Origin of the sequence: Paraburkholderia sp. SECH4, assembly GCF_030511745.1 — a bacterium.
GTDB classification, from domain to species: domain Bacteria; phylum Pseudomonadota; class Gammaproteobacteria; order Burkholderiales; family Burkholderiaceae; genus Paraburkholderia; species Paraburkholderia madseniana.
This window is the reverse complement of record NZ_JALOCP010000013.1, coordinates 115,344-172,473: the sequence shown is the minus strand read 5'-3', so window position 1 is coordinate 172,473 and position 57,130 is coordinate 115,344. Positions and strand designations below refer to the sequence as shown.

Genomic DNA, 57,130 nt, shown 5'->3' with positions numbered 1-57,130 from the left:
CCTTCTTCCAGATATAGGCAAAGCCCAACAGGAATTCGAGCAGGAAAATCATCATCGCCATGAAGCCAGGCCAGCCGATGTCGCGCAGGGCTACACCCCACGGGAACAGGAACGCGGTTTCAAGGTCGAAAATGATGAAGAGAATGGCGACGAGGTAGTAGCGCACATCGAACTTCATGCGCGCATCTTCGAATGCTTCGAAGCCGCACTCGTATGGTGCGTTTTTCTCGGTATCGGGCTTGTTGGGACCGAGGATCTTGCCAATGCTGACCAGTGCTACGCCTAAACCGGTGCCCACAATGAGGAACAACAAGACGGGGAAATAGGCTGCGAGGTTCAAGACTATCCTCTATCGGTTGGTTCTGAATGCCGCCAAGAGCATAGCACTCCTGACGCGAAATCACTTCGGCAACGCACATGCCGCAAGCCCAACGCAAGCCGCGCGTCAGAAGTGAAAATGCCAGCCGAAGCGAAGCAAGCGGCTGGCATTTAGATAACATTTGGTGCCGACGGCGAGACTCGAACTCGCACAGCTTTCGCCACTACCCCCTCAAGATAGCGTGTCTACCAATTTCACCACGTCGGCACTAACTGCAATCCGGGAAAACAACTTATAAAACCCGCGAATCGCTTCAAGACTTAGATTGTAACTGGTCTAAACAGTTTGTTCAACGCACAAAAGCACTTTGAACGAAAAATTTATTTCGGCACATCCGTGGCCGGGACGGACGCGGCCGACGCCGGCAATACTGCCGAGCCGCCAGCCGGCGCGGCTGCAGCGGAAGCCGCGACCGGTGCGGTCACAGCCGCGCCCAGCAAGCCTGCGGACGGTTTCGCACGATACGCGCCGAGGTACGTAAGCGTCAATGTCGTGACAAAAAACACGGCTGCGAGGACGGCCGTGGTACGCGACAAAAAGTTTGCCGAACCGGTCGCGCCGAACAGGCTGCCCGATGCGCCGCTACCAAAAGCAGCGCCCATATCGGCGCCTTTGCCGTGTTGCAGCAAGACAAGGCCAATGACCCCGAGTGCCGACAACAGCTGAACGACGATAATCAATGTTTTCAAATACAGCATCACACTCACCTGAGTCTTTATTTAACCGCACCACACAAAGTGTGCCGCGCGGGATTGGGTCATCCTCGCCAAGGCGCCCTGCTTAACCGGCGACGCTCGTCGCCGCCGCCGCTTTGCAGATCGCCAGGAAATCCTGGTCTTTCAACGACGCACCGCCGATCAGGCCACCGTCGATATCCGGCTCGCGGAACAATTCTTCCGCGTTCTCCGGCTTCACACTGCCGCCGTACAACACCGGCACATCCGCCACCGCCGCGCCCTTTGCCGCCAGACGCGAACGCAGGAAAGCATGCACTGCCTGCGCCTGATCCGACGTAGCGCTCTTGCCGGTGCCGATCGCCCAGACCGGCTCGTACGCGACGACGATGCGTGCCGCATCCTCCACCGACAGCTTCGCCAGCACTTCGTCCAGTTGCGCGCCGACCACCTGCTCCGTGGAACCAGCCTCACGCTCTTCAAGCGTTTCGCCGACACACACGATCGGGGTCAAACCCGCTTCCAGTGCACGCTGCGTCTTCACCGCAACCAACTCTGCGCTTTCGCGATGGTAAGCACGGCGCTCCGAGTGCCCGACGATCGCAAGCGTGGCGCCGAAATCCACCGCCATCTGCGCCGCCACTTCGCCGGTATAGGCGCCATGCGTGAACGCGGAGACGTCCTGCACGCCCCACTCGACCTTGCTGCCTTCCAGCAACGATTGAGTCTGCGCGAGATAAGGGCACGGCACACAGACACCGACGCGCACATCAGCCGGCAATTCTCCCGCGCCTTGCGCCACGGCCTGTAACAGCGTTGCGTTCTCGGCGAGGCGCCCGTGCATCTTCCAGTTACCGACTACCAGCTTGGCTCGTTGTTTCGACATCGTCTCGTCGTCTCGTGTATTGGCGGCGGACTCGGTTTGCGCTTACAGCCCGCCTTTCGGATTCATGCGGCGTGCGCAAAACGCGCAATTTTACTGCGTGGGGTGGATCGGGTCAAACCGGCCGTGTCAAGCGTCCTGACCCCAAGTCAGCACGATCTTGCCGACGTGCGTGCTGCTTTCCATCAGCGCGTGCGCTTCGGCGGCTTGCGCCGCCGGAAACACACGGTGCACCACCGGCTTGATGCGACCATCTTCGAGGTGCGGCCACACGCGCTCTTTCAACTGCGCGGCGATCTTCGCCTTGAACTCGATTGGCCGCGGGCGCAACGTCGAACCCGTCACCGTCAGACGGCGGCGCAGCACTTCGTTCAGATTCAGCTCGGCCTTCGCGCCGCCCAGCAAGGCGATCAGCACGATGCGGCCGCCGTCGGCCAGCGCGGTGAGCTCGCGCGGCACATAACTGCCCGCCACCATGTCGAGGACGACGTCGACACCACGATCGTTCGTCAGCGACTTGATGACTTCAACGAAATCCTCAGTCTTGTAGTTGATCGCCCGTTCGGCGCCGAGCGCTTCGCAGGCGCGGCACTTTTCGTCCGACCCGGCCGTGGCGAACACGCGAAAACCCAGCGCATGCGCAATCTGGATCGCCGTCACGCCAATGCCGCTCGAGCCGCCCTGCACCAGCAGCGTCTCGTTCGGCGCGCCCTCGCCTTTGCCGAGCTGCGCACGATCGAACACATTGCTCCACACCGTGAAGAACGTTTCCGGCAGCGAAGCCGCCTCGACATCCGACAAGCCAGCGGGCACCGGCAAGCACTGCAACAGCGGTGCGGTCGCATATTCCGCATAGCCACCGCCCGCAAGCAATGCGCACACGCGATCGCCGATTTTCAGACCGAACGGATTATTCTTTTCGTCGATGGTGCCGCCGACGATCTCACCCGCCACTTCCAGCCCCGGCAGGTCCGACGCACCCGGCGGCGGCGCATAGCCACCCTTGCGCTGGAACACGTCCGGACGGTTGATGCCTGATGCCGCCACCTTGATCAGCACCTCGCCCGCTTTCGGCTGCGGCGTGGGCCGCTCCGCCAGCTTGAGGACTTCCGGCGCGCCAAATTCGGTGATTTCGATCGCTTTCATCTGCGTCAACTCCAAGATTGGATTGCGTTGCCTACTGACACGAACTGGCGAAAATCGCCTGAACCGCGACGAAGCGCTTCATGCAAACAGAGTACCCGCTTATGTCGGTTTGCACCTGCCGGCATCTGCGTGTGCCTGCTTGAGCCTGCCTGTGCCTGCTTGCAACGCAATCCACCCTGCACCCTTCATGAAAAACGGCCGGCGCGCATTCGCGCTGCCGGCCGTCGCCCTGCTACCGCATTACTGCGGCGTCGGTTCGCCTTGCGGCGCGCCGTTTGCGGCGTCGTTCAGCAACGCCTTGGCCGACAAACGCACGCGGCCCTTTTCGTCCGTCTGGATGACCTTGACCTTCACTTGCTGGCCATCCTTCAGGTAGTCGTTGATGTCCTTGATACGCTCGTTGGCGATTTCGGAGATGTGCAGCAGACCGTCCTTGCCCGGCAGGATGTTCACGATCGCGCCGAAGTCCAACAGCTTGAGCACAGTGCCTTCGTAGACCTGACCCACTTCGACTTCCAGCGTGATGTTCTCGATACGCTTCTTCGCCTCGGCCATCCCTTCGCTGCTGGTGCTGGCGATGGTGACGACGCCGTCGTCCGAAATATCGATCGTCGTGCCGGTTTCTTCGGTCAGCGCGCGGATCACCGAACCACCCTTGCCGATCACGTCGCGGATCTTTTCCGGATTGATCTTGATGGTGATCATGCGCGGTGCGTAGTCCGACAGCACCGTGTTCGCGCCCGACACAGCCGAAGTCATCTTGCCGAGGATGTGCATACGGCCTTCCTTCGCTTGCGCGAGGGCGACCTGCATGATCTCCTTGGTGATGCCCTGGATCTTGATGTCCATCTGCAGTGCTGTCACACCTTGCTCGGTACCTGCCACCTTGAAGTCCATGTCGCCGAGGTGATCTTCGTCGCCGAGGATGTCGGTCAGCACGGCAAACTTGTTGCCTTCCAGGATCAGGCCCATCGCGATGCCGGCGACGTGCGCCTTCATCGGCACGCCGGCGTCCATCAGTGCGAGGCAGCCGCCGCACACCGAAGCCATCGACGACGAACCGTTCGATTCGGTGATTTCCGACACGACGCGAATCGAGTAGCCGAATTCGTCGGCGCTCGGCAAGCACGCAGCCAGCGCGCGCTTGGCCAGACGGCCGTGACCGATTTCACGGCGCTTCGGCGAACCGACGCGACCCGTTTCGCCGGTCGCGAACGGAGGCATGTTGTAGTGGAGCATGAAGCGTTCGCGGTACTCGCCTTCGAGCGCGTCGATGTTCTGCTCGTCGCCCTTGGTGCCCAGCGTTGCGACCACCATGGCCTGCGTTTCGCCACGCGTGAACAAGGCTGAGCCGTGCGTACGCGGCAGCACGCCGGTGCGGATTTCGATCGGGCGCACAGTGCGCGTGTCGCGGCCGTCGATACGCGGCTCGCCGTTCAGGATCTGCGTACGGACGATCTTCGCTTCGATGTCGAACAGCACGTTGCCGACGCTAGCCTTGTCTGCTGCAACCGTGCCGGCTGCCGCTGCTTCTTCTTCCAGCTTGGCCGACGTCGCTGCGTAGACTTCCTTCAGCTTGGTCGAACGGGCTTGCTTGTCGCGGATCTGATAAGCGGCGAGCAGATCGGCTTGCGCCAGTTCCGACACGCGTGCGATCAGCGGCTCATTCTTGGCAGCCGGCTTCCAATCCCATTCCGGCTTGCCACCTTCGCGAACCAGCTCGTGGATCACGTCGATCGCGACCTGCATTTGTTCGTGGCCGAACACCACTGCGCCGAGCATCACTTCTTCGGTCAGTTGTTGTGCTTCCGATTCCACCATCAGCACCGCGCGTTCCGTACCGGCGACGATCAGGTCGAGTGCCGATTCCTTCATCTGCGGACGCGTCGGGTTCAACACGTATTCGTTGTTGATGTAGGCCACGCGTGCTGCGCCGACCGGGCCGTTGAACGGCAGACCGGAAATGGCGAGCGCCGCCGACGCGCCGATCAGCGCGGGGATGTCAGCGGGGATTTCGGGGTTCAGCGACAGGACGTGGATCACGACCTGGACTTCGTTGTAGAAGCCTTCCGGGAACAGCGGACGCAGCGGACGGTCGATCAGGCGCGAGATCAGCGTTTCGCCTTCCGACGGGCGGCCTTCACGGCGGAAGAAACCGCCGGGGATCTTGCCTGCGGCGTAGGTCTTTTCGAGGTAATCGACGGTCAGCGGGAAGAAGTCCTGGCCCGGCTTGGCGGTCTTGGCGCCGACCACAGTAGCCAGCACAACGGTGTCTTCGACGTCGACGATCACCGCACCGCTCGCCTGACGAGCGATTTCGCCCGTTTCGAGGCGAACCTTATGTTGGCCCCACTGAAATTCTTTGACGATCTTATTGAACATAGTCATTGCTTTTCCTCTTCGTTATGCCGCGCGGACCAGAAGCGGCGCGGCAACGCCAGGACCGGCGCCACAGGGGAAGAGTAGTGTTATGCCATTCCAGAGAACCACGCCCTACGCTATGTACGTGCGCGAACCGCTGGAATGACACAAAGCTCTGCCCTGAAGCCCGGCCGCATTTCTGCTTTTTTGCTGCTTTTTTACTGCCGTTTTCCTGCTAGCCGCCGCATGAATCGTCACGCCACCGCGACCGGCAGGCAGTGCGCATCACATGAAGCGCACCGTGCAAAAACAAAATGCCTGTATCAGTGGAACTGACACAGGCATCTTGCTGAACGACTGGCCGATTACTTACGCAGACCCAGCTTCTCGATCAGTGCGCGGTAACGATCCGCGTCCTTACCCTTCAGGTAGTCGAGCAGCTTACGACGGCGGCTCACCATGCGCAGCAGACCGCGGCGGCTGTGGTGATCCTTCGTGTGTGCCTTGAAGTGAACGGTCAGTTCGTTGATGCGGGTCGTGAGCAGCGCGACCTGAACTTCGGGGGAGCCGGTGTCGTTAGCTGCGCGTGCGAATTGCGCAACGACTTCGGACTTCTTGCTTGTTTCAACTGCGGACATGTCGATTTCCTTGAGAACTAGACAGGCGGTCACGGAAGAAAGGCCGTGCCGTGGTTACCCGTGTACGCATACTTTTAGCCATGCCTCACAACGGGACGCGTATTGTAGCACAGCCCAATCCGGCCGCGAACCCTGCTGTGTCGGGCGAGATCGTGGCCGGTCCGGGTTTGCTCAGGGGCCGTTCTACGGCCGTTTCATCCTGCACACGGTCGGCGGCACCGTGCGCTCGGGCGGCAAAGCCAGCACCGTGCGGAAACCATAGCCTGAACCTTCGTTGTCGAACTTGACGCCCGGCGTGCCGGCCTTGTCCATTTCCATCACATAAAGGGGCTGGATCAACTGATGGTCGTCGGCGCGCATCCACGATGCGTGGAAGCCGTTGTCGGACTTGATGCCCTCCAACGCCCGGGCGACGGCCGTCGGGTCGGCACTGCCGGCGCGGTTCATCGCCACGGCGAGGGTTTCGACCATCAGCGGCATGCGCAGCACCGGGTAGTCATCCTGGGCAGCCGGGAAACGGGCGCGAAACGCCGCGTACCACGCGTCGGAGGCCGCGCCGCCGGCGTTCGGGTGCCAGTCGGCCACCGCGATCACGTGTTTGACGCCGGCGTCGCCCAACGCGGCAGGCGCCCCGAGGCTGTTGCCGTAGAAGGTGTAAAACCGGGTGTCCAGGCCCTGCTCCCGCGCCGCCTTGACCAGAAGCGTCAAGTCGTTGCCCCAGTTGCCGGTGATCACCGCGTCCGCGCCGCTCGCGCGGATCTTCGCGATGTAAGGCGCGAAGTCCTTCACGCGGCCGATCGGATGAAATTCGTCGCCGACAACCGCAATATCCGGGCGCTTTGCCGCCAACGTCGAACGCGCGAGGCTGCTTACGTCGTGGCCAAAGCTGTAGTCCTGGTTCAGCAGATAGACCTTCTTCACCGCTTTGTCGCGCTGGATCACATCAGCCAGCGCGTCCATGCGCATGCCCGCGTGCGCATCGAAGCGGAAGTGCCAGAAACTGCAACTGGCGTTGGTCAGGGCGGGATCGTCGGCGGAATAATTGAGGAACAGTTCGCGGTTGCCCGGCTCGCGGCTGTTCTGTTTGTCGATCGCGCCGATCAGCGCCGCCGCGACTGCCGAGCTGTTGCCCTGCATGATGTAGCCGATGTGACGGTCGGCGGCCGCGCGCAGTTGCACGAGCGCCTCCTCTGCGCTGCCCTTGCTGTCGAGGACGACCAGTTCGAGCGGATGCGCACCGTCGGCGAGCTGCACGCCGCCTTGCGCATTCACCTGTTCGACGCCGAAGCGCAGATTGCGCTCCACCGCCGCACCCGCATTGGCGAATGGGCCGGACATGCCTTCGATCAGCGCCAACTGGATCGGCGTTCCCGTCGGCTTATTGACCGGCTTGCTTGCCGGACCCGACACCGTTTCTCCCGCGGCGAGCACCGCCGCGGCCATCGAAATCGCTGCCAGCCCCACGACTGCCGCTGCTGCCGCCCGTTGCCAATTCGCCATCATCATTGCCCCGCTGGATTCGTCGAAGCGCGGATCATAGGGCGTTCCAGACGGAATAAGCAAGCCGGCGAAGCCGTTATCGTAATTACAGCGAGAGCTTGTATGGAGCGCAAATCTTTTGCCGCCGCCCGTGTCAAAATAATGTGTCTCGATGATAAAAACCGCTACACAAATGCCATCGGAGGAATTCATGTTCAACCGCCACCCATCCACGGCGGCCTCGATCGAAGCGCCGCCCGCAGCACGCCTGCGCCGCGCCGCACTCGCCTGCCTGAGCGCGCTCGCGCTTACGGTTACGCTCGCCGGCTGCGTGCAGCCGTGGCAGCAGTATCAACAAGGCGCGGACGAATCGACCATCGTCGCCCGCCTTGGCGCGCCGCGTGAAAGCTACGATCTGCCCAACGGCGGCAAGCGGCTGATGTGGCCGACCCAGCCGATGGGCGAAACCACCACCGCCGCCGACATCGACGCATCCGGCAAGATCGTCACCGTGCGTCAGGTGCTTCAGCCCAACGAGTTCTACCGGGCGGAAATCGGCAAGTGGACGAAGAGCGACGTGCTGGTGAACTTCGGACGCCCAGTCGAAACGTCGTACTTCCCGTTGATGAAGCGCGAGGTCTGGACGTATCGCTATCTGGAAGACAACGTCTGGTACATGATGTACAGCTTCTATTTCGACGACCAGGGCATCGTGCGGCTCACGCAAAAAACACCTGATCCCTTGCACGACCCGGATCGCCGCAGCCTGTTCTGAGCGTTCGCTCGAACCCATTACGCATGGATCTGCCAAGCCGCCTCTTCAGGCGGCTTTTTTTTATTTATTGCGCATGCCCACGAATTTTATTTCGCGCACAGCAGATTTATTTTTTGATAGAAAGGTTTTCGTAAGCATTGATTCGATGCCGATTACACCCGCTGTGCCGTCCGGGCACAGCCGTGATGTCGGCGAGGAGTCTGTGCGCCCTACTTACGGAGCCACTATCGATGAACCGTCCGAAACGCCTGCTGGTCGCCAACGTCGCATGGGCGCATGAAACCGCCGCGCGCAACCCCGAATTTTTCCGTGATCTGGTGCGGGGCCAGAATCCGCACGTGCTGTGGGTCGGCTGCTCGGACAGCCGTGTGCCCGCGGAAACCATCACACATTGCGAGCCCGGCGATCTGTTCGTTCACCGCAACATCGCCAATCTTTTTCATCCCGACGACGACAACTCCGCGAGCGTCCTCGAATACGCGGTGCGTGTGCTGAAGGTGGGACACGTGATCGTCTGCGGCCACTATGGCTGCGGCGGTGTGCGTGCCGCCCTGCTGCCGCCGGAGCCGACGTTGCCACATGTGAATCGGCGGATCGCGCCTCTATGTGCGTTGGCAAAGGCGCATGGCGACGAACTGCAGGGCCACGCAAGCGAGCGTGAGCGTATCGACCGGCTCGCGGAGTTGAACGTGCTCGAACAGGTGCGCCAGTTACGAGCGAGTCCGATCGTGTGGGACGCCGACCCGGCACCGCTCGTTCACGGCTGGATCTTTGCGCTCGAGGACGGGCGCATCAAGGTTCTCACGTCCGGCTACGAAGCCGATGACGCGATGACTTGCACAACAGCCGCCCATAGCGCTGCCTAGTGCGCAGCTCTTATCAAACCGGCCTCAGCATGGCCNNCCTTTGCCTTTGCCTTTGCCTTTGCCTTTGCCTTTGCCTTTGCCTTTGCCTTTGCCTTTGCCGCACGCAAGGCTCCAACCATTACTGCACCGACCCCATGAACCTACGAGCTTTCTTTTCCACGTTTCAGCGCGATCTGTTGGCAGGCACGGTCGTTTTTCTGGTGGCGCTGCCACTATGTCTGGGCATCGCCAACGCGTCGGGCGTCGAGCCATTTGCCGGGCTTGTATCGGGCATCGTCGGCGGCCTGGTGGTGGCCGTGCTGAGCGGTTCGCGGCTGAGCGTCAGCGGGCCGGCGGCGGGCCTCGTCGTGATCGTCGTCGACGGAATCGCGCAACTCGGCAGTTTTTCCGCGTTCCTGCTGGCCGTGTTGCTGTCCGGCGCGATTCAATTCGGCTTCGGCATGCTGAAGGCCGGCAGATTTGCGGCCTATGTGCCATCGCCTGTGATCAAGGGCATGCTTGCGGCGATCGGTGTGCTGCTGATCGTCAAGCAGTTTCCGCTTGCGCTTGGGCTATTCGGCGCGAATGCGTCGGCCGGTTCGCACGCTGCCGCCCGGATGGCCGGCAGCGTAACGACGCCGTTCGGCTCGATATCGCTCGCGGCCTGCGTACTCACCTTGCTCTCGCTGGCGATTCTGGTGGGATGGGAAACGCGCGCGTTACGCCGCTTTGTGCTGGTGCGCCTCATCCCCGCGCCGCTCGCGGTGGTGCTGCTGGGCATCGGCGCGACGCTGCTGCTCAGTCTGTTCGCTCCGTCGTTCGCGCCGCCCGCTGAGCATCGCGTCGCGCTGCCGTCGCTCGAATCGTTCGCCGCGTTGCAAGTCGCTCTCCAATGGGTCGACTTCGGGCCGCACTTCGCGCAACTGGTCAATCCTGATGTCTGGCGCGTCGCCATCACCCTGGCGATCGTCGCGAGTCTCGAAACGCTGCTGAGCCTCGAAGCGGTCGAGCAGATCGATCCCGCCCGACGTGCCGCGCCGCCGGATCGCGAATTGAAGGCACAGGGCGTGGGTAATCTGATCGCCGGTGCGATCGGCGGCCTGCCGATCACTTCGGTCATTGTGCGCAGCTCCGCCAATGTGCATGCGGGCGCACAAAGCCGGCTGTCCGCAATTATTCATGGCGTGTTGCTGCTGGTAAGCGTGTTCGCGCTCACCAGCGTCATCAACCTGATTCCGCTTGCGTGCCTTGCGGCGATTCTTATCTTCACTGGCGTGAAGCTCGCCAAGCCGTCGTTGTTCGTCGCCGTCGCCAAGCAGGGTTTCGCACCGTTTGCGCCGTTCATCGTCACGCTGGTCGGCGTGCTCGCCACCGATCTGCTGATCGGCATCGTGCTCGGCATTCTGTGCAGCGTGCTGCTCGCGCTGTATGCGAACCTGCGCAGCCCGATCGTGCTCGCGCAGCACGGCGATCACTATCTGCTGTCCTTTCGCAAGGACGTGTCGTTTCTCGGCAAGGTGCCGCTCAAGCACTATCTGCAGCAGATTCCCGACGGCGCGACCTTGATCGTCGACGCAACGCGTGCCGATTTCGTCGATCACGATGTGCGCGAACTGCTGGACGCGTTCGTCGCCGATGCGCCGCGTCGCGAGATCGCAGTCGAAGTGCGGCATCAGGTCCAGGCGCAGGCACGCGCTGCGCGCGGATGGTCGATGCGGCGCGCGGCTGCGGAGTAGTTTCAGCGCGCGATACGCACGAGGAGGAGACACAACGAAAGCAAGAAGCCCCGTGCTTTTCAGGGCACAGGGCTTCTTGACAATCCGGTTCAGCGCGCACGCAATCAGCGCGCCTGCTTCTACTAGTCCGAACGTTGCGGATTCAACTTATCGAAGTTCGAATACAGCTTGTTGAGCGCCGAGATATACGCCTTCGCAGAAGCCGCGACGATATCCGGATCGGTGCCCACGCCGTTGACGATACGCCCGCTCTTCGACAGCCGCACGGTCACTTCGCCCTGCGCCTGCGTGCCGGTGGTGATGGCGTTCACCGAGTACAGCAGCAATTCCGAACCGCTCCCCACTTCCGTTTCGATCGCATTGAGCGTGGCATCCACCGGACCGTTGCCGCGTGCTTCTCCGGTCACTTCCTTGCCTTCGACCGAGAACACGATCTTCGCGTGCGGCTGCTCGCCGGTTTCCGAATGCTGCGACAGCGACAGGAACTTGTAGTGCTCCCTCTCCTGCGCTTCCGCCGATTCCTCGGTGACGATCGCGATGATGTCTTCGTCGAAGATTTCCGACTTGCGGTCGGCCAATTCCTTGAAGCGTGCGAACGCGGTGTTCAGTTCGCCCTCGCTATCGAGCGCGATACCCAATTCCTGCAGACGCTGCTTGAATGCATTGCGGCCCGACAACTTGCCAAGCACGATCTTGTTGGCGCTCCAGCCCACATCTTCGGCACGCATGATTTCGTACGTGTCGCGCGCTTTCAGCACGCCGTCCTGGTGAATGCCGGATGCGTGCGCAAATGCGTTCGCGCCGACCACCGCCTTGTTCGGCTGCACGACGAAACCGGTGATCTGCGACACCAGCTTCGAAGCCGGCACGATTTGGGTCGTATCGAGACCGACTTCAAGGCCGAAGTAATCCTTGCGGGTCTTCACCGCCATCACGATTTCTTCGAGCGACGTATTACCCGCGCGCTCGCCGAGACCGTTGATCGTGCACTCGACCTGACGCGCGCCGCCGATCTGCACACCGGCCAGCGAGTTCGCCACCGCCATGCCGAGGTCGTTATGGCAATGCACCGAGAACACCGCCTTATGCGAGTTCGGAATACGCTCGCGCAGCGTCTTCACGAGCTGACCGTACAACTCCGGCACGCCATAGCCGACCGTATCCGCGATGTTGATCGTGGTCGCGCCTTCGGCGATGACCGCTTCCAGCACGCGGCACAGGAAATCCATGTCCGAACGGCTGCCGTCTTCAGGCGAGAACTCGACGTCGTCCGTGAACTTGCGGGCGAAACGCACCGCCAGCTTTGCCTGCTCGAACACCTGATCCGGCGTCATGCGGAGCTTCTTTTCCATGTGCAGCGGCGACGTTGCGATGAACGTGTGAATGCGGAAATGATCGGCCGGCTTGAGTGCGTCAGCAGCGCGTTGAATGTCTTTGTCGTTCGCACGGGCCAGCGAGCAGATCGTGCTGTCCTTGATCAGGCCCGCGATCGTGTGGATCGAATCGAAGTCGCCATTCGAACTGGCCGCGAAGCCCGCTTCGATCACGTCCACCTTCATCCGTTCGAGCTGCTTCGCGATACGGATTTTTTCTTCTTTAGTCATCGACGCGCCGGGCGATTGCTCGCCGTCACGCAACGTGGTGTCGAATATGATCAGTTTGTCGGCCATGTCGGGTCTCCTGAGGAGTCGTTCAATTGTGGGGATCGGATATTGGAATTCGGGCGTTTTGCGCCACCGTTGGCGACGCTATAAACCGCAGACGAGGCAGACGGAGGGCAGAAAACGATAAGCGATCAGCGCGCTAGACGCGCCAGCACTAGCGCACCTGCGGCGCACCAGCTTGTTGAGGCTCGTGCTGCAGCTCAAATTGGAACCTGAACGCATTTATCCAACGACTATAGCGGCATTCCCGTCGCCGTGCAATTGGCGTCGGACCTGCCTGCCGCGCGCCGCCGGACGGGCGCGGCAACGAAAAACGGCAGCCTGCGAAGGCTGCCGTTTTCTCATGTCACGTTCGTGCAACGAAGGTGCGCCGTTACCTGTCCCCCGCTATGGACCGTGCCGGATTCGCCCTGCCCCGCATCGCCTGGTAGCCCCAGAACACATAACCCGACAGGCCGTACAGCACGAACAGGCCGAACAGCATCAGCGGCGGATCGGACGACACCAGCACGAACGCCACCACCACCAGCAGAATCACGCCGAACGGCACGCGGTGCCGCACGTCGAGCGCCTTGCCGCTGTAGAACGGCGCGTTCGACACCATCGTCACACCGGCGTAGATAGTCAGCACGAAAGCGACCCACGGCAGCCATACCAGCTTGAGCGGCACGCGGTTATCGGTGGCGAGCCACACGAAACCGGCGATCAGCGCGGCAGCAGCCGGACTGGGCATACCCTGGAAGAAGCGCTTGTCGACCACGCCGATGTTCGTGTTGAAGCGCGCGAGACGCAACGCCGCACCCGAACAGTAGACGAACGCCGCGAGCCAGCCCCAGCGGCCGAGATCCTTCAGAATCCACTCGTACATCACGAGCGCCGGCGCCACACCGAACGAAACCATGTCCGAGAGGCTGTCGAACTGTTCGCCGAACGCGCTTTGCGTATGCGTCATGCGGGCGACCCGGCCGTCCATGCCGTCCAGCACCATCGCCACGAAGATCGCGATTGCCGCGATTTCGAAGCGCACGTTCATCGCCTGCACCACGGCGAAGAAGCCGCAAAAGAGCGCGGCGGTGGTGAACGCGTTCGGCAGCAGGTAAATGCCGCGCTTCCTCAGGAACTGCTGACGCTGAGCGCGCCGGCTCTCGACTGCTCCGGTCTCCGCCACGATCGGCTTGTTACGGCGGAACGGACGCGGGAGCTGCCCGCTGTTGCGGGGTCGACGCGGTTTGAATGCGGCCATTCGGAAAACCTCCTTGGTGCCGCTTTATAGTTCAGCGAGGATCGTGGACGACGCGGAAACCTTCTCACCGATCGACACACGCGGACGGCTGCCAACCGGCAGGTACACGTCGACGCGCGAGCCAAAGCGGATAAATCCATAACGCTGGCCACGCGTGAGCGGCTCACCCGAGCGTACGTAGCAAAGAATGCGCCGCGCAATCAGACCGGCGATCTGCACCGACGTCACCGTCTGGCCGCCGGCCATTTCGATCACCACCGCATTGCGCTCGTTTTCGAGCGAAGCCTTATCCACAGCGGCGTTCAGATACGCGCCCGGGAAATATTCGACCTTGGAGATCGCACCGTCCACCGGCGAGCGCTGCGAATGGACATTGAAAACGTTCATGAACACGCTGATCTTCAGCGCTTCACGGTTGGCATACGGATCATGCGCTGTCTCGACTGCGACGATACGGCCGTCGGCCGGGCACAGTACGGCGTTCGCCTGAGTCGGAATCGGGCGCGCAGGATCGCGGAAAAACTGCACGACGAAGATCAGGATCAGCCAGAACAGCCATGCAAAGCCGAATCCCGCGAAGGCATGAACCAGTAATGCAACGACGGCCGCGATGGCGATGAACGGCCAGCCTTCTCGCGCGATGATCGGATGAGGGTAATTCATGGATGGCTTCTGTATTTTTGGAGGGTAGCCCCCCTTCCTCGCGGAAGAAGGGCCCCCTAAGAACCGTACGTGCGAGTTTCCCCGCATACGGCTCAAATCTACAAACAAAGCCCGGTCTTAGGACCGGGCCGGCTTAGTTACCGCAATTTTACCTGCGTGCACCTGCTGATGGCAGTGCGGGTGAAGCAGAACCCTGTTCGAGAGAGCGTCCGTGCCACCATGCATCCGATACTCCAGATGATGGTCATGCCAGCCGGTCTCCTTTGTCAGGGCACAGCCACAATGCGAGCAAAGCCCGTCTTGCGACATATACAGCGAAACCCATTGCTTCCGATAACGCATTGAGTGTTCCATGCGCGCCTGTCGCAACTGTTCGCCGTACTGCTCCCACTCAGGATCAAAGGGATTGAATGCTCCTTTGACCTTTCTGTGTCGCTTAATTTCCGTACCGCTGATCTGGTACAGGCTAAGCAACCCCTTACCACCGTCGTCACGAGCTACAGGAACAGCGAACACCCAGTGTCGATTGCCCTCCGAGTGAAAGTATTTCTTCTTCACCCATTCGGCGCTCTTGTTCAGGTGCCGCCTCTTCGACCACCGCCAAAGCCTTCGGAAAATCAAAGACTCCATGCGGCTGTATGCCTCTTTGGCGACCACAGGACTGTGATACTGCGCCCAGCCCCGTAGCATCGGGTTCAGCAGTCGAATCAGATTCTCCTGCTTTACCGTCTTATGACCGCTGATCGTATCCGCCACCTTGCGATAGAACGTTTTCACGTTCTTCTTGCTCGGCTTGATGAGTAGCGTCCCCGAGTACTTACGGAAATTCCACCCCAGGAAATCGAAGCCTTGGTCAATGTGTGTGATCCGCGTTTTCTCCTCGGACAGTTGCAGACCTCGAACGGCAAGGAATGTTTCCACCCAAGGTCGAACTTCCTGCTCCAGCAACTCTTGCGAGTCACCGGTGATCACGAAGTCGTCCGCGTACCGCACCACATTGACTTTAAGTTTGTTGGCTTTTGCGATCCCAAACTTCGCACTAAGGTGCGCTAGCAGTTCTCGCTCCAGCCCGTTCAGCGTCACATTCGCCAGCGTCGGAGAAATGATCCCTCCTTGCGGCGTACCGGCCTCTGTCGCCTGAAGCTGCCCCTTATAAATCAGGCCAGCTTTCAGCCATTTCCGGAGGATTTCCTTGTCCATCAGGACATGGGTCTCCAACCAGTTATGGCTAATATGGTCGAAGCATCCCTTGATATCCGCCTCCAGCACCCAACGGGCTGAGCCCTTCTGGGACATGGCGACGAATATCTGTGACATGGCGTCAGCCGTCGAGCGGTTTAACCTGAACCCATAAGAGTTCGGGTCGCTCGTCGATTCCGACACCGGCTCCAAGGCCAGCAGATACAAGGCTTGCATCGCCCTGTCCCGCATGGTCGGAATGCCCAGAGGGCGCTCCTTTCCATTGGCCTTGGGGATAAAGACTCTCCGTAAAGGCAGAGGCTTATATCCACGCCGCTTCAACCTGCCGACAGCAAGCCATCGGCTCTCAGGCGAGTCCCAAAGTTCGCGATCGACTCCAGCCGTTCGCGCACCCTGATTCTGCGTAACACGTCGTACCGCATACAGCTTTGCGGACAACGTGCGGGTCAACATCCGTTGCAGGGCTCTCCCCCTGCGCCAGTTGCCTTCCCGCGTCGCCTTCGCAATTCGAATCTGCATCCCTCTCACGTTCCGTTCAACCCGCCGCCAATCTACGGCGTACCAGTTGTCCGGCGCGTGGGAAAGCGCAGATCCGTCCTTTCGGACAGATACTCTCATGCTGCTCTCCTACTCGAAGAAGTGAATCCCGAGCGAAGAACAGATCGCCCCTTGCGGGAGCGATCTGCTCCCGCAAGGGGGTTAAAAACATATGCTGACGGTCCAGAAGCCCGACAGCAATCATCTTCCAGCTAAGGGTTAGTCAGCCATCTTGCGACGGTAGACCAGACGGAAGTCTGCCCGCTTTCGCGTGGGGTAATGTTCCAACCCCTATCCGACCCATTACAGACCGGCTTTCGCTTTCTCCGTCATCCCATACCTGCACAATCAACAGCGTCCCTCACGGTTCGCCTGCCAGTCAAACTACGACCGGCAACCATACAGGCTTACCACGTTCCCGGCGTGTCACACGACTGACTTAGGTTCTGCCTATTCCCCGGCGGTCCGATGACGACGTAACCCGAATTTACAGCGGGTTATCCGACCGCACACCTGTTTGGTTGATGCCTGTCAGCAGCTTTGGCACCGTCCTACTTACGAGGTTTATCAGCAGTTCACTTGCATTAACCATATCAGCCAGCCTAGCCCCTCAACCCCGTTGCTGCTGGGAGTCTCCGGATGGTCATCTCGCAACCACCATCCGCCCGAACTTCCGGGGGGTACATTGTTAGAAGAGCTTCACACCCCACCATTGCCAGTGACGCATGTCTTCCTAGGCTACTGCTGGTCGTACAGCAGGTTCACTACCCTCGCCAATGCAGCCAGCGAGGCCGAACAATGACACACCGAGCTTTTCGCTCGTATCGTTTAGCGACTCCGTTGCCCTGAGGCGCAGGAATTGCAAACATCACCCCGCCCTGTCGGCGGAGATGAAGCCGCTGACTGGGCGGGACCTGACGGTAATCAGGTCAATGCAATACGGTTGACGGCGGAATGCACCGTGTCCCGTGTTCACTACTAAGGTGTGCCCCTAAGGACACATCTACTGCTTAAAGTGCGGCTCACAAGGGAGCCGCCTGCGGAGGGCATGGTGAGTCCAGTCGAGACCTTCCTCAATAACCCTCTAGTCGATGCCCCGTAACGTGGGGCTGACGGACACGAGCGTGCGTGTCGCACGTAAAACCGTAGGATAGCAAAAGCCGCCCAGGGTTCAGCACCCTTGGACGGCTTTTTGCATTACCGGCTGCTGCGACGAGGCGCCGCGCCGGTCAGATGCGATAAAACTGACTTCTTAGTTCTTCGACTGGTCGACCAGCTTGTTCGCGGCGATCCACGGCATCATCGAACGCAGCTTGGCACCAACCGTTTCGATCTGGTGCTCGGCCGTCAGACGGCGGCGCGATTGCAGCGTCGGTGCGCCGGCCTTGTTTTCGATGATGAAGCTCTTTGCGTACTCGCCGGTCTGAATGTCCGTCAGCACTGCCTTCATCGCCTTCTTCGTTTCAGCGGTCACGATACGCGGACCCGTCACGTACTCGCCGTATTCGGCGTTGTTCGAGATCGAGTAGTTCATGTTCGCGATGCCGCCTTCGTAGATCAGGTCGACGATCAGCTTCAGTTCGTGCAGGCACTCGAAGTACGCCATTTCCGGCGCGTAGCCCGCTTCCACCAGCGTTTCGAAGCCGGCCTTGATCAGGTCGACCGTACCGCCGCACAGCACGGCTTGTTCGCCGAACAGGTCGGTTTCCGTTTCTTCACGGAAGTTCGTTTCGATGATACCGGCACGGCCGCCGCCGTTCGCTGCTGCGTACGACAGGGCGATGTCACGCGCTGCGCCCGACTTGTCTTGCGCAACGGCGATCAGGTGGGGCACGCCGCCACCTTGCGAGTACGTACCGCGAACCGTGTGGCCCGGCGCCTTCGGCGCGATCATGATCACGTCGAGGTCCGCGCGCGGGATCACTTGACCGTAGTGCACGTTGAAACCGTGTGCGAAGGCGAGCGCTGCGCCTTGCTTGATATTGGCGTGCACTTCCTTTGCGTAGACTTCGGCGATCTGCTCGTCCGGCAGCAGCATCATGACGACGTCCGCGCCCTTGACGGCTTCCGCCACTTCCTTGACTTGCAGGCCGGCGTTCTCAGCCTTGCTCCACGATGCGCCGCCCTTGCGCAGACCGACCGTGACCTTCACGCCGCTTTCGCTCAGGTTCAGTGCGTGAGCATGGCCTTGCGAGCCATAGCCGATGATGGTGACTTGCTTGCCCTTGATGAGGGAGAGGTCGGCGTCCTTGTCGTAGAAAACTTTCATGTCGGTTCCTTGGCTAAATTCGGTGAAATCAGTGAAATACAAATACTGCGAATGGTGTGTTTTGTGTTGCTGGCCGGACAGGTGCAGATTCAGACACTAGCACTGCCCGGCTTCGATCGAGACGGTTGATAACGCAACTTCGAACGCAACTTCGAACCGTAACTCAGCGCGCGCGTCAAACCTTCAGAATGCGCTCGCCGCGGCCGATACCCGAACTGCCCGTACGGACGGTTTCGAGAATCGCAGTCGCGTCGATCCCTTCGATGAAGGCATCGAGCTTGTCGCTCGCGCCCGTCAGTTCGATCGTGTAGGTCTTTTCTGTGACGTCGATGATCCGGCCGCGGAAAATATCCGACATCCGTTTCATCTCCTCACGTTCCTTGCCGACCGCCCTCACCTTGATCAACATCAGCTCACGCTCGATGTGGGCGCCCTCGGTAAGGTCGACCACTTTCACCACCTCGATCAGGCGGTTCAGATGCTTCGTGATCTGTTCGATCACGTCGTCCGAGCCAATGGAGACGATGGTCATGCGCGACAGCGAACGGTCTTCGGTCGGAGCCACCGTCAAGGTTTCAATGTTGTAGCCGCGTGCCGAGAACAGCCCCACCACGCGTGATAACGCGCCCGGTTCGTTTTCCAGCAGGACAGAAATAATGTGTCTCATGTTTCGCTTCTTCCAGATGTTTTGTCGATGTATGCGAGCGGTTTCGCGCCGCTTCGTCCGCCTTCGCCCTTTGTGGAGGCGCGCATGACGAAGCCGACGCTAAAAACCGTCGTTATAGATCTTCCGAACCCATGAGCATCTCAGTGATGCCCTTGCCGGCCTGGACCATCGGCCAGACGTTTTCGGTCGGATCGGTCTGGAAATCGAGAAACACCGTGCGATCTTTCAGACGCAGCGCTTCCTTCAGCGCCGGTTCGACATCGGCCGTGCGTTCGATACGCATGCCGACGTGGCCGTACGCTTCGGCGAGCTTCACGAAATCCGGCAGCGCATCCATGTACGAATGCGAATAGCGCTTGCTGTATTCGATCTGCTGCCACTGGCGCACCATGCCCAGATAGCGGTTGTTCAGCGAAATGATCTTGATGGGCGTCTCGTACTGCTTGCAGGTCGAGAGTTCCTGGATACACATCTGGATCGAGCCTTCGCCCGTGATACAGAGCACGTCGTCGTCCGGGTGCGCCATCTTCACGCCCATCGCCGCCGGCAGGCCGAAGCCCATCGTGCCGAGGCCACCGGAATTGATCCAGCGGCGCGGCTTGTTGAAGCGATAGAACTGCGCGGCCCACATCTGGTGCTGGCCGACGTCGGAACACACGAAGGCATTGCCGTCGGTCAGTTCCCACGCCTTTTCCACCACGTACTGCGGCTTGATGATGTCGCTCTTGCGGTCGAACTTCAGGCAGTCTTTGGCGCGCCAGGCTTCGATGTCCTTCCACCAGTCGGCGAGCGCCGCGGTGTCCGGGCCATGCTCGGCCGTTTGCAACTGCTCGATCAGCTCCTTCAGCACTTCCTTCACGTCGCCGACGATCGGAATGTCGACCTTGACGCGCTTGGAGATGGAAGAAGGATCGATGTCGATATGGATGATCTTGCGCGGGCGCGATGCGAAGTGCGCCGGATCGCCGATCACACGGTCGTCGAAGCGTGCGCCGATCGCGATCAGCACGTCGCAGTGCTGCATCGCCATGTTGGCTTCGTACGTGCCGTGCATGCCGAGCATGCCGAGGAATTTCTTGTCGCTCGCGCGGTAGCCGCCCAGACCCATCAACGTATTGGTTACGGGATAGCCGAGCAGATCGGCGAACTGGTTCAGCTCACGCGATGCATCCGCGAGGATGATGCCGCCGCCGGTGTAGATATACGGACGCCTGGCCGACAGCAACAAGGCCACAGCCTTGCGAATCTGGCCGGAGTGACCTTTCGTGACCGGGTTGTACGAGCGCAGCGAAACGGTCTTGAGCGGTTCGTACTGGCACGGCATCTTCGACACGTCTTTCGGAATGTCGATCAGCACCGGGCCGGGACGGCCGGTACGGGCGATATAGAAAGCTTTCTTGACGGTAGCGGCGAGGTCGCGCACGTCCTTCACGAGGAAGTTGTGCTTCACGCAGGGACGCGTGATGCCGACCGTATCGCACTCCTGGAACGCATCCTGACCGATCGCAGCAGTCGGCACCTGGCCGCTGATGATCACCATCGGGATCGAATCCATGTAGGCCGTGGCGATGCCGGTCACCGCATTGGTGACGCCGGGGCCGGAGGTCACGAGGCACACACCCACTTTGCCGGTGGAACGCGCATAGGCGTCGGCGGCGTGGACTGCGGCTTGTTCGTGGCGCACGAGGATGTGCTGGAATTTGTCCTGCTTGTACAGCTCGTCGTAAATGTAGAGTACCGAGCCGCCGGGATAGCCCCACACAAACTCGACGTCTTCGTCGGCCAAAGCGCGCATGAGCACGGTGGCGCCGATAGAGTCAGCTTCAGGATGGGGGGTCGTATCCGACGTGGAGAATTCCGCGCTGGGCATATTCATTTATTCACCTTTCGAATTTTCGGCAAAAAATTGATCGGGTGCTCTCTGCCGGGCTTGTGGCTCGGGTTCAAGCGGCGCGTCCAGTTGACAGGTGAGCTTCTTGGGCCACACCTCAATTGAGACAAGTCACTTATGTTGCGAACCAGCGAAGATATCTGCAGATGTTCGCGCGGTCAAGCAAATATTGCCCTGGCGGCCTGCCCCTGAATCTTAATAATGGTCAAAAACGACCGAAAAGCCCGCTATTGAGGTACAAGGTAGGACGGGTTTCGCCCCAGCGGGGCGAAAGTTTGTTAGCATCCGCGAGTTTTACGACATTTTTCGACCGATTACGCGCACGCACGCTGCGCCGACCCCCAAACGGATGGCATCAGACAAGGAACTCGCCGATTTTCTGGCGGGCGTCGAAAGGCGCGCATTCAAGCAGACGGTCTACGCCGTGCGGGACGACGACGCCTCGCTCGATATCGTGCAGGACGCGATGATCAAGCTCGCCGAAAAATACGGCGACCGTCCGGCCGCCGAACTTCCGCTCCTGTTTCAGCGTATTCTCCAGAATGCGATGCACGACTATTTCCGTCGTGCCAAAGTGCGCAATACTTGGGTTAGTCTGTTCTCCTCGCTCGGCAACGCCGACGACGACGAATTCGACCCACTCGAAACATTCGAGGCGCAGCAAGGTTCAGCGGGCTCAGAAAGCAACGAACAGAAACTCGAACGCGAACAGGTCTTACAGTTAATCGACGACGAGATCCAAAAGTTACCGGCACGTCAACGGGAGGCGTTTCTCATGCGTTATTGGGAAGATATGGATGTCGCCGAGACTGCCGCCGCGATGGGCTGCTCCGAAGGCAGTGTGAAAACACACTGCTCGCGGGCCACCCACACGCTGGCGCAAGCGCTCAAGGCTAAAGGAATCACGCTATGAGCTCCCTAGAAACCAAAGAACTCGAGTTCGCCCGCCAGGTGCGCCGCGCGCTCGACGAAACCGCCGCCAGTATCCCGTCCGCCACCGTCGACCGGCTCGCCGTGGCGCGCCGTGCCGCGCTCGCTCGCAAGAAGCCCGAGACCGTGAGCGCGCCGGTGTTCGTACCCGCCTTCGCCGGCGCCGGCATGCCCTCAGGTATGCCGCAGGTCGAGATGCCACAGCGCCGCCGCTCGCCGCTGCGCCGCTTTGCGCTCGCCTGGCCGCTCGTCGCGCTGGTCGTCAGCCTCGTGGGCATCGCCTACTGGGAAGACCAGCAACGCACCGCCGAACTCGCCGATATCGATGCAGCCATGCTTAGCGACGACTTGCCGCTCAATGCCTATCTCGATCACGGTTTCAACGCGTACCTATCACGCGCCCACTGAGCGGGAGATTCTTCGGGTGAGTTACAAGCGCGGCTTGGCCGTTGTTTTCGGATGCGCGATCGCGGCCCTGGTGTCGTTTGCCGCGACGTATCCGCGCTTTTATCCGAGCCCGTCGACCGCCAATGCGCCTGCCGCAGGCGGCAACGCAACCGCCAAGACACCCGCGCCTACGCTCGCCGTCGAACTGCCCGGCCTGTCCGGCAACAATAGCCCGATGGCGTGGTCGCGCCTGAACTCGGCCGAACACCTTGCGCTCGCGCCGTTCGCCGGCGTCTGGGATTCCTTCAGTGACGAACGCAAGCGAAAATGGATCAAGATCGCGGCGCGTTATCCGAAGTTATCGCCTGATGCACAAAAACGCCTGCATGACCGAATGACTGAATGGGTGCGCATGACACCCGATCAGCGGCGCGTTGCACGCGAGAACTACCAGGTGTCGAAGGAGTTGCCGCGCGAAACCCGCCAGAACGCATGGAAGACTTATCAGCAATTGCCGGAAGAGCAGAAGGAGCGACTCGCCGCGAGCGAGCGTAAGCGGCGACCGAGCGTCGTAAGCGCGCCGCCGTCCGGCAAGTCCGAGATCAAGGGCCTGGACCGTCTGGTCAATGCCCGCGAGCATGGCGCGAGCGGCGCCGCAGCGGCGAGTGCCGCGGCTGCCGCTGCATTGCCGAGCCCGGCCGTTACGCCGGCGATTCCGGCTGCGGGCAGCTTCGTGCCCGCCACGCCGGTGCCGGTTTCGCCGGCCGAGGCGCCGTCGATCTTCAACGGCTCCTGATCCGCGCCCCACTGTGTCCCAACCGCTCGCCACCTCGACACTGCCCGCCAAATCATCCGGCACCGCGCCTACCGTTCGCCGGCGCCTCGCCGCGCTGCTCTACGAAGCCGTGATCCTGTTCGGCGTCGTGTTCATCGCCGGCTATCTGTTCAGCACGTTGACTCAGCAGCGCAACGGTCTCACCCATCACAACCTGCTCGCAGTGTGGATCGGCCTCGTGGTTGGTCTGTATTTCGTCTGGTTCTGGACCCATAGCGGCCAGACGCTGCCGATGAAGACCTGGCGCCTGCGCGTCGTCGCCGCTAACGGCGCGCCGCTGTCCACGGGCCGGGCGATCGTTCGTTACGTACTGGCGTGGCTGTGGTTTTTGCCGCCGCTCGCGCTGCATCCGTTGCTGGGCCTCGCCGTGCCGCAGACGCTGGTGATCGCCGCGATCTGGTTCGTACTGTGGGCCGCCATCGGCCGCTTCGATTCGCAGCGTCAATTCCTGCACGACCGCCTCGCCGGTACCCGCGTCATTAGCGTCGCACACTGAGCAAACTGGCCGCCTCGCAATTCACCCCGCCGCGTCCGCGGTTCGCGTTCGCTTGACTGCGGTTGCCGCTCGCCGCAGCCCTGGTCTGCACCCCCTTCTCCCGACACAGTAATAAGAACTTCTCGTGACTGTCACGGCACGGTCACGCGCGACTGGCGCAATACGGGCACCGCAACTCGACGCGTGAGCCATGGACCCCAAAACGTCCGCGACTTCCCTGTTCCGCCAGACCGGCCCGAGCGTCGACCCTGTCGCGTTCCGCCCGGAACCCAACCCTAGCCACGGCTTGCCGTTGCCTGTGCCGTCGCTGCCGCTCGACGCACAAGCCGGCCATCACGACGACGACCACGCTGAACCACACCGCTATCGCACCATCTGGCTGTCCGACATCCACCTCGGCTCAAGCGGTTGTCAGGCGCCGTATCTCCTCGACTTCCTGCGTCACAACGAGTCGGAATACCTGTACCTCGTGGGCGACATCATCGACGGCTGGCAGTTGAAAAAAGGCTGGTACTGGCCGCAGGCGCACAACGACGTCGTGCAGAAGGTGCTGCGCAAAGCACGCAAAGGCACCCAGGTCATCTACGTGCCGGGCAATCATGACGAAGCCGCGCGACAGTTCTGCGACCTCGCTTTCGGCGACATCCACGTGCGCGGCGAAGCCTTCCACACGACGCTCGCCGGCAAGCGCCTGTGGATCGTGCACGGCGATCTGTTCGACGGCGTGATCCAGCACGCGAAGTGGCTCGCCTATCTCGGCGACACGCTCTACACGATGATCCTGATCCTGAACCGCTGGTTCAACCGGATCCGCAGCCGACTCGGCTTTCCGTACTGGTCGCTGTCGCAATACCTGAAGCATCAGGTGAAGAACGCAGTGAATTTCATTTCGTCCTTCGAGCGCGTGATGACCGACGAAGCACGCCGCCGCGGTTGCGACGGCGTGGTCTGCGGGCACATCCACAAAGCCGAAATCCGCGACATCGACGGCGTGCTGTATTGCAACGACGGCGATTGGGTCGAAAGCCTGTCGGCACTCGTCGAGACGTATGAAGGCGAACTCAAGGTGATCTACTGGACCGTGATGCGCGCACCGGAAGTCGGCGTGCAAAAGGCCCGGGCGACCGCGTAGTCCCTCTCCACTTCTATTGGGCCGAAACCGATGAAGATCATGATCGTCACCGATGCATGGGAACCGCAGGTCAATGGCGTCGTGCGCACGCTGAAGAACACCACGCGCGAACTCACCACGCTCGGCCACCAGGTCGATCTGCTGACGCCGCTCGAATTCAAGACGATTCCGTGCCCGACCTATCCGGAGATTCGCCTGTCGCTGCTGCCGCGTCGCAAGCTCCATCAACGCATTGACGAATTCGCGCCCGACGCGCTGCACATCGCCACCGAAGGCCCACTCGGCATGGCCGCACGCTCCTATGCGATCAAGCACAAGCTGCCGTTCACGACCGCTTATCACACGCGCTTTCCCGAATACGTGCAGGCGCGTTTCGGCATTCCGATCGCGGCCACCTACAAGTTTCTGCACTGGTTCCACAAGCCGTCTCTGGCGGTGATGGCGCCCACGCCCGTGGTCAAGGCTGACCTCGAAAAATTCGGCTTCACCAACGTGGTGTTGTGGACTCGCGGCGTCGACCTCGACATCTTTCACCAGATGGACTCGAAGGTTCTCAACACCGCGCGGCCGATCTTTCTGTACGTGGGACGTGTAGCCGTCGAGAAGAACGTCGAGGCGTTTCTCAAGCTCGATCTGCCCGGCTCGAAGTGGGTGGCCGGCGAAGGCCCGGCGCTCGCCGAACTGAAATCGCGCTATCCGCAAGCGAATTACCTGGGCGTGCTGACGCAAGCCGAACTGGCCAAGGTCTACGCGGCCGCCGACGTATTCGTGTTCCCGAGCCGCACCGATACCTTCGGACTCGTGCTGCTCGAAGCGCTGGCCTGCGGCACGCCGGTCGCGGCGTATCCGGTGACCGGCCCGATCGACGTGCTCGGCGACGGCGGCGCGGGCGCCATGCATGAGGACTTGCGCGAGGCTTGCCTCGAAGCGCTGAAGATCGAGCGCAGCCATGCGCGCGCGTGGGCCGAACGCTTCTCGTGGGCAGCCGCGTCCGAGCAGTTCGCGGCGCACCTGAAGCCGCTGCCGCGCACGTCGTATAGCGAGGAAAGCGCCGCCGCGTGAAGCGACGCGCCGAGCCGTTTATGCGAACCCGAAACTCCACCGCCGCACGCGCGTCGAAAGGCGCGCTGCGCGCTGTCGACACCGAAGCCGCCGGCATCGAACCGTTCGACGATGTGAGCGAGCACGGCATGCCGAATCATGTCGATCACGCGAATGGTTTTCACGGCATGAACGGTGCAAGCCTTGGGGGTCTCTCGAACCCCGAGAGCGAGCCGCACAACGAACCGCTCAGCCCCGACGATCCATTCGCGCCGCTCCCCTTCAATCCGTACAAGGGCAATCGCGGCGTGACCCGCGCGTGGCACGCGATGAAAAATTCGCTGGCCGGGTTTCGCGTGGCGATCCGCGAGGAAAGCGCGTTTCGCCAGGAGCTCACGCTCGCCGCAATTCTGATTCCGTGCGGCGTGCTGGTGCCCGTCGATCCCGTGTCGCGCGTGTTGCTGCTCGGCTCGGTACTGCTGGTGCTGATCGTCGAATTGCTGAATTCGAGCGTCGAGGCGGCCATCGACCGGATTTCGCTTGAGCGCCACGAGTTGTCGCGCCGTGCCAAGGACCTCGGCAGCGCTGCGGTCATGGTCGCGCTCGGCATGTGCGTGATGACGTGGGGACTGATCGTCGGGCCGCTCCTCGTGCATTGGGTCAAAGCGTGGTTCTGAGCGCGGCTATGGAATTCACCCCGAAGCACCGCCTGACGCCCTTTCCCGGCGTCCCAAAGAATGAAAACCCTGAGTATCCGTTTGGTATAAGAACGGTCGGTTTATAATCGTCCGACAGTCTTACGGGAAACCGCTGAGGCGCTCAATCAAAATACCAACCACGTCCGGGTGGATCACGCTAGAGCGGCAAGCCGCCACGCGCCCAGCCCGGCGTAACCAGGGCCGGACGACATGGAAGCCAAACCTCCCCGCCGCACCCGCGAACGGATACTCGAACTATCGTTGAAGCTGTTCAACGAGATCGGCGAGCCGAACGTCACGACGACGACGATCGCCGAGGAAATGGAAATCAGTCCAGGCAACCTGTACTACCACTTCCGCAACAAAGACGACATCATCAACAGCATTTTCAGCCAGTTCGAGCAGGAGATCGAAAAGCGTCTGCGCTTTCCCGACGACCACCGCGCGACGATCGACGAGATGTGGTCGTACCTGCAGTACATGGTCGATTTCACCTGGCGCTATCGTTTCCTGTATCGCGACCTGAACGATCTGCTGGCGCGCAACCGCACGCTCGAGACGCACTTCAAGCAGATCATCAGCCACAAGGTGCGCTTTGCAAGCCAGTTCTGCGAGCAACTCGTGGCCGACGGCGAAATGGTCGCCACGCCCGAAGAACTGCACGTGATCGCCACCAACGTCGGCGTAATCGGCACGTACTGGCTGTCGTATCAGTTCGTGATGAATCCGCGCAAGTACAACGAGCAGGAAACGATTCGCGCGGAACTGCATCAGGTGAGCGTGCAGATCGTCTCGCTCATGGCGCCTTATCTGCGCGGCCGCTCGCGGCAGATTTTCGACGACCTCGTCTCGGGCAAGCTGCCCAAGCGCGAGTTCTATGACTACCTGCCGCCGAAAGAAGGCGCCGCGCCCCGCAACGAACCGAAGGACGTTTGAGTATGAAGTCGGTGTGTGTGTATTGCGGCTCCTCCGACGGAGCCAGACCGTTGTACGCCAAAGCCGCGCGTGCTTTCGGCCGCGCACTGGTGCAGGCCGATCTCGCGCTGGTCTATGGCGGCGGCAAGGTCGGCCTGATGGGCGTGATCGCCGATACCGTGATGGCCGAAGGCGGCCGCGCAATCGGCGTGATTCCGGAGTTGCTGGTCAACAAGGAAGTCGGCCATAACGGGCTGACCGAGCTGCATGTGGTGCCTGACATGCATCATCGCAAGAAGATGATGGCCGACCTGTCCGACGCATTCGTCGCGATGCCTGGCGGCGCGGGCACGCTCGAAGAGCTGTTCGAGGTCTATACGTGGGCGCAGCTCGGCTATCACCAGAAGCCGGTGGCACTGCTGAATATCGACGGTTTCTACGATCCGCTGATCGCACTCCTCAAGCACACGGTAGACGAAGGTTTCATGCGGCAGACCTATTTCGACATCCTGCAAAGGGATGCCGATCCGGTCGCGCTGATCGACAAGCTGCAACGCTATAAACCGCCTGCCAGCGACAAATGGGCCGTCAAACGCGACGCCGTTTGATCACCGATTGATCGCCGCCAGGCGCGCTTCTTCAACTGCCTGAACGAACACCCGCCGCACGCTCCCGCGGCCCCCGCCCGAACGATGAGGTTGCAATGACGAAAGCCGTTCTGATCACCGGTGGCAGCCGCGGCATTGGCCGTGCGACCGCGCGTTTGCTGGGCGCGCGCGGCTGGTCGGTCGGCGTGAATTACGCGCGGAATCTCGCGGCCGCGCAGGACACCGCTGCTGAAGTGGAACGCGCCGGCGGCCAGGCGTTGCCGATTGCCGGCGACGTCGCCAGTGAAGCCGACGTGATCGCGATGTTCGACGCGCTCCTGCAAAAGTTCGGCCGGCTCGATGCGCTCGTCAACAATGCCGGGATCGTTGCGCCTTCGAGCCAGCTCGCGGATATGGACCTCGCGCGCCTGAAACGCATGTTCGACGTCAATGTGCTCGGCGCGTATCTGTGCGCACGCGAAGCCGCGCGCCGGATGTCGACAACTCGTGGCGGCGCGGGTGGTGTGATCGTGAACATCTCGTCGGCGGCCTCGCGTTTGGGTTCGCCGAACGAATACGTCGACTATGCCGGCTCGAAGGGCGCCGTCGACACCATGACGATCGGCCTCGCCAAGGAACTCGGCCCGCAGGGCGTGCGCGTGAACGCGGTGCGCCCCGGCCTGATCGATACCGAAATCCACGCCAGCGGCGGCAAGCCCGAGCGCGCCGCCCAGCTCGGCGCGACCACGCCGTTGGGCCGCCCCGGCAGCGCCGACGAAGTCGCCGAGTCGATCGTCTGGTTGCTGAGCGATGCCGCCTCGTACGTGACGGGCGCACTGCTCGACGTCGCCGGCGGACGCTGAATACCGCTCTTCTGTTCCCGCGGCCGGCAGCTTCGCACGGCCGCCTTCTCCTTTCCCGACCCCGATTCCCGTCAATTTGACGAGGAATCGGCGCAATCTGTTCGGCTGACCGCGATATTCCGTGCTTTTTCTGTAATCGGCCGTAATAAACTCGGACTACAATCGCAGCGTTCGCATGCAACCGCATGCGAACGCATAGCCAAAGCATAAGTCCGCGGCCCACGTCGCCGCGTACGGCGATCAGAGATTCCAATGTACGAAAAGCCATCCGCGCCCTGGCGCGCGGGGAAGGTCGCGATTGCGACGCCAGCGCCGGCCGGCCCCGCCGACGGCGCACCGGACACGCATCCCGGCTCGGCACACGTTGCCGAATCCGGCGCCGCCTGGCCATCCGACCATACTGCGGCGGCCGAAGCCGCAGCGCCCGCAAGGCCCGCCGGCCCTGCCGGCCCCACGGAACCCATCGCTCCGGGTCCCGCTTCGCGCGGCGCCCGGCGCTTGCGCGCGCTCACGGCGGCCCGTCCGTTGATGTGGCTGGCCGCGCTGGCGATCCTGTGCGCGTGGCTCCTGCCTGGCACCTTGGGCCATGAGCCATGGAAGCAGGACGAGACCTACACGTTCGGGATCATCCAGCACATGCTCGACACCGGCGATCTGGTCGTGCCGACCAACGCCGGCCAGCCCTTCGTCGAAAAGCCGCCGATCTACGACTGGGTCGCCGCCGGCCTCGCGTGGATGTTCGGCCGCTACCTGCCTTTGCATGACGCCGCACGCCTCGCGAGCGCGCTCTTCGCCGGACTGACCGTCTACTACACCGCACGCGTCGCCCGCCGCGCGGTGGCCGCCTCGAGCTGGCTCGATATCCGTGTGATCGGCACGCTGGCCTTGTTCGCGAGCACGCTCGTCATCATCAAGCACGTGCACGACATGATGACCGACGTCGCGCTGATGGCCGGCGCCGCGATCGGCTTTTGCGGACTATTCGAACTCGTCCTCGTGCATCTGCGCGACGACGCGCGCCTGCTAAGGGGCGATGCACGCCGCCGGCGTCACGCGATTCTGAGCGGCGCGGCGATGTTCGGTGCGGGCGTGGGCCTGTCGTTGCTGGCCAAGGGCCTGTTCGTGCCGCTCGTGTTTGGCGCCACCACCGTCGCAGTGCTGGTGCTGTATCCCGCCTGCCGCACCCGCAGCTTTGCAGGAGCGCTCGGTATCGCCGCGCTGATCTGCGCGCCCTTCGCGCTGATCTGGCCGATCTGTTTCTATCTGCGCTCCGAAGCGCTCTTCAAGGTCTGGCTGTGGGACAACAACATCGGCCGCTTCTTCGGCTTTTCGGTGGCGGAGCTCGGCTCTGAAAACGAAAGCCGTCTGTTCGTGCTGCGCACCGTGCTGAGCGTCGGCTTTCCGGTCGTACCGCTTGCATTGGCCGCGCTCGCCGGCGGCGGATGGCGCCGCTGGCGCGATCCGCGTGTCGCTCTCCCGGTGATTTTCGCGGGCACCGGTTTCGCCGTACTGCAAAGCTCGGCAACGGTGCGCGAACTGTACATCCTGCCGTTCATCGCGCCGCTCGCCCTGGTGGCGATGCAAGGTATCGAAAAGCTGCCGCGGCGTCTTCACGCAGGCTGGGACATGGCAAGCCGCGTGCTGTTCGGCAGCACGGCCGCGCTCGCGTGGATCATCTGGTCGATCATGAGCGATCCGGCCAACACGCATGCGTCGCTGCACCGGCTCGGCCGCTGGTTGCCGCTCGACTGGGTGCTGCCGGTCAAGCCAGGGCTGATCGCGGCCGCGCTGCTGATGACACTCGGCTGGCTGTGGCTCCTGCCACTCTTCAAATACACCGGCAAATGGCGCGGTGTGCTGAGCTGGTGTGCGGGCGCGATTCTCGCGTGGGGATTGGTGAGCACGCTGCTGCTGCCGTGGCTCGACTACGCGAAGAGCTACCGCTCCGTGTTCGAAAACCTCGGCGCCAGGATGAATATCGAATGGAACGATGGGGATTGCATGGCCAGCAAGGGGCTCGGCGAATCCGAAGCGCCGATGTTGTACTACTACACCGGCATCGAGCATCAGCCGACCGCGAACACCGCGGCGACCGAGTGCACGTGGCTAATCGAACAGAGCCGCCGTGACAATGCGCGCGCTCCGGCAGGCGATTGGCGGCTGTTCTGGTCGGGTGCGCGCCCAGGCGACACCGACGAGCTGTTGCGGGTATTCGTGCGGACGCCGGCAACGCCCGCGCGCGGCGAGTAGCACGTGGCGTGCAGATTGCACCTGCCTGCGCCTGCACGTTGCCGTTACGCCTAGAACGACGAGCCGGGTTCTTTCAGGAAAGCCGTTTCTTCATCCGTCGACTGGCGCCCAAGCAGCGCATTGCGATGGGGAAAGCGTCCGAAACGCTCGATGATTCTGGCGTGCCTGACCGCGGAGGAATAGTAGGACGCACCGCCCGGTTCCGCCTTCAACTGTTTGAACAGGCGCAACGATTCGTGCTGGCTGGCAAGCGTTTCGTCGTGCTCGAACGGTAGATACGCGAACGCGCGGTGATGCGCGGTCGGCAACAAGAGATCGGCGCCGCTGGCAATTATCTGTTGCGCGATGCGCAACGCCTGATGATCGCCAGCGAAAGCGCGCGGCGTATTGCGGTGGCAATTGCGGGAAAACTGATCCAGCACGATGACGAGCGCCAACGCGCCGAGCGGAGTCTCTGTCCAGCTATCGAGTGACCCTGTGCGCGCAGCATCGATAAGTGCCCCGAAACGTTCCAGCAGCAGCGCATCGAAGGCGGCGTCGCGGGAGAACCAGAGCTTGCGCGCCTCACCGAAGGTGGGCGAATGCGGGGCGCCGAACCAGCAATCCAGGACCGCGCGCGCCTCTGCTGCTTCCGGCTCCGCTACCCGCTCAACCATTGCGATTGCGCATCCAGTCCGCAGTCTCGAAGAACGACGCCAGCAAGCGCTCCCTCAACGCCTCGGAAAGCCCAACGTCTTCCATCGCCCACGCCATGCAGCGAAGCCACTGATCCCGCTCGCTGGACGCGATCGGAAACGGCATATGTCGGGCCCGCAACCGCGGATGACCGAAGCGGCTGATGTAATGATCGGGACCGCCCATCCATCCGCACAGGAACCAGAAGAACTTGTCGCGCGAGCCATCAAGTGACTCGGGATGCAAAGCGCGAATCCCGGCGAATTCCGCTTCGAGATCCATCAAGTCATAAAACCGGTCGACCAGTTCGCGCACGCGCGCTTCACCGCCCACCAGTTCGAAGGCCGTCGGCTGTGCCGCGGACACTTCGTCGTTAAGATCGCTCATACCCAATCACAAAAACAGGAAAGAAAAATTACGCATCTCGCAGCGATTGCAAGGCCGGCCGCGCCAGCACGTGCCGCAAGCTGAGCCAGCCACCCACGCCCGCGCAGGCGATGCCGGCTGCGATACCCGCCGGCAACAACCACGGATCGAACGCCAGATAAAACTCGAACACACGCGTCGCCAGTTGCCAGCCGATCACCTGCGCACCGAGCGCCGCCATCAACCCCGCCAGCGCGCCAACCGCCACGAACTCGGCGACCTGCACCGCACGCACCTGGCGATGCGAGGCCCCCAGCGCGCGCAGCAGCGCGGATTCTCGCATACGCTCATCGCGGGTGCCGGCAAGCGCTGCGTAGAGCACCAGCACGCCGGCTGCGAGCGTGAACGTGAACAGGAACTGCACCGCGCCGATCACCTGCTGCAGGACGCGCTGCACCTGCGCCAGAATCGGACCGGTGTCGATTGCCGTGAGGTTCGGGTAGGCGGCGATCAGCCCGTCGATGGTCGATTGCTTGTCGGGCGGTAAATGGAAGCTCGTGATGAACGTCGCCGGAAAATCCTGCAAGGCCGCCGGTGGCATCAGCACGAAAAAGTTGACCTTGAACGAGCCCCAGTCGAGCTTGCGCACGCTCGTCACCGGCGCATCGATCTGCAGACCCGTCACGTCGAAGCGCAGGGTATCGCCGGGCTTCACGTTGATCAGCTTCGCGAGCCCCTGCTCGATCGAAATCTGCGGTGTCTTCGTGTCGCCATACCACGTGCCGGCTGAGAGGCGGTTGTCGTCGGGCAGCTCGGTCGTGTACGACAGATTGAATTCGCGGTCGACGAGACGCTTTGCGTCGTCGCCCTTGAATGAATCCGGATTGACAGGCTTGCCGTTGATCGCAAGCAGCCGGCCGCGCACCATCGGCGCGAGCACTGTGCCGGGCACGCCGTGCGTGCCCAGATATTGCGTGACGGCTTCGCGCTGGTCGGGCTGGATGTCGATGACGAATTCGTTCGGCGCATCAGGCGGCGTCGATTTGCGCCAGCCGGCCACAAGGTCGTTGTGCGTCATCGCGATCAGCAACAGGCACATCAGACCGATGCCGAGCGCGGTGATCTGCAACGCGCTGGCGCCGCTGCGCCGCTCCAGCGACGCCAGCGCGTAACGCCAGCCGATTCCGGCATTCACGCGCTCGCTGCGCACGACACGCGACGCACCCCACAACGCCAGCCGAGCGATGCACGCGAACACCAGCAGTCCGCCGGCGAAGCCGCCCGCTACAATGCCGCCGAGCTTCAACTCGCCCGCCGCGACGATCAGGAGCGCGGCGAACAGCACAATGCCAAGCGCGTAAGCGGCCCAGGCAGTGCGCCCCGCTTCGCCCCATTCGCGGCGCAGCACGCGCACCGGCGGCACGCGCGTCAACGGCAACAGCGGCGGCAACGCGAACCCGAGCAACAACACGAGACCGGCTGCGATACCTTCGAGCGCTGGCCATGCGGTTGGATACGGCAGCACGACGTCGATCAGACTGCCGAGCCACGTCAGCAACGCCATATGCCCCAGGTAACCGAGCGCCACGCCGAGCGCGCCACCGATCAAACCCAGCCCCACGAATTCAAGCGTGAACAGCGTGCGCAGTGTGGCTTGACTGACGCCAAGACAACGCATCGCCGCGCAGCCGTCCAGATGCCGGCGCATATACCGGTGCGCGGCCATGGCGATCGCCACCGCCGCGAGCAACGCGGTGAGCAGCGAGACCAGCGTGAGGAAGTGGCTCGCGCGGTCGAGCGTCTGACGCACCTGCGGCTGACCGTCCTGCAACGACTCAAGCGCAACGCCGCGCATCTTGCCGCCGTCCACCTTGTCGTGTGCGAATTGCGCGAAGCGCGCCACCGACGCATCCGAACCCGCCACCAGCAAGCGGTAAGTCACGCGACTGCCGAAGGTGATGAGGCCGGTCGACTGGACATCGTCGGCACGCAGCATCAAACGCGGCGAAAAATTGACGAACGAGAAGCCACGATCGAGTTCGCGGGTAATCATCGCGCCGATCGTGAAGCTGCGGGACCCGACCTTCACCGCATCGCCGACATGCAGCTTCAGCGCGTCGAGCAATGCCTGATCGACCCATACCGTGCCAGGTGCCGGAATCGATTGGGTGGGATGGTCCGCTGCGCCCGGCGCTGGAGCAATCCGCAACGCGCCGCGCAGCGGATAACCCGGCGACACCGCCTTGATAGCGGCCAGCCGCGAGACCGGCTGCGCGCCGGTCGAGTTGATCATGCTGGGAAAGATCGCCGTGCTCGCGGTGTTCAGACCGAGCGCGCCGGCTTGCTGCGCGAACTGCGGATCGACCGGATGATCGGCGCGGACGATGAAATCAGCGGCGATCATGCGCCGTGCATCGCGCTCGAGTCCCTGATGCAGACGGTCAGCCAGAAAGCCGACACTCGACAGCGCCGCGACGGCCAGCACCAGCGCCAGCAGCAGCATCGTCAGTTCGCCGGCGCGCCAGTCGCGCGCCGTCATGCGGATAGCCTGGCGCAACAGATCCATACTGCCCAACCGGCGCGCTGCCTTGGCGCGCGCCGTTACCCCGAGTCCCGTATCGCTCAATCGTGCCTGCTCCTGGCAAAGCGCGACACCATGTGCGTCGCCATCCCGCGAAAACCGCCCTGCACCCCGCGCCACAGCCGCGGCAACGCCCAGGCGGCCAGCATCAGGAAGCCCACCATCAAGACCAGGAACAGAAGGGGTACGAACAGTGCGAGCAGCATGCCGCCGAACACGAGACCGTCTTCAGCGGTCGAGGTCACGACATTCGACACCGGTTCCGGCGACAGATTGATCAGCGCGCGCGTGCCCGCTTTGGCCAGATGCGCGGTGCCCGCCAGCGTGCCGCCTGCGAGCGCGGCGACCGTCAGCAGCGCAGGATCGGCATGGCCGAGCGCACCAGCCGCCAGCACGGCGCCGGCGGGAATGCGGATAAAGGTATGGATCGCGTCCCATAAGGAATCGAACGCGGGGATTTTGTCGGCGAGAAATTCGGTGACCGTCAGTACACCGGCGACACCGATTACCCACGGCGAAGACAGCGCGGACAGCGTATCGGGAAGATGGATGAAGCCGAGACGTGCGAACACGCCGGCCAGCAGGACTGTCAGATAGAGGCGCAGACCGCTGCCCCATGAGAGGCCCGCAGCGAGCGAAAGTGATTCAAGCATGGCCGCCTCCAGGCGCGCTGTGCGTGCCGGGCGCTTCGACGGGCATTGGAAAGGGAGCCGCCGCACCGAAGTCGTCAGACCCGCGCCAAGCCGGCCGCGCCAAATAGGCCGCGGGCAAATTCAGGTTGGATTCGATCTCATTATAGCCACGTTAATTCGCAGAACGCAGAGCGACTAACAAATGGCGGACTCTAATGGCAGGTGGTTGGCGCACTGTTTGAGCGCATGCGGACACGATATTCGGGTCCGCCAACAGGGCTCAATGCCCGGACGACAGCTTCAATCCGATCAATCCGATCACGATCAGCGCCGCGCTCGCCACCCGCGCGACCGTCACGGCCTCGCCCATCATGACAATGCCGAAGATGAATGCGCCGACCGCGCCGATCCCCGTCCACACGGCGTAGGCCGTGCCGAGCGGCAACTGGCGCATCGCCATGGCGAGCAGAACGAAGCTGCCGAGGGCGGTCACGATCGTGAACACGGACGGCCAGAGCCGGGTGAAACCTTCGGAGGTTTTGAGACCGGCCGCCCATGCGACTTCAAGCAAACCGGCAATCAACAGAAGAATCCAGGACATGAGACAGCTCCATGGTCAGATGGGGCCGTCCCCGTTTGTAGCAGTGCGCAAGGTCGTCCTTACGAACTGTAATTATATCAAAATAGCGTGCCACCTTGCTGCGGCGACGAGCCGCAAAGGCGCGCAACGGCGCGGCGGACCCCTCGGGCAGGCTCAAACCGCGCCCACCAGCCGGTATCCCACGCCGGTTTCCGTGACGATATGCTCCGGCTGCGCCGGGTCGCGTTCGAGTTTCCCGCGCAAGTGCGCCATATAGATACGCAGATAGTGATGGCTCTCCACATGCGACGGCCCCCACACGTCGCGCAGCAATTGCCGGTGCGTCAGCACGCGGCCGGCGTGGCGCACCAGTGTCGCGAGCAGGCGGTATTCGATCGGCGTGAGATGGACGGCCACGCCGTCGCGGCTCACCTGACGCAAGGCCAGATCGACCGTCACCGCGCCGAAGCGCACCAGCGGCGATTCATTGGCGCCGCCCTGATTGCGGCGCCGCATATGCGCGCGGATCCGCGCCAGCAGTTCGGAGACGCCGAACGGCTTGGTGAGGTAATCGTCCGCACCGGCATCGAGCGCGGCAACTTTCTCGGTTTCCTGGGTGCGGGCCGACAGCACGATGACCGGCAGCTCGCTCCAGCCACGCAGTTCGCGAATCACGTCGAGACCGTCGGTGTCGGGCAGGCCGAGATCGACGATGACGAGATCAGGCTTGCGCGTTGCGGCTTCGACGAGACCTTGTTTGCCGGTCTCGGCGTCGTGCACAACGATGCCCTCGCCTTCCAGCGCGGTTCGCACGAAGCGGCGAATCTGCTTTTCGTCTTCAATCAGGACGACTGTGATGCTCGGGTCACTCATGGCTAGGCTTGGAACGCGGGTTAAGAGTTGAGTCGAGGTCCGGCAAGGCATCGGCGCCTTCGTCTTCCAGCGCATCCGGTGCTTCGGGCGGCGTTTCCACCGGCAGCGTGAACCAGAAGCGCGCGCCTTCGACGCGGCCGTCCGCGGACATCCGATTGAGCGCGCCGATTGTACCGCCGTGCGCTTCCACGATTGCGCGGCAGATCGCGAGGCCGAGGCCGATGCCCGGCTTGGCCGACTCTTTCTCGCCGCGCGTAAATTTCTCGAACACACGCGCTTCCATGCCGGCCGGCAGACCCGGTCCGTTATCGTCGACGGCGACGCGTACGAACGACTTGCCGTCCGCGTCGAGACGTTGCGCGCCGATCGTCAGGGGCGTGTCCGGTGGTGTGTACTTGGCAGCGTTCTCGAACAGGTTCGAGAAGAGCCGCTCCATCAGCACCGCATCAAGGTGCAGCAGCGGCAAATCCGCGGGCAGCTTCACCTGTACGGGATGATTGGCCAGCACGCGCTTGCAGGCCCGCAACGCGGCGCCCACCGTTTCTTCGAGGAGCGTCCACTGCTGATTCAATTGCAGGCTGCCGGCCTGCAAGCGCGCCATGTCGAGCAGATTGGTGACGATGCCGGTCATGCGTAGCGCTTCTTCGTGAATGGCTTCGACGAGATCGTCGCCCGGCTGCGTACCGGGATGCGCCTCGCGCGATTGCGCCAGCATCGACGAGAAGCCGACGATCGTCGTCAACGGCGTACGCAGGTCGTGCGAAATCGCCGAGAGGAGCGAATTGCGCAAGCGCTCCGATTCCATATTGACGAGTGCATCGCGTGCGATGTCGACGTAGTGCACACGCTCGAGAGCCAGCGCGATTTGCGCGGCGAACGCGTCGAGCATGCGTTGCTGCTCGGGCACGTCCAGCTCGCGCTCGTCGCGCATCACGACCGCAAGCACGCCCCGTGTGCGCATCGGCGCCTTCAGCGGCAGATACAGCGCGGCGGCGGCCGGCAGCGTATCGGTGCCTTGCCCGGCAGGCTTCTGCTGGTCGTAGACCCATTGGCCGACGTCGATATCGAGCATCTCGCCTTCGAGCGTGATCGTCGCGTCGGGGTCCTCGATCTTCTGTTTCACCTGATCGACGCTGTCCGGCAACAGAATCGCGACGCGCGCGCCGAACACTTCGCTCACATGCCGGCTGCCGATGCCCACGATCTGCTCCATGGTGAGCGCCGCCGCCAGCTCACGCGCCATCGCATACATTGCGCCGGTGCGTTGCTCCCGACGCCGCGCAACACTCGCCTCGCGGCGCAAGCTCGACGTGAGATGGCTGATGACGAGCGACGTCAGCAGCATGCCGAAGAAGGTCAGCAGGTACTGCGTATCGGACACCGACAGCGACATGCGCGGCGGCACGAAGAAGAAATCGAATGCCGCCACGCTCATGAACGACAGCACGACGCCCGGCCCGCGTCCCAGCTTCACGGCGGTGAAGATCACGCCGAGCAGGTACAGCATGACGAGGTTGGTCAGATCGATATGATCGATCAACTGGCTCGACAGCAGCGTAATGGCCGCGCAAATCGCCAGCGCGAAACCATAAGCGCGCGGCGGCGAACGGCGTTCGCGCGCCGTGCTCAGCGCCTCGCGCCACGCGTTGGCGGTGGTGTTCAGTAAGTGGCGATGTTCAGCGGCATCACGTTCCGACGACGCGCGAATCAGCGTGAGATCGAGATCGCCCGCGCGTTCGGCGATGCGCTCACCGAGCGGCCGGCGCAGCCAGCGCTTGAGACCGGTGCGCGCCGACGCGCCGGCCACCAGCTTCGAGACGTTGCGAGCCTGCGCGTAACCGATCAGCGCGGCGACCGCATCGGTGCCGGCGAGCGTCGCGGTTTCGGCGCCGAGTTCGGCGGCGAGCTTCAAGGCGTTCAGCGTGCGTTCGCGGCGCGCGTCGGGCAAGCGCTGCAGCGCGGGCGTTTCCACATAGACGGCGATCCAGTCGGCCTTCAGGCTGGCGGCGAGACGCGCCGCCGCGCGCACCAGCATCGGTGCTTCCGGGCCGGGGCCGACGCACACCAGCAAGCGCTCGCGCGCCTGCCAGATCCGCTGGATCGAACGATCGGCGCGATATTCCCGCATCTGCGCATCGACGCGATCGGCGGTACGGCGCAATGCCAGCTCGCGCAACGCGATCAGGTTGCCCTTGCGAAAGAAGTTGCGCACCGCGCGCTCGGCCTGCTGCGGCAAATACACCTTGCCGTCGCGCATCCGGTCGAGCAGTTCCTCGGCGGGCAGGTCGACCAGCGTGACTTCGTCCGCGCGATCGAACACGCGGTCGGGCACCGTCTCCCAGACGCGGATGCCGGTGATCTGGCCGACCACGTCGTTCAGGCTTTCGAGGTGCTGGACGTTGACCGTGGTGTAGACGTCGATGCCTGCGTCGAGCAGTTCGTAGACGTCCTGCCAGCGCTTCAGATGCCGCGCGCCCTGCACATTCGAATGCGCGAGTTCATCGACGAGAATCAGTTGCGGCTTGCGGGCGAGCGCGGCGTCGAGATCGAACTCGCCGAGCTTGCGGCCGCGATACTCGATATGCGCGAGCGGCAGCACGTCGAGGCCTTCGAGCAGCGCAGCGGTTTCGCTACGACCATGCGTTTCGGCGATGCCGACCACCACGTCCGCGCCTTCATCGGCACGGCGCCGCGCGGCCTGCAACATCGCATAGGTTTTGCCGACGCCTGCCGACGCGCCGAAGAAAATCTTCAGTCTGCCCCGCTGACGCTTTTCTTCGTCGCGTTGCAGTTTGTCGAGCAGTTCGTCAGGATCGGGGCGGTTCATGCTCAATGGTTTTCATAGTAAGGCGAGCGATAGTGCATGCATGGTGGCACGGCAGCGGCCGCGCCGCAAATGGCGAAGGCGGCCCCGCATGGACGCCGCCTCCTCGAATCATAGCCATCAACAGCGCTTGCTAGCGCTCAACCTTGTTTCATCTCATCGAGCGCCAGATTCAGTTGCAGCACGTTCACGCGCGGTTCACCGAAAATGCCGAACTGGCGGCCGCTCGTATAACGATCGACCAGTGCCTGCACATCGTTGGCGGCGAGCTTACGCGCTTTGGCGACGCGTTCGATCTGATACGCGGCGGCCGCCGGGCTGATCTCAGGATCGAGACCACTGCCCGAGGACGTCACCAGGTCGACCGGCACCGGCTGCGACATATCCGTGCCGGCAGCCTTCAACGCGTCGATGCGGCCTTTGACTTCATCGAGCAACGCCGGGTTGGTCGGGCCGAGGTTCGAACCGCCCGAGCCTTGCGGGTTGTACGGCATCGGGCTGGTGGCCGACAGACGGCCCCAGAAGTATTGCGGCGCATCGAATTGCTGGCCGATCAACTTCGAGCCGACCACCTTGCCGTTCTGCTCGAGCATGCTGCCGTTGGCCTGATTGTTGAAGGCCGCCTGACCGACCGCGGTCATCACGGCGGGATAAGCGAGGCCGGTGACGGCGGTCAGCACCGCGAAGATCACGATTAACGGACGGAACAGATTTTTCATGATGAGTAATTCCTCTTAAACAGCCGCTGCTCAGACCCAGCCGAACGCGGCCAGCACCATATCGATCAGCTTGATGCCGATGAACGGCACGATGATCCCGCCCAAACCATAGATCAGCAGATTGCGGCGCAACAGGATCGCCGCGCCCAGCGCGCGATAACGCACGCCCTTGAGCGCCAGCGGAATCAGCAGCACGATGATCAGCGCGTTGAAAATCACCGCGGACATGATCGCCGAAGCCGGCGTGGCCAGATGCATCACGTTCAGCGCGTTCAGTGCCGGATAAGTGGTCGCGAACGCAGCCGGGATGATCGCGAAGTACTTCGCCACGTCGTTCGCAATCGAGAACGTGGTGAGCGAGCCGCGCGTCATCAGCATCTGCTTGCCGATCTCGACGATCTCGATCAGCTTGGTCGGATTCGAATCGAGGTCGACCATGTTGCCGGCTTCTTTCGCTGCCTGCGTGCCGGTGTTCATCGCCACCGCGACGTCAGCCTGCGCGAGCGCCGGAGCGTCGTTGGTACCGTCGCCGGTCATCGCCACCAGACGGCCTTCGGCCTGATGCGAACGGATCGTGGCAAGCTTGGCTTCCGGCGTGGCTTCGGCGAGGAAATCGTCGACGCCTGCTTCTGCTGCGATCGCTGCTGCGGTCAGGCGGTTGTCGCCGGTCACCATGATGGTCTTGATACCCATCTTGCGCAGTTCGGCGAAGCGCTCCTTGATACCACCCTTCACCACGTCCTTCAGCTCGATCACGCCGAGCACGCGGGCGCCCTGCTCGCCTTTCTCGGCGACCACCAGCGGCGTGCTGCCGCGACGTGCGACTTCGGCCACTGCCGTGCTGACTTCGTTCGGGAAACGGCCGCCATTTGCTTCGACGTAGTTCTTCACTGCGTCGGCCGCGCCCTTACGGATTTCACGACCCGGCAGATCGACACCGCTCATCCGCGTTTGCGCGGTGAAGGCGAGGAATTCAGCGTGAAGCGAGGCCATATCGCGCTGACGGATATTGAAGCGTTGTTTGGCCAGCACGACGATGCTGCGGCCTTCCGGCGTTTCGTCAGCGAGCGACGAAAGCTGGGCAGCATCTGCCAGCGCTTCTTCGGTCAAGCCCGGCGCCGGCACGAACTGCGATGCCTGGCGGTTACCGAGCGTGATCGTGCCGGTCTTGTCGAGCAGCAACACGTCGACGTCACCTGCGGCTTCAACAGCACGGCCCGAGGTGGCGATCACGTTGGCCTGCATCATGCGGCTCATACCGGCCACACCGATCGCCGACAACAGTCCGCCGATGGTGGTCGGAATCAGACACACCAGCAGCGCGACCAGCGCGGTAATCGTGACCACGTGACCGGCTTTTGCAGCTTCGACGGAGAACATCGAGAACGGCAGCAGCGTGGCGGTCGCCAGCAACATCACGATGGTCAGCGCGACCAACAGAATCGTCAGCGCGATTTCGTTCGGCGTTTTCTGACGCTTGGCGCCTTCGACCATCGCGATCATGCGGTCAAGGAAGGCTTCGCCCGGATTCGCCGTGACACGCACGACGATCCAGTCCGACAGCACGCGCGTGCCGCCCGTCACCGACGAAAAGTCGCCGCCCGACTCGCGGATCACCGGTGCGGATTCACCCGTGATCGCCGATTCGTCAACCGACGCAACACCGTCGATCACTTCGCCGTCAGCCGGAATCACGTCGCCGGTTTCGACCAGCACAACGTCGCCTTTACGCAGATCGGACGCCGTCAGAATGCGGATCGGCGACTTCGGATGCGGCTCGTTGAGCTTCTTGGCCATCACGTCTTTCTTCGCGCTGCGCAGCGACGCTGCCTGGGCCTTGGAACGGCCTTCGGCAAGCGCTTCCGCGAAGTTCGCGAACAGCACCGTGAACCACAGCCACAAGGTGACCGCGAGAATGAAGCCCGCGGGCGCCTCCGCCTGACCGCCGAGCGCGGCGATCCACAAAATGGTCGTCAGAATACTGCCGACGTACACGCAGAACATCACCGGGTTACGGAACTGCGTGCGCGGCGTGAGCTTCTTGAAGGAGTCCACGATCGCCGGGCGCAGCAGCGCCGGGTCGAACATGGACCTGGTTGCATTATGTTCAGTCATTGAATCCTCGAATTTCCCGTTTGCGCCTGTTCACTCGTTGGTCGCTGGTGTCATGTCAACGGGCCGCCTCAATGGGCGCCCATCATCATCAGATGTTCGACACCAGGTCCGAGCGCAAGCGCAGGCACATAAGTCAGCGCACCGACCAGCAGCACCGTGCCCAGCAGCAGCACGACGAACAGCGGGCCATGAGTCGGCAGCGTGCCGCCGGTCACACCGATGCGCTTCTTCGAAGCCAGCGAACCGGCAATCGCCAGCACCGGAATGATCGTGCCGAAGCGGCCGAACCACATCGCGATGGCCGTGAGCCAGTTGTAGAACGGCGTGCTCACCGTCAGGCCTGCGAAGGCGCTACCGTTGTTATTCGCGGCCGAGCTGAACGCGTAGAGGATTTCGGAAAAGCCGTGCGCACCGGGGTTAGCGATGCCCGCTTTACCCGCATCAGTCAGTACCGCGATCGACGTGCCCACCAGCACCAGCAGCGGCGTGAGCAGCACCACGATCGACACCATCTTCATCTCGTACGCTTCGATCTTCTTGCCGACGTATTCAGGCGTACGACCGATCATCAGGCCTGCCACGAACACGGCCAGCAGTGCGAACACGAGCATGCCGTACATACCGGAACCCACGCCGCCGAAGATCACTTCGCCGAGTTGCATCAGCAGCATCGGGTAGAGGCCGCCGATCGGCGTCAGCGAGTCGTGCGTGTTGGCTACAGCGCCGCACGAAGCCGCCGTTGTGGCGACCGTGAAGATGCCCGACTGCGCGATACCGAAGCGCGTTTCCTTGCCTTCCGCATTACCGCCCGACTGCATCGCATTCGCCGATTGATCGACGTGCAACGCGGTCAACGCCGGATTACCCGATTGTTCCGCGCCGATTTCGCCGAACACGCATACGCCGAAAGCGATCGTCATCGCCGCGAGCACGGCCACGCCCTGCTTGCGGTCCATGATCATCCGGCCGAATACGAGCGCCAATGCCGCAGGAATGATCAGGATCGAGAAGATCTGCACGAAGTTCGAGAACGGCGTCGGGTTTTCGTACGGATGCGCCGAGTTGCCGTTAAAGAAACCACCACCATTGGTGCCGAGCATCTTGATCGCTTCCTGCGACGCAACCGGGCCCATCGCGATGGTCTGCGTCTTCACCGGCGTATCGACCGTCACCGGATTGCCCTTGGCGTCCTTCAGCGGATTGCCTTGTGCATCGAGCTTCGGGGCGGCGTACGTGGTGGTTTGCAACGTCGGCACGTCCTGATACGACTTGAAGTTCTGGATCACACCCTGGCTCATCAGCAACGCAGCGATGATCGCCGACATCGGCAGCAACACATAGAGCGTCACACGCGTCAGGTCGACCCAGAAGTTGCCGATGGTTTTCGCGGTGTGACGCGCGAAGCCGCGAATCAGCGCGATCACCACCACAATGCCGGTGGCGGCCGAGAAGAAGTTCTGGACGGTGAAGCCGAGCATCTGCGCGAGATAGCCAACGGTCTGCTCAGGCGTGTAATCCTGCCAGTTCGTGTTGGTCACGAAGCTGACCGCTGTATTGAACGCGCCGTCGACCGTCATCGGGCCGAACTGCTGCGGGTTGCCCGGCAACCAGCCTTGTACGCGCAGCAACACGTAAAGAAACAGCGTGCCGAGCGCGTTGAACGCGATCGTGGCGATGGCGTAGTGCTTCCAGCTCATCTCCGTCGACGGATCGACACCCGCGATGCGATACAGCAGACGTTCGATAGGACCGCCGAAACGGACCACGCGCGAGCTGCCATCCATCACATTGCTCAGATAGCGGGCCATCGGCACCGCGGCTGCCAGCAGCACGACGATGAAAAAGCCCGCTTGCAGGACATTGTTCGAGTTCATTCAATGTCCTCCGCGCGCAACAGCGCATAGACCAGGTACATAAACAGCAGCGCGGTAGCCGCACCGGACAACCAGAGAATCCAGGTCATGAGCGAGCTCCCTGGCCACGCCGGAACTGCATCAACTTCTCGCAGCCGGCAATCAACGCAAAGGTCAGCGCGAAAAACAGCACCATCCCCCCGACATACAGCACATCCATTTTTATTCCCCATTCACGGACTTTGGATAGGTGCAACGTTATGCCGATCCGCGTAAAGGGCTGGTCAAAGATCTGAGATGGGATGTAAAAATCGCGTAAACGGAAAAGGCCGTTCCATCGTGGGATGGAACGGCCTTGTGGCGCTGGGTGTGGGTTTGCGGTCTTTCGCGTTTACGGCAACAGAATCGTCGAACCCGTGGTGCGGCGCCCTTCAAGATCCGCGTGCGCCTTCCCGACCTCAGCCAGCGCGTAGCGCTGATTGATGCTCGCCTTCACCTTGCCCGACACCAGCACGTCGAACAGCTCCGAGGACATCGCCTCGTAGTCGCTGCGTTTGGCGATATAGGTGAAGAGTGTGGGGCGCGTAAAGAACAGCGAACCGCGTCCTGCAAATTCCGACGAATCGATCGGCGGCAACGGTCCCGAGGCATTGCCGAAGCTCACGAACAATCCAAGAGGCGCAAGGCAATCGAGCGAGCCCGTAAACGTGTCTTTACCGATCGAGTCGTACACCACCGGCACACCCGCGCCGTTGGTGATCTCGCGCACACGCTTGGTGAAGTTTTCGCGCGTGTAGACGATGGGGTGGTCGCAGCCGTGTGCTTTGGCGATCTCGGCTTTCTCGTCGGAGCCGACCGTGCCGATCACCGTTGCGCCGAGCGCCTTCGCCCACTGGCAAACCAGCAGACCGACGCCGCCGGCCGCGGCCTGAATCAGGATTGTGTCACCGGCCTTCACCGGATACGTGCGGCGCAGCAGATATTGCGCGGTCAGCCCTTGCAGCATGACGGAGGCCGCCTGCTCGTCGCTCAATGCGTCCGGCACCTTGACGACTTGCGCCGCCGGCAGCACGCGCGCCTGGGCATAGGCGCCAGGCGGACGCGCCACGTACGCCACGCGATCGCCCGCTTTGAGACCGGTCACGCCTGCGCCGACCGCCGTCACTTCACCGGCCGCTTCCATGCCGAGGCCACCGGGCAACGGCAACGGATACAAACCCGTGCGGAAATACACATCGATATAGTTCAGGCCGACCGCAGTCTGCTTGATGCGAATCTCGCCCGCACCCGGCTCGCCCACTTCGACGTCGACCCATTTCATTACCTCGGGGCCGCCGGTTTTGTCGAAACGGATTGCTTTGACCATCATGTCTCCCTGGTTTGTGGTTTCGATTGATCTTGAAACACCACCGCGTTCGCCTAGACCCGCTGCGTGAAGCGCAAGGTCAGTACGTCGAGAATCATTCGCGCGGTCGAAATATTGGTGGCGCATGGAATGTTGTGAACGTCGCAGGCACGCACCAGCGCGTTGATATCCGGTTCGTGCGGCTGCGGCGTCATCGGGTCGCGCAGGAAGATCACCATGTCCACCCGCCCTTCCGCAAGCTGCGCGCCGATCTGCAGGTCGCCGCCGTGCGGGCCGGACAACATGCGCTCGACCGTGAGGCCATGCGCGTCGCCAATGCGCGTGCCGGTCGTGCCGGTCGCGACGATCTCGCAGCGCCTGAGCGTATCGACGTATTCGCCGGCCAATTTGACGATGTCGTCTTTCTTGTGATCGTGCGCGATCAGCGCAATGCGGGTGCTCATGACGTAAGACTCCTGAAACCGTTGTGATTGTCGTTGTTGTAGTGAAGGTGCTGCTGGTGCGTCAGAACGTACGCGCTCAGAACGTACCGGGGTAGGCGCCGCCGTCCATCAGCCAGTTCTGCCCAGTGATGTAGCCGGCATGCACGCTGCACAGGAACGCACAGGCGCGGCCAAATTCCTCACGCGTGCCGAAACGGCCGGCGGGGATCGTCTTCATGCGCTGCTTGCGCGCGTCGTCGACGGAAATGTGTTGCGCGTTGGCTTGCGCGGTGAAGGTGGTGGCGATGCGGTCGGTGTCGAACAGGCCCGGCAGCAGGCTGTTGATCGTCACGCCCGAGGCGGCTACCTTGCTGCGCGCCAGTCCCGCAATGAAACCGGTCAGCCCCGAGCGCGCACCGTTGGACAAGCCGAGCACGTCGATCGGCGCCTTGACCGCCGAGCTCGTGATGTTGACGATGCGCCCAAAGCCACGCTCGCTCATCCCGTCGATGGTCGCGCGGATCAGCTCGATCGGCGTCAGCATGTTGCTCTCCAGCGCGCGAATCCAGTCTTCGTGCGTGAAGTTGCGGAAGTCGCCCGGCGGCGGGCCGCCCGCGTTGTTAACCAGAATGTCCGGCTGCGGACAGGCGGCAAGCGCCGCGGCGCGTCCTTCGGGCGTGGTGATGTCGCACGCCACCGTTTTCACTTCGACGCCGCTTTGCTTGCGAATCTCGGCGGCGGTCGCCTCCAGCGTCTCAGCCGTGCGCGCGACGATCGTCAGGTTGACGCCTTCGGCTGCCAGCGCTTCCGCGCAGCCGCGCCCCAGACCCTTGCTGGCCGCGCAAACCAGCGCGGTGCGTCCTGCGATTCCCATGTCCATGTGCCTATCCTCATGACGTACTCGTGGCGCGGGGATGGTCCCGCGGTTGCCCAATCGTGGCAAAGAATCCCCCGATTCTAGAAGAATCGGTGCCGGACTGCGCCGGGCCACTGCAATCTCCGGTATCTTCCGGCGCCACTCTTTCGGTAAACTTGCGCCGTGGCGCTCCCGCCTGCCGTTTTCAGGCCGTGCGGAGCGCCAAACCGATCCCTCTAGCCGCCGCTTGCGCCCCCGCCATGACCCAGGACAGCCGTTTCCCCAATCTTTTCATCCTCGATCACCCGCTGATCCAGCACAAGCTGTCGCATATGCGCGACCGGGACACCTCGACTCGCACGTTCCGCGAACTGCTGCGCGAGATCACGCTGCTGATGGGCTACGAGATCACCCGCAATCTGCCGATGACGACGCGCCGCCTCACCACGCCGCTGGTCGAGATCGACGCACCGGTGATCGCCGGCAAAAAACTGGCGATCGTGCCGGTGCTGCGTGCCGGCATCGGCATGTCGGACGGCCTGCTGGAACTGGTGCCGTCGGCGCGCGTGGGCCACATCGGGGTGTATCGCGCCGAAGACCATCGCCCGGTCGAGTATCTGGTGCGCCTGCCGGATCTGGAAGACCGCGTGTTCATTCTGTGCGATCCGATGGTCGCGACCGGTTACTCGGCCGTGCACGCGGTGGACGTGCTCAAGCGCCGCAACGTGGCCGGCGAGAACATCCTGTTCCTCGCGCTGGTGGCCGCGCCGGAAGGCGTGCAGGTGTTCCAGGACGCGCATCCGGACGTCAAGCTGTACGTGGCGTCGCTCGATTCGCACCTGAACGAACACGCGTACATCGTGCCGGGTCTCGGCGACGCAGGCGACCGCCTGTTCGGCACGAAAAACTGACAGCGGGCTGAAGAAAGCAGCGGGGCGGCGCGCGCAACGCGCCGCCACCACTCGATTTGCACGCTACGCCGGCACAATCGACAGTTCGAGACGCTTGCCAAGCGCGGCCAGCGCCGACGCGATGGTGTCGATCTTCGTGACGTGCCCAAGGTCAATGACGCGCTGGATATCCTGTGCACGCGTATGAAGACGCCTCGCCAATTCGGAAGGCGACACCTTTTGCGCGAGCATTTCGTTGAGCAGCAGCACTTTCGCGGCCAGGCTCGCTGGCAGCTCGACCAGTTCTTCGCCCCGTCGCGCTTTTGACGGCAACGGAACTTGCCGCTTGTCTTCGAAGTAAAAGTCCATCGCCGTCGCCAGCGCGTCGGCCGCCATTTCGCGTGCCTCTTCGAGCGTTGCGCCCGAGGTCAACGCCTCCGGAATATCGCGGAAGGAAACGGTAAAGCCAGCTTCGTCTGCTTCGATGCGGGCGGGATAGCGAAACATAGGTAACTCTCCGTGGTCCCTTGACGGGAAAAGTCTGGGCGGTGATGAAGCCCCTTGCGGGGCTTGCCTCTATTTGCATTTCAGTTGCTTAAGAATTGCTTTGCGAAGCGGCTCCGAAATCTCGTGAGCGGGATGCCTCGGCAGTGTGGTCTGCCGACCGTTCAGATACACCTTCAAATGTTTGCTGCCCTGTTCGAAAGTCGCCCCTTGGTCAGCGAGCCAACGTCTGAACTCGCTTTGCTTCACCGGCCCTCCTGTGTTCGTGAACACAGGGCAAAATATAAACAAAAATGTTTATATTCGCAACCACAACGACGACTGCAAAAGATGCGCGACCTACCTGGCGCGACTGAAAGAGGCGCCTGACGCCTACTTTCGCCTCGCCCCCTCTCTGCCGCACCCCTGCGCCGTGATAAAATTCGAATCCGCTCAAAGAGCGGCTCGACTTGCACTGCCACGCGGTGCATCACGCCTTAACGCCGGGTCTGCCGGGACCGGCGCACCTGTGGCGCCGCTGAGCCGCCCGCTGACCGTCCTGCCCCGCCCCAACCGCGCTGCCGACCTTCGGTCCCGCTCGCCGGGTCCGGCCGGGCGCGATCAAGCTGAGGAAAGCCTGACACCGGGCGGTCCGGCGCCGAGCGGTTTGACATCGAGGCGCATGGCCGCAATCAGCAGCGCCGCGCGCCCGACATCGCAACGACAATTGCACTATGCGTGCGCCCCACTGGCGCGCGCGACGGAGAAAAGTATGGCGGGTCATTCGAAATGGGCCAACATCAAGCATAAAAAAGCAGCGGCAGACGCCAAGCGCGGCAAGGTCTGGACGCGGCTCATCAAGGAAATTCAGGTGGCGGCCCGCATGGGTGGCGGCGACATCGACTCGAATCCGCGTCTGCGACTCGCCGTCGAAAAGGCGTACGACGCCAACATGCCGAAAGATAACGTCAACCGTGCGATCCAACGCGGTGTGGGCGGTGTCGATGGCGCAAACTACGAAGAAATCCGCTACGAAGGCTACGGCATCGGCGGCGCGGCGGTGATCGTGGACACCATGACCGACAACCGCACCCGTACGGTAGCGGACGTGCGTCACGCGTTCTCGAAGAACGGCGGCAACATGGGCACGGACGGCTCGGTGTCGTTCATGTTCGATCACGTCGGCCAGTTCCTGTTCGCACCCGGCACGCCGGAAGACAAGCTGATGGAAGCCGCGCTCGAAGCCGGCGCTGAAGACGTCGTCACGAACGAAGACGGCAGTATCGAAGTGCTGTGCCCGCCGAACGATTTCCCGAAGGTGAAGACCGCGCTTGAAGCCGCGGGCTTCAAGGCCGAATTGGCCGAGGTGACAATGAAACCTCAGACGGAAGTCGAATTCACGGGCGACGACGCGGTGAAAATGCAGAAGCTGCTCGACGCGCTGGAGAGTCTGGACGACGTGCAGGAAGTCTATACAAACGCCGCGATCGCCGACGAATGAGCGTGCCCCGGCGGCACACCGCGCGTGGATCTGCACCGAACCACACGCCCGCGCCGCCGGCTAGCACTCGCGTTGCTGCAGAGCGGGCGTTGGTTGGGGCCTTCCGCACCGCCACCACCCGGGTTCGCTATGTGCCCTGCGCCGCTACCTGGCTGCGGGCCCATTGCAAACCTCGCTGTTATTCCACGGCTGAGCGTGATGCTTCAGCCGTTTATGGTTTTTAAGTCTCGGGGATTCACATGAAGTTACTCGTCGTCGGTTCCGGCGGTCGCGAACATGCGCTGGCATGGAAGCTCGCGCAATCGCCGCGGGTTCAGCTCGTCTACGTTGCGCCCGGCAATGGCGGCACCGCCCAGGACGAGCGTCTGCGCAACGTCGACATTACAGATCCGGCCGAACTCGCCGATTTCGTCGAGAAAGAACAGATCGCGTTCACGCTGGTCGGACCGGAAGGGCCGCTCGCCGCGGGCATCGTCAATCTGTTCCGCTCGCGCGGGTTGAAGATTTTCGGGCCGAGCAAGGAAGCCGCGCAGCTCGAAAGCTCGAAAGATTTTGCCAAGGCGTTCATGAAGCGTCACGCGATCCCAACCGCCGAGTACGAAACCTTCGCCGACGTCGCGGCCGCCCACGCGTATCTGGACGCCAAGGGCGCGCCGATCGTGATCAAGGCCGACGGCCTCGCCGCCGGCAAGGGCGTCGTGGTTGCGCAAACGCTGGAAGAAGCACACGCCGCCGTCGACATGATGCTGTCGGACAACAAGCTGGGCGATGCCGGCGCACGCGTCGTGATCGAGGAATTCCTCGCCGGCGAAGAAGCCAGCTTCATCGTGATGGTGGACGGCAAGCATGTGCTGGCGCTCGCTTCGAGCCAGGATCACAAGCGTCTGCTCGACGCCGACCAGGGTCCGAACACCGGCGGCATGGGCGCCTATTCGCCCGCCCCGATCGTCACGCCGCAACTGCATGCACGCGTGATGCGCGAAATCATCCAGCCGACCGTGCGCGGCATGGAGAAAGAAGGCATCCGTTTCACGGGCTTCCTGTACGCCGGCCTGATGATCGACGCGCAAGGCAACCCGAAGACGCTCGAATTCAACTGCCGGATGGGCGACCCGGAAACGCAGCCGATCATGGCGCGTTTGAAAGGCGACTTTTCGAAGGTGGTCGAGCAGGCCATCGCCGGCACGCTCGATACGATCGAACTCGAATGGGACCGCCGTACCGCGCTCGGCGTGGTGCTCGCCGCGTACAACTATCCGGACACGCCGCGCAAGGGTGACCGGATCAGCGATATCCCGGCGGAAACCGGCGATTCGGTCACTTTCCACGCCGGCACCACGCTGGCGGACGGCAAGCTGACCACCTCGGGCGGCCGTGTGCTGTGTGTGGTCGGTCTGGCGGATTCGGTGCGCAGCGCGCAGTCGGTCGCGTACGAGACGATCAACCAGATTTCGTTCGACGGCATGCAATATCGCCGCGACATCGGCTATCGCGCATTGAACCGCAAGCACGACGCCAAGACCGAAGGCAAGCACTAAGCCCGCCCCACTCGCCCGCGTGCGGCGCCAACGGCGCTACACTGCGGGTTTTCGCGGCCATCGCGGCGCCCACCGCTCCATGTGGGCTCACCCCGGTTGATCGGCATTTCACCCGGCGCGAACGACCGTAGCACCGCGCCTTCGCGGGAATGTCCTGACGAAGGCCGGCGCCCGCCCTTCACGAAGAACCCGCGGCACGACGAGCGTGCCGCCCTCAGCATCTGCATTCATGACCGATTCGAGCTATGACGCACAGGCCGTGCGCAGCTGGCTGCAAGGCCTGCAAACGCACATCGCGGACACGCTCGGCGCGTTCGACGGTAAGCCGTTCGCGACCGACGCATGGCAGCGCGCCCCCGGCGAAAAGCTGCGCGGCGGCGGCTACACACGGATTCTGGAAGGCGGCAACTTCTTCGAGCGGGCCGGCATCGGCTTTTCGGACGTAGCAGGCGACGCGTTGCCGGGTTCGGCGAGCGCCGCGCGTCCGCAACTGGCCGGCCGTGGTTTCGAAGCCATGGGCGTTTCGCTCGTGCTGCACCCGCACAATCCGCACTGCCCGACCGTGCATATGAACGTGCGTCTGCTGATCGCGACCAAGGCCGGCGAAGAGCCGGTGTTCTGGTTCGGCGGCGGCATGGATCTGACGCCGTACTACGGCTACGAGGAAGACGCGCAGCATTTCCACCGGGTGTGCCGCGACGCGCTGCAGCCTTATGGCGCGGACCTCTACCCGAGTTTCAAGCGTTGGTGCGACGAGTACTTCTTCCTCAAGCACCGCAATGAACCGCGTGGCATCGGCGGGATTTTCTTCGACGATTTCTCGGCGCCGGGCTTCGATCAATCGTTCGCGATGCTGAAAAGCGTCGGCGAAGGATTCCTCAAAGCGTACATGCCGATCATCGAAAAGCGCCGCAACATTCCGTACGGCGAAGCCGAGCGGGACTTCCAGGCATACCGGCGCGGCCGCTACGTCGAGTTCAATCTGGTCTTCGACCGTGGCACACTGTTTGGGCTGCAGAGCGGCGGACGCACCGAATCGATACTGATGTCGATGCCGCCTGTGGCGAACTGGCGCTACAACTGGCAGCCCGAACCGGGCACGCCGGAAGCGCGCCTTTACAGCGATTTTCTCGTGCCGCGCGAGTGGGTGTGAGGCTTTAAGCCCGCACCGCACACCACGTGACCACGACAAAGGATCTTCACCTGAAGCCGAACGCTCATCCTGTCGCCCTGCCTCGCCGGATTGGACTGCTCGGCGGCACTTTCGATCCGATCCACGACGGCCACCTCGCGCTCGCGCGGCGTTTCGCCGACGTGCTGAAGCTGACCGAGCTGGTGTTGCTGCCGGCCGGCCAGCCGTGGCAGAAAACGGACGTGTCAGCGGCTGTTCACAGACTGGCCATGACCCGTGCCGCCGCCACTGCGTTGGTGCTGCCGGGCGTGACCGTGCGGGTGGCGACCGACGAGATCGAACACGACGGTCCAACCTACACGATCAACACGCTGCAGTTATGGCGTGAACGCGAAGGTCCGAATGCGTCGATTGCGCTTCTGATCGGCGCGGATCAACTGGTGCATCTCGACACATGGCGCGACTGGCGGCGCCTGTTCGAGTTTGCTCACATCTGCGCGGCCACGCGCCCCGGTTTCGACCTCGCATCGATTCCGCCCGTGGTCGCTAAAGAAATCGACGCGCGCCGTGCCCGCGCCGACGTTCTGCAAGCCACCCCCTGCGGCCACTTGCTGATCGATACGACGCTTGCGTTCAACGTCTCGGCCACCGACATTCGCGCGCATCTGCGCGAGCAGGTGACCCAGCGGCTTGCCCTCGCGGGCGGCGAACCGCAAGACAGGAGCCAGGCCCGGGCCGCAAGCCATGTCCCCACTGCGGTGTGGGACTATATTCTTCAACATCATCTGTACCACCGGTAACCCCATGGATATTCGCAAACTGCAACGCGTGATCGTCGACGCTCTCGAAGACGTCAAAGCGCAAGACATCAAGGTGTTCAACACCAGCCACCTGACCGCGCTGTTCGATCGCGTGATCGTCGCCTCCGGCACCTCGAACCGCCAGACCAAGGCGCTCGCTTCGAGCGTGCGCGAGAGCGTCAAGGAAAACGGCGGCGACGTCATCAGCACCGAAGGTGACGACGTCGGCGAATGGGTGCTGGTCGATTGCGGCGACGCGATCGTGCACATCCTGCAACCGGCGCTGCGCCAGTACTACAACCTCGAAGAAATTTGGGGCGACAAGCCGGTGCGCATCAAGCTGTCCACGCCGGATCCGTTCGGCGGCGCGCGCTCGAGCGAACCCGACGACGAGGACGAAGAAGACGAAGCGCCGGCTGTCAAAAAGCCTGCACGCAAGGCGGCGGTACGCCGCAAGTAAGTACGTGGCTGGCAAACCGCTGAAGTCCGCGACGCAAAGTCAGAGCATGCGTGCGCGATTGCAGCGATTGCGTCGTCGATTCCACCCGTCATGAAACTGCACATTCTCGCCGTCGGCCACAAGATGCCCGACTGGATCGCCACCGGCTTCGACGAATACGCGAAGCGCATGCCGCCCGAGCTGCGCATCGAGCTGCGCGAAATCAAGCCCGAGCAGCGTTCGTCAGGGCGTCCGGCCGAAAGCGTGATGGCGGCCGAGCGGCAGAAAATCGAAGCCGCGTTGCCGAAGAACGCGCGCATCGTCGCGCTCGATGAACGCGGCAAGGATTGGACCACGATGCAACTCGCCGGCGCCCTGCCCGGCTGGCAGCAGGACGGCCGCGACGTGGCGTTTCTGATCGGCGGCGCCGATGGGCTCGATCCCGATCTGAAAGCACGCGCCGATATGCTGCTGCGTGTCTCCAGCCTGACGCTGCCGCACGCCATGGTCCGCGTGCTGCTCGCCGAACAGCTTTACCGCGCGTGGACCATCACGCAAAATCACCCCTATCACCGCGTGTGAGCGAACGAGGCGGCTGACGGATCGCGCGTTTGCTGGTCCTGTTGGCTGCGCTGATTGACGCGCCTTGTGGACGCATTTTCAGGCGCGTTTATCGATACGTTGATCGACGTGCTTTTCATCGTGTCCTTAGGCTCGTTCTTCGTCGATTGACTGACACGCTCATCGCGCGCGCCTTGCGCATTGACGCAACCCGCCTCATCGAGACCTGTTCATGCCAACGTCCGCCGATTCGCTGCATCCGTTCGTTTACCTCGCTTCTCAGAGTCCGCGCCGTCAGGAGTTGTTGCAACAACTCGGCGTGCGTTTCGAATTGCTCCTGCCGCGTCCCGATGAAGATGCCGAAGCGCTCGAAGTCGAGCTACCCGGCGAGCGGGCGCGCGACTACGTGCAGCGCGTGTGCATCGCGAAAGCGCACGCAGCGCGCGCGCGTCTCGTGGCAGGCGGCCATGCGGCACGGCCGATCCTGGTTGCCGACACAACCGTCACGATCGACGACGCGATCCTCGGCAAGCCCGTCGACACCGACGATGCCGTCGCAATGCTCACGCGCCTCGCGGGCCGCGATCACGAAGTGCTGACGGCCATCGCGGTGGTCGACGCGGAAGGCACGTTGCTGCCGGCCGCACTATCGGTATCGAAGGTGCGTTTTGCTGCACTGCAAGCGGACGCCGTGCGCCGCTACGCTGCAAGCGGCGAGCCGCTCGGCAAGGCAGGCGCGTATGGCGTACAGGGACGCGCCGCGGAGTTTATCGAGCATATCGACGGGTCCTATTCAGGTATCATGGGTTTGCCGCTTTTTGAAACCGCTGCCCTCCTGCGTGCAGCGCGCATCGACTTCTAAAATAACACCATGAATGAAGAAATCCTGATCAATGTCACGCCGCAGGAAACGCGCGTCGCGCTCGTCCAGCAAGGCGCCGTCCAGGAACTTCACGTCGAACGAACGCTGTCGCGAGGACGCGTCGGCAATGTCTATCTCGGCAAAGTCGTCCGCGTGTTGCCGGGTATGCAATCCGCCTTCATCGACATCGGCCTGGAACGCGCCGCGTTTCTCCACGTAGCGGATATCTGGCATCCGCGCATTGCGGGCGAACCGCAGCATCAAACGCCGCATCAGCCCATCGAGAAAATCGTCTTCGAAGGTCAGACACTGATGGTGCAGGTCGTGAAAGATCCGATCGGCACCAAGGGCGCGAGGCTGTCCACGCAAGTGAGTATCGCCGGGCGCACGCTCGTGTATCTGCCGCAGGAGCCGCACATCGGCATCTCGCAGAAGATCGAGAGCGAAGCCGAACGCGAGGCCGTGCGCGCGCGTCTGACCGCCGTGCTGCCTGCCGATGAAAAAGGCGGCTACATCGTCCGCACCATCGCTGAAGATGCAACCAGCGAAGAATTGGCCGGCGACGTCGCATATCTGCGCAAGACGTGGGCGACCATCATCTCGCAAGGTCAGCGCATGCCGCCGACCAGCCTGCTGTATCAGGATCTGAATCTCGCACAACGTGTGCTGCGCGATTTCGTCAACGACGAGACCTCGCGCATTCAGGTCGACTCACGCGAGACCTATCAGATGCTCGCCGACTTCGCGGCGGAGTTCACGCCGGCGGTGTCGTCGAAGCTGCATCACTACACCGGCGAGCGGCCGCTCTTCGATCTGTACAACATCGAGGCGGAAATCCAGCGCGCATTGTCACGCCGGGTCGATCTGAAATCGGGCGGCTATCTGGTGATCGACCAGACCGAAGCGATGACCACCATCGACGTGAACACCGGCGGCTACGTCGGCGCGCGCAACTTCGACGATACGATCTTCAAGACCAACCTCGAAGCCGCACACACCATCGCGCGGCAATTGCGGCTGCGTAATCTGGGCGGCGTGATCATCATCGACTTCATCGATATGGAGAACGTCGAGCATCGCGATCAGGTGCTTGGTGAGTTGAAGAAGGCGTTGTCGCGCGATCGCACGCGCGTGACCGTGAATGGTTTCTCGCAGCTTGGACTCGTGGAGATGACGCGCAAACGTACGCGTGAATCGTTGGCGCATGTGCTGTGCGAGCCCTGCCCGGTTTGTCAGGGCAAGGGACAGGTCAAGACGTCACGCACGGTGTGCTACGACGTGCTGCGCGAGATTCTGCGCGAGTCGCGGCAGTTCAATCCGCGCGAGTTTCGCGTGGTGGCGTCGCAGCAGGTGATCGATCTTTTCCTTGAGGAAGAATCGCAGCATCTGGCGATGCTGATCGATTTCATCGGCAAGCCGGTGTCGTTGCAGGTGGAGTCGAATTTGAGCCAGGAGCAGTACGATATAGTCTTGATGTAAATCATCAAATTCTCTGCATCAATGACCGGTTGACCGAGTTCGAAACCCTGAAATTTGCGATATAGCGGCGCAAGCGCGTGGCCGGCGCAAGAGGCGCGGCGCGCCAAGGCGCACGCTTGACGGCGCCGTGCGCCAAATCGATCGCTTTGAGATTTGAGCCCCGCTCCGGCGGGGTTTTGCCGTTCTGCCGTCGCTGCATCAATGCTTATGGTGAATCAAGTCACTAAGATGATGCTCTTTGAACCAATGGGTTAGCCGCTCCTGGTTGCTGGATGCGGCCCATATCCCGGCGCCACATATAGCAGCGATAATCCCAATCAAAATAGCCAACGTTAAATCAGACATGGCGGCCTCCCTATCAGGTTGCGACCATGCTTATATGTTAGGCGATGATCCCTC

54 protein-coding genes and 1 tRNA gene (1 of these 55 running past the window's edge) are annotated in these 57,130 nt (G+C 62.5%); 23 read left to right on the top strand and 32 right to left on the bottom strand.

Going from position 1 to position 57,130, the window contains the following annotated elements; genetic code table 11:
- From M0D67_RS19550 to M0D67_RS19515, 8 genes are all read right to left on the bottom strand, one after another.
- Window positions 1–340 carry the 5' portion of an NADH-quinone oxidoreductase subunit A gene (locus M0D67_RS19550; protein WP_007175615.1) on the bottom strand. Its footprint begins 20 nt before the window's first position, so the window shows 340 of its 360 coding nt (coding positions 1–340); its start codon is at window positions 338–340; the stop codon falls past the left edge of the window.
- Between the two features lie 161 nt (window positions 341–501).
- Window positions 502–586 (bottom strand) — tRNA-Leu (locus tag M0D67_RS19545).
- 113 nt (window positions 587–699) lie between these two features.
- Window positions 700–1,077, bottom strand: a complete 378-nt coding sequence (gene secG, locus M0D67_RS19540) for a preprotein translocase subunit SecG (protein ID WP_054034962.1) — start codon at window positions 1,075–1,077, stop codon at window positions 700–702.
- Window positions 1,078–1,159: 82 nt separating this feature from the next.
- Window positions 1,160–1,939, bottom strand: a complete 780-nt coding sequence (gene tpiA, locus M0D67_RS19535) for a triose-phosphate isomerase (RefSeq protein WP_154567533.1) — start codon at window positions 1,937–1,939, stop codon at window positions 1,160–1,162.
- Window positions 1,940–2,065: 126 nt separating this feature from the next.
- The gene (locus M0D67_RS19530) at window positions 2,066–3,082 is read right to left on the bottom strand and encodes an NAD(P)H-quinone oxidoreductase (protein WP_154567532.1); all 1,017 of its coding nucleotides are present in this window, start codon (window positions 3,080–3,082) and stop codon (window positions 2,066–2,068) included.
- Between the two features lie 240 nt (window positions 3,083–3,322).
- Entirely contained in the window at window positions 3,323–5,470 is a 2,148-nt protein-coding gene (pnp, locus tag M0D67_RS19525) for a polyribonucleotide nucleotidyltransferase (protein WP_171925034.1), read from the bottom strand.
- 338 nt (window positions 5,471–5,808) lie between these two features.
- Window positions 5,809–6,081, bottom strand: coding sequence for a 30S ribosomal protein S15 (gene rpsO, locus M0D67_RS19520; RefSeq protein ID WP_011487489.1), 273 nt, complete (start codon window positions 6,079–6,081; stop codon window positions 5,809–5,811).
- Window positions 6,082–6,264: 183 nt separating this feature from the next.
- Window positions 6,265–7,584, bottom strand: a complete 1,320-nt coding sequence (locus M0D67_RS19515) for a branched-chain amino acid ABC transporter substrate-binding protein (protein WP_266239414.1) — start codon at window positions 7,582–7,584, stop codon at window positions 6,265–6,267.
- 187 nt (window positions 7,585–7,771) lie between these two features.
- Here M0D67_RS19515 and M0D67_RS19510 point away from each other — a divergent pair, with 187 nt between their 5' ends.
- The 3 genes from M0D67_RS19510 to M0D67_RS19500 all read left to right on the top strand — a co-directional run bounded on the left by M0D67_RS19510 (window position 7,772) and on the right by M0D67_RS19500 (window position 10,916).
- Entirely contained in the window at window positions 7,772–8,335 is a 564-nt protein-coding gene (locus tag M0D67_RS19510; protein WP_154567531.1) for a hypothetical protein, read from the top strand.
- 230 nt (window positions 8,336–8,565) lie between these two features.
- On the top strand, window positions 8,566–9,201 hold the full coding sequence (locus tag M0D67_RS19505; RefSeq protein WP_154567700.1) for a carbonic anhydrase: 636 nt from the start codon (window positions 8,566–8,568) through the stop codon (window positions 9,199–9,201).
- 134 nt (window positions 9,202–9,335) lie between these two features.
- Complete coding sequence (locus tag M0D67_RS19500) at window positions 9,336–10,916, top strand: SulP family inorganic anion transporter (protein WP_154567701.1); 1,581 nt, start codon at window positions 9,336–9,338, stop codon at window positions 10,914–10,916.
- 122 nt (window positions 10,917–11,038) lie between these two features.
- Here the strand turns inward: M0D67_RS19500 and M0D67_RS19495 are convergent, their stop codons facing one another.
- The 7 genes from M0D67_RS19495 to M0D67_RS19465 form a co-directional block, all read right to left on the bottom strand.
- The gene (locus M0D67_RS19495) at window positions 11,039–12,586 is read right to left on the bottom strand and encodes a 2-isopropylmalate synthase (RefSeq protein ID WP_154567703.1); all 1,548 of its coding nucleotides are present in this window, start codon (window positions 12,584–12,586) and stop codon (window positions 11,039–11,041) included.
- A gap of 367 nt (window positions 12,587–12,953) precedes the next feature.
- Entirely contained in the window at window positions 12,954–13,823 is an 870-nt protein-coding gene (pssA, locus tag M0D67_RS19490) for a CDP-diacylglycerol--serine O-phosphatidyltransferase (protein ID WP_154567705.1), read from the bottom strand.
- A gap of 24 nt (window positions 13,824–13,847) precedes the next feature.
- On the bottom strand, window positions 13,848–14,486 hold the full coding sequence (locus M0D67_RS19485; RefSeq protein ID WP_054034968.1) for a phosphatidylserine decarboxylase: 639 nt from the start codon (window positions 14,484–14,486) through the stop codon (window positions 13,848–13,850).
- A gap of 117 nt (window positions 14,487–14,603) precedes the next feature.
- Window positions 14,604–16,304, bottom strand: coding sequence for a group II intron reverse transcriptase/maturase (gene ltrA / locus M0D67_RS19480; RefSeq protein ID WP_171925029.1), 1,701 nt, complete (start codon window positions 16,302–16,304; stop codon window positions 14,604–14,606).
- 1,171 nt (window positions 16,305–17,475) lie between these two features.
- Window positions 17,476–18,492, bottom strand: coding sequence for a ketol-acid reductoisomerase (gene ilvC / locus M0D67_RS19475; RefSeq protein ID WP_063495284.1), 1,017 nt, complete (start codon window positions 18,490–18,492; stop codon window positions 17,476–17,478).
- A 175-nt stretch (window positions 18,493–18,667) separates the two neighbouring features.
- Complete coding sequence (gene ilvN / locus M0D67_RS19470) at window positions 18,668–19,159, bottom strand: acetolactate synthase small subunit (protein WP_011487482.1); 492 nt, start codon at window positions 19,157–19,159, stop codon at window positions 18,668–18,670.
- Window positions 19,160–19,271: 112 nt separating this feature from the next.
- Complete coding sequence (locus M0D67_RS19465) at window positions 19,272–21,035, bottom strand: acetolactate synthase 3 catalytic subunit (RefSeq protein ID WP_154562275.1); 1,764 nt, start codon at window positions 21,033–21,035, stop codon at window positions 19,272–19,274.
- A 364-nt stretch (window positions 21,036–21,399) separates the two neighbouring features.
- Between M0D67_RS19465 and M0D67_RS19460 the strand changes: the two genes are divergently transcribed.
- The 11 genes from M0D67_RS19460 (at window position 21,400) to M0D67_RS19410 (ending at window position 31,184) form a co-directional block, all read left to right on the top strand.
- The gene (locus tag M0D67_RS19460; protein WP_054034971.1) at window positions 21,400–21,963 is read left to right on the top strand and encodes an RNA polymerase sigma factor; all 564 of its coding nucleotides are present in this window, start codon (window positions 21,400–21,402) and stop codon (window positions 21,961–21,963) included.
- On the top strand, window positions 21,960–22,388 hold the full coding sequence (locus tag M0D67_RS19455) for a DUF3619 family protein (RefSeq protein WP_171925028.1): 429 nt from the start codon (window positions 21,960–21,962) through the stop codon (window positions 22,386–22,388). Before M0D67_RS19460 ends, M0D67_RS19455 begins: the two co-directional genes overlap by 4 nt.
- A 16-nt stretch (window positions 22,389–22,404) precedes the next feature.
- Entirely contained in the window at window positions 22,405–23,163 is a 759-nt protein-coding gene (locus M0D67_RS19450) for a DUF3106 domain-containing protein (protein WP_168435777.1), read from the top strand.
- 13 nt (window positions 23,164–23,176) lie between these two features.
- On the top strand, window positions 23,177–23,698 hold the full coding sequence (locus M0D67_RS19445) for an RDD family protein (protein WP_168435776.1): 522 nt from the start codon (window positions 23,177–23,179) through the stop codon (window positions 23,696–23,698).
- A 190-nt stretch (window positions 23,699–23,888) separates the two neighbouring features.
- A complete protein-coding gene (locus M0D67_RS19440) occupies window positions 23,889–24,830 on the top strand; it encodes a UDP-2,3-diacylglucosamine diphosphatase (protein WP_154562269.1) in 942 nt (313 codons plus the stop codon).
- A 30-nt stretch (window positions 24,831–24,860) separates the two neighbouring features.
- Complete coding sequence (locus M0D67_RS19435; RefSeq protein ID WP_154562267.1) at window positions 24,861–25,892, top strand: glycosyltransferase family 1 protein; 1,032 nt, start codon at window positions 24,861–24,863, stop codon at window positions 25,890–25,892.
- Window positions 25,893–25,912: 20 nt separating this feature from the next.
- Window positions 25,913–26,548, top strand: a complete 636-nt coding sequence (locus M0D67_RS19430) for a diacylglycerol kinase (RefSeq protein WP_154562265.1) — start codon at window positions 25,913–25,915, stop codon at window positions 26,546–26,548.
- A gap of 231 nt (window positions 26,549–26,779) precedes the next feature.
- Window positions 26,780–27,505 carry a TetR/AcrR family transcriptional regulator gene (locus M0D67_RS19425; protein ID WP_054034977.1) on the top strand — a complete coding sequence of 242 codons (726 nt, stop codon included), beginning with the start codon at window positions 26,780–26,782 and terminating at the stop codon, window positions 27,503–27,505.
- Window positions 27,506–27,507: 2 nt separating this feature from the next.
- Complete coding sequence (locus M0D67_RS19420; RefSeq protein WP_154562263.1) at window positions 27,508–28,092, top strand: TIGR00730 family Rossman fold protein; 585 nt, start codon at window positions 27,508–27,510, stop codon at window positions 28,090–28,092.
- Between the two features lie 95 nt (window positions 28,093–28,187).
- Window positions 28,188–28,934 (top strand): SDR family oxidoreductase, encoded by a 747-nt coding sequence (locus M0D67_RS19415; RefSeq protein WP_154562261.1) that lies wholly within the window; start codon window positions 28,188–28,190, stop codon window positions 28,932–28,934.
- Between the two features lie 252 nt (window positions 28,935–29,186).
- Complete coding sequence (locus M0D67_RS19410; RefSeq protein ID WP_154562259.1) at window positions 29,187–31,184, top strand: glycosyltransferase family 39 protein; 1,998 nt, start codon at window positions 29,187–29,189, stop codon at window positions 31,182–31,184.
- Between the two features lie 50 nt (window positions 31,185–31,234).
- Here the strand turns inward: M0D67_RS19410 and M0D67_RS19405 are convergent, their stop codons facing one another.
- The 15 genes from M0D67_RS19405 to M0D67_RS19335 form a co-directional block, all read right to left on the bottom strand.
- Window positions 31,235–31,840, bottom strand: coding sequence for a DUF924 family protein (locus M0D67_RS19405; RefSeq protein WP_266239412.1), 606 nt, complete (start codon window positions 31,838–31,840; stop codon window positions 31,235–31,237).
- Entirely contained in the window at window positions 31,833–32,246 is a 414-nt protein-coding gene (locus M0D67_RS19400; protein WP_154562255.1) for a group II truncated hemoglobin, read from the bottom strand. The genes M0D67_RS19405 and M0D67_RS19400 overlap by 8 nt, the downstream gene beginning before the upstream one ends.
- A gap of 28 nt (window positions 32,247–32,274) precedes the next feature.
- Window positions 32,275–34,764: an ABC transporter permease gene (locus M0D67_RS19395; RefSeq protein WP_154562283.1), complete on the bottom strand. Its 2,490-nt coding sequence runs from the start codon at window positions 34,762–34,764 to the stop codon at window positions 32,275–32,277.
- An 83-nt stretch (window positions 34,765–34,847) separates the two neighbouring features.
- The gene (locus M0D67_RS19390; protein ID WP_054034982.1) at window positions 34,848–35,459 is read right to left on the bottom strand and encodes a DUF4126 domain-containing protein; all 612 of its coding nucleotides are present in this window, start codon (window positions 35,457–35,459) and stop codon (window positions 34,848–34,850) included.
- A 259-nt stretch (window positions 35,460–35,718) separates the two neighbouring features.
- Entirely contained in the window at window positions 35,719–36,039 is a 321-nt protein-coding gene (gene sugE / locus M0D67_RS19385; RefSeq protein WP_154562253.1) for a quaternary ammonium compound efflux SMR transporter SugE, read from the bottom strand.
- 153 nt (window positions 36,040–36,192) lie between these two features.
- Window positions 36,193–36,891: a two-component system response regulator KdpE gene (kdpE, locus tag M0D67_RS19380; RefSeq protein WP_063495267.1), complete on the bottom strand. Its 699-nt coding sequence runs from the start codon at window positions 36,889–36,891 to the stop codon at window positions 36,193–36,195.
- Window positions 36,884–39,718 carry a DUF4118 domain-containing protein gene (locus M0D67_RS19375; protein ID WP_266239411.1) on the bottom strand — a complete coding sequence of 945 codons (2,835 nt, stop codon included), beginning with the start codon at window positions 39,716–39,718 and terminating at the stop codon, window positions 36,884–36,886. The genes kdpE and M0D67_RS19375 overlap by 8 nt, the downstream gene beginning before the upstream one ends.
- A gap of 137 nt (window positions 39,719–39,855) precedes the next feature.
- Window positions 39,856–40,434 carry a potassium-transporting ATPase subunit KdpC gene (gene kdpC, locus M0D67_RS19370; RefSeq protein ID WP_154562249.1) on the bottom strand — a complete coding sequence of 193 codons (579 nt, stop codon included), beginning with the start codon at window positions 40,432–40,434 and terminating at the stop codon, window positions 39,856–39,858.
- Window positions 40,435–40,464: 30 nt separating this feature from the next.
- The gene (gene kdpB, locus M0D67_RS19365; protein WP_154562247.1) at window positions 40,465–42,549 is read right to left on the bottom strand and encodes a potassium-transporting ATPase subunit KdpB; all 2,085 of its coding nucleotides are present in this window, start codon (window positions 42,547–42,549) and stop codon (window positions 40,465–40,467) included.
- 68 nt (window positions 42,550–42,617) lie between these two features.
- The gene (gene kdpA / locus M0D67_RS19360) at window positions 42,618–44,423 is read right to left on the bottom strand and encodes a potassium-transporting ATPase subunit KdpA (RefSeq protein WP_154562245.1); all 1,806 of its coding nucleotides are present in this window, start codon (window positions 44,421–44,423) and stop codon (window positions 42,618–42,620) included.
- On the bottom strand, window positions 44,420–44,512 hold the full coding sequence (kdpF, locus tag M0D67_RS19355) for a K(+)-transporting ATPase subunit F (RefSeq protein ID WP_154562243.1): 93 nt from the start codon (window positions 44,510–44,512) through the stop codon (window positions 44,420–44,422). The genes kdpA and kdpF overlap by 4 nt, the downstream gene beginning before the upstream one ends.
- A complete protein-coding gene (locus M0D67_RS19350) occupies window positions 44,509–44,622 on the bottom strand; it encodes a hypothetical protein (RefSeq protein ID WP_054035137.1) in 114 nt (37 codons plus the stop codon). The genes kdpF and M0D67_RS19350 overlap by 4 nt, the downstream gene beginning before the upstream one ends.
- 171 nt (window positions 44,623–44,793) lie before the next feature.
- Window positions 44,794–45,768, bottom strand: a complete 975-nt coding sequence (locus M0D67_RS19345; RefSeq protein WP_154562281.1) for a quinone oxidoreductase — start codon at window positions 45,766–45,768, stop codon at window positions 44,794–44,796.
- 53 nt (window positions 45,769–45,821) lie between these two features.
- Window positions 45,822–46,211 carry a methylglyoxal synthase gene (locus tag M0D67_RS19340; protein ID WP_154562241.1) on the bottom strand — a complete coding sequence of 130 codons (390 nt, stop codon included), beginning with the start codon at window positions 46,209–46,211 and terminating at the stop codon, window positions 45,822–45,824.
- Window positions 46,212–46,287: 76 nt separating this feature from the next.
- Window positions 46,288–47,070: an SDR family oxidoreductase gene (locus M0D67_RS19335; RefSeq protein ID WP_154562239.1), complete on the bottom strand. Its 783-nt coding sequence runs from the start codon at window positions 47,068–47,070 to the stop codon at window positions 46,288–46,290.
- 236 nt (window positions 47,071–47,306) lie between these two features.
- Between M0D67_RS19335 and upp the strand changes: the two genes are divergently transcribed.
- Complete coding sequence (upp, locus tag M0D67_RS19330) at window positions 47,307–47,957, top strand: uracil phosphoribosyltransferase (RefSeq protein ID WP_011487457.1); 651 nt, start codon at window positions 47,307–47,309, stop codon at window positions 47,955–47,957.
- A gap of 63 nt (window positions 47,958–48,020) precedes the next feature.
- Here the strand turns inward: upp and M0D67_RS19325 are convergent, their stop codons facing one another.
- Both M0D67_RS19325 and M0D67_RS19320 read right to left on the bottom strand, forming a co-directional pair.
- Complete coding sequence (locus M0D67_RS19325; protein ID WP_154562237.1) at window positions 48,021–48,443, bottom strand: type II toxin-antitoxin system HicB family antitoxin; 423 nt, start codon at window positions 48,441–48,443, stop codon at window positions 48,021–48,023.
- 69 nt (window positions 48,444–48,512) lie between these two features.
- Window positions 48,513–48,689: a type II toxin-antitoxin system HicA family toxin gene (locus M0D67_RS19320; RefSeq protein ID WP_168435775.1), complete on the bottom strand. Its 177-nt coding sequence runs from the start codon at window positions 48,687–48,689 to the stop codon at window positions 48,513–48,515.
- 502 nt (window positions 48,690–49,191) lie between these two features.
- Here M0D67_RS19320 and M0D67_RS19315 point away from each other — a divergent pair.
- From M0D67_RS19315 to rng, 8 genes are all read left to right on the top strand, one after another.
- Window positions 49,192–49,920, top strand: a complete 729-nt coding sequence (locus M0D67_RS19315; RefSeq protein ID WP_054035139.1) for a YebC/PmpR family DNA-binding transcriptional regulator — start codon at window positions 49,192–49,194, stop codon at window positions 49,918–49,920.
- Between the two features lie 239 nt (window positions 49,921–50,159).
- A complete protein-coding gene (gene purD, locus M0D67_RS19310) occupies window positions 50,160–51,458 on the top strand; it encodes a phosphoribosylamine--glycine ligase (RefSeq protein ID WP_154562233.1) in 1,299 nt (432 codons plus the stop codon).
- 229 nt (window positions 51,459–51,687) lie between these two features.
- The gene (gene hemF, locus M0D67_RS19305) at window positions 51,688–52,611 is read left to right on the top strand and encodes an oxygen-dependent coproporphyrinogen oxidase (protein WP_154562231.1); all 924 of its coding nucleotides are present in this window, start codon (window positions 51,688–51,690) and stop codon (window positions 52,609–52,611) included.
- A gap of 26 nt (window positions 52,612–52,637) precedes the next feature.
- Window positions 52,638–53,390, top strand: coding sequence for a nicotinate-nucleotide adenylyltransferase (locus M0D67_RS19300; protein WP_168435774.1), 753 nt, complete (start codon window positions 52,638–52,640; stop codon window positions 53,388–53,390).
- A gap of 4 nt (window positions 53,391–53,394) precedes the next feature.
- Window positions 53,395–53,850 carry a ribosome silencing factor gene (gene rsfS / locus M0D67_RS19295; RefSeq protein WP_154562229.1) on the top strand — a complete coding sequence of 152 codons (456 nt, stop codon included), beginning with the start codon at window positions 53,395–53,397 and terminating at the stop codon, window positions 53,848–53,850.
- Window positions 53,851–53,940: 90 nt separating this feature from the next.
- On the top strand, window positions 53,941–54,411 hold the full coding sequence (gene rlmH, locus M0D67_RS19290) for a 23S rRNA (pseudouridine(1915)-N(3))-methyltransferase RlmH (RefSeq protein ID WP_093639533.1): 471 nt from the start codon (window positions 53,941–53,943) through the stop codon (window positions 54,409–54,411).
- Between the two features lie 211 nt (window positions 54,412–54,622).
- Window positions 54,623–55,252, top strand: coding sequence for a nucleoside triphosphate pyrophosphatase (locus tag M0D67_RS19285; protein WP_154562227.1), 630 nt, complete (start codon window positions 54,623–54,625; stop codon window positions 55,250–55,252).
- A 9-nt stretch (window positions 55,253–55,261) separates the two neighbouring features.
- The gene (gene rng / locus M0D67_RS19280; RefSeq protein WP_154562225.1) at window positions 55,262–56,731 is read left to right on the top strand and encodes a ribonuclease G; all 1,470 of its coding nucleotides are present in this window, start codon (window positions 55,262–55,264) and stop codon (window positions 56,729–56,731) included.
- Window positions 56,732–57,130: the final 399 nt, after the last annotated feature.

Coding starts and splice junctions, on each gene's coding strand:
- M0D67_RS19325 (WP_154562237.1), bottom strand. CDS start 48,443: ATGTTTCGCTATCCCGCCCGCATCGAAGCAGACGAAGCTGGCTTTACC.
- M0D67_RS19440 (WP_154562269.1), top strand. CDS start 23,889: ATGGACCCCAAAACGTCCGCGACTTCCCTGTTCCGCCAGACCGGCCCG.
- ilvC (WP_063495284.1), bottom strand. CDS start 18,492: ATGAAAGTTTTCTACGACAAGGACGCCGACCTCTCCCTCATCAAGGGC.
- kdpA (WP_154562245.1), bottom strand. CDS start 44,423: ATGAACTCGAACAATGTCCTGCAAGCGGGCTTTTTCATCGTCGTGCTG.
- M0D67_RS19420 (WP_154562263.1), top strand. CDS start 27,508: ATGAAGTCGGTGTGTGTGTATTGCGGCTCCTCCGACGGAGCCAGACCG.
- rlmH (WP_093639533.1), top strand. CDS start 53,941: ATGAAACTGCACATTCTCGCCGTCGGCCACAAGATGCCCGACTGGATC.
- kdpE (WP_063495267.1), bottom strand. CDS start 36,891: ATGAGTGACCCGAGCATCACAGTCGTCCTGATTGAAGACGAAAAGCAG.
- M0D67_RS19495 (WP_154567703.1), bottom strand. CDS start 12,586: ATGGCCGACAAACTGATCATATTCGACACCACGTTGCGTGACGGCGAG.
- kdpB (WP_154562247.1), bottom strand. CDS start 42,549: ATGACTGAACATAATGCAACCAGGTCCATGTTCGACCCGGCGCTGCTG.
- M0D67_RS19510 (WP_154567531.1), top strand. CDS start 7,772: ATGTTCAACCGCCACCCATCCACGGCGGCCTCGATCGAAGCGCCGCCC.
- kdpC (WP_154562249.1), bottom strand. CDS start 40,434: ATGAAAAATCTGTTCCGTCCGTTAATCGTGATCTTCGCGGTGCTGACC.
- M0D67_RS19395 (WP_154562283.1), bottom strand. CDS start 34,764: ATGACGGCGCGCGACTGGCGCGCCGGCGAACTGACGATGCTGCTGCTG.
- M0D67_RS19390 (WP_054034982.1), bottom strand. CDS start 35,459: ATGCTTGAATCACTTTCGCTCGCTGCGGGCCTCTCATGGGGCAGCGGT.
- M0D67_RS19460 (WP_054034971.1), top strand. CDS start 21,400: ATGGCATCAGACAAGGAACTCGCCGATTTTCTGGCGGGCGTCGAAAGG.
- M0D67_RS19400 (WP_154562255.1), bottom strand. CDS start 32,246: ATGAGCGATCTTAACGACGAAGTGTCCGCGGCACAGCCGACGGCCTTC.
- sugE (WP_154562253.1), bottom strand. CDS start 36,039: ATGTCCTGGATTCTTCTGTTGATTGCCGGTTTGCTTGAAGTCGCATGG.
- M0D67_RS19485 (WP_054034968.1), bottom strand. CDS start 14,486: ATGAATTACCCTCATCCGATCATCGCGCGAGAAGGCTGGCCGTTCATC.
- purD (WP_154562233.1), top strand. CDS start 50,160: ATGAAGTTACTCGTCGTCGGTTCCGGCGGTCGCGAACATGCGCTGGCA.
- M0D67_RS19425 (WP_054034977.1), top strand. CDS start 26,780: ATGGAAGCCAAACCTCCCCGCCGCACCCGCGAACGGATACTCGAACTA.
- ilvN (WP_011487482.1), bottom strand. CDS start 19,159: ATGAGACACATTATTTCTGTCCTGCTGGAAAACGAACCGGGCGCGTTA.
- M0D67_RS19530 (WP_154567532.1), bottom strand. CDS start 3,082: ATGAAAGCGATCGAAATCACCGAATTTGGCGCGCCGGAAGTCCTCAAG.
- rsfS (WP_154562229.1), top strand. CDS start 53,395: ATGGATATTCGCAAACTGCAACGCGTGATCGTCGACGCTCTCGAAGAC.
- M0D67_RS19345 (WP_154562281.1), bottom strand. CDS start 45,768: ATGGTCAAAGCAATCCGTTTCGACAAAACCGGCGGCCCCGAGGTAATG.
- rng (WP_154562225.1), top strand. CDS start 55,262: ATGAATGAAGAAATCCTGATCAATGTCACGCCGCAGGAAACGCGCGTC.
- tpiA (WP_154567533.1), bottom strand. CDS start 1,939: ATGTCGAAACAACGAGCCAAGCTGGTAGTCGGTAACTGGAAGATGCAC.
- ltrA (WP_171925029.1), bottom strand. CDS start 16,304: ATGAGAGTATCTGTCCGAAAGGACGGATCTGCGCTTTCCCACGCGCCG.
- kdpF (WP_154562243.1), bottom strand. CDS start 44,512: ATGACCTGGATTCTCTGGTTGTCCGGTGCGGCTACCGCGCTGCTGTTT.
- M0D67_RS19375 (WP_266239411.1), bottom strand. CDS start 39,718: ATGAACCGCCCCGATCCTGACGAACTGCTCGACAAACTGCAACGCGAC.
- M0D67_RS19465 (WP_154562275.1), bottom strand. CDS start 21,035: ATGAATATGCCCAGCGCGGAATTCTCCACGTCGGATACGACCCCCCAT.
- pnp (WP_171925034.1), bottom strand. CDS start 5,470: ATGACTATGTTCAATAAGATCGTCAAAGAATTTCAGTGGGGCCAACAT.
- rpsO (WP_011487489.1), bottom strand. CDS start 6,081: ATGTCCGCAGTTGAAACAAGCAAGAAGTCCGAAGTCGTTGCGCAATTC.
- M0D67_RS19335 (WP_154562239.1), bottom strand. CDS start 47,070: ATGGACATGGGAATCGCAGGACGCACCGCGCTGGTTTGCGCGGCCAGC.
- M0D67_RS19455 (WP_171925028.1), top strand. CDS start 21,960: ATGAGCTCCCTAGAAACCAAAGAACTCGAGTTCGCCCGCCAGGTGCGC.
- M0D67_RS19350 (WP_054035137.1), bottom strand. CDS start 44,622: ATGGATGTGCTGTATGTCGGGGGGATGGTGCTGTTTTTCGCGCTGACC.
- M0D67_RS19515 (WP_266239414.1), bottom strand. CDS start 7,584: ATGATGGCGAATTGGCAACGGGCGGCAGCAGCGGCAGTCGTGGGGCTG.
- M0D67_RS19315 (WP_054035139.1), top strand. CDS start 49,192: ATGGCGGGTCATTCGAAATGGGCCAACATCAAGCATAAAAAAGCAGCG.
- M0D67_RS19430 (WP_154562265.1), top strand. CDS start 25,913: ATGCGAACCCGAAACTCCACCGCCGCACGCGCGTCGAAAGGCGCGCTG.
- M0D67_RS19340 (WP_154562241.1), bottom strand. CDS start 46,211: ATGAGCACCCGCATTGCGCTGATCGCGCACGATCACAAGAAAGACGAC.
- M0D67_RS19285 (WP_154562227.1), top strand. CDS start 54,623: ATGCCAACGTCCGCCGATTCGCTGCATCCGTTCGTTTACCTCGCTTCT.
- hemF (WP_154562231.1), top strand. CDS start 51,688: ATGACCGATTCGAGCTATGACGCACAGGCCGTGCGCAGCTGGCTGCAA.
- M0D67_RS19405 (WP_266239412.1), bottom strand. CDS start 31,840: ATGGTTGAGCGGGTAGCGGAGCCGGAAGCAGCAGAGGCGCGCGCGGTC.
- secG (WP_054034962.1), bottom strand. CDS start 1,077: ATGCTGTATTTGAAAACATTGATTATCGTCGTTCAGCTGTTGTCGGCA.
- M0D67_RS19500 (WP_154567701.1), top strand. CDS start 9,336: ATGAACCTACGAGCTTTCTTTTCCACGTTTCAGCGCGATCTGTTGGCA.
- pssA (WP_154567705.1), bottom strand. CDS start 13,823: ATGGCCGCATTCAAACCGCGTCGACCCCGCAACAGCGGGCAGCTCCCG.
- upp (WP_011487457.1), top strand. CDS start 47,307: ATGACCCAGGACAGCCGTTTCCCCAATCTTTTCATCCTCGATCACCCG.
- M0D67_RS19415 (WP_154562261.1), top strand. CDS start 28,188: ATGACGAAAGCCGTTCTGATCACCGGTGGCAGCCGCGGCATTGGCCGT.
- M0D67_RS19410 (WP_154562259.1), top strand. CDS start 29,187: ATGTACGAAAAGCCATCCGCGCCCTGGCGCGCGGGGAAGGTCGCGATT.
- M0D67_RS19435 (WP_154562267.1), top strand. CDS start 24,861: ATGAAGATCATGATCGTCACCGATGCATGGGAACCGCAGGTCAATGGC.
- M0D67_RS19505 (WP_154567700.1), top strand. CDS start 8,566: ATGAACCGTCCGAAACGCCTGCTGGTCGCCAACGTCGCATGGGCGCAT.